At 66.7% G+C, this 55,965-nt stretch carries 55 protein-coding genes (2 of these 55 only partly in view); 32 read left to right on the top strand and 23 right to left on the bottom strand.

Features of this window, described 5'->3' with window-relative positions; translation table 11 throughout:
• Both ACWIGM_RS26795 and ACWIGM_RS26790 read left to right on the top strand, forming a co-directional pair.
• On the top strand, positions 1-1,468 hold the 3' portion of the coding sequence (locus tag ACWIGM_RS26795; RefSeq protein WP_454029025.1) for a methyl-accepting chemotaxis protein. The gene continues 365 nt to the left of window position 1, outside the view; the window shows 1,468 of its 1,833 coding nt (coding positions 366-1,833); the start codon falls outside the window, past its left edge; its stop codon occupies positions 1,466-1,468.
• 153 nt (positions 1,469-1,621) lie between these two features.
• Positions 1,622-3,907 (top strand): NADP-dependent malic enzyme, encoded by a 2,286-nt coding sequence (locus tag ACWIGM_RS26790; RefSeq protein ID WP_454029409.1) that lies wholly within the window; start codon positions 1,622-1,624, stop codon positions 3,905-3,907.
• 163 nt (positions 3,908-4,070) lie between these two features.
• Here ACWIGM_RS26790 and ACWIGM_RS26785 read toward each other — a convergent pair whose 3' ends face one another.
• Positions 4,071-5,279, bottom strand: coding sequence for a penicillin-binding protein activator (locus tag ACWIGM_RS26785; protein ID WP_454029024.1), 1,209 nt, complete (start codon positions 5,277-5,279; stop codon positions 4,071-4,073).
• 172 nt (positions 5,280-5,451) lie between these two features.
• On the opposite strand from ACWIGM_RS26785, the gene rsmI reads away from it, so the two are divergent.
• The 3 genes from rsmI to gshB all read left to right on the top strand — a co-directional run bounded on the left by rsmI (position 5,452) and on the right by gshB (position 7,768).
• A complete protein-coding gene (gene rsmI / locus ACWIGM_RS26780; RefSeq protein ID WP_454029023.1) occupies positions 5,452-6,372 on the top strand; it encodes a 16S rRNA (cytidine(1402)-2'-O)-methyltransferase in 921 nt (306 codons plus the stop codon).
• Positions 6,369-6,749, top strand: coding sequence for a YraN family protein (locus ACWIGM_RS26775; RefSeq protein ID WP_454029022.1), 381 nt, complete (start codon positions 6,369-6,371; stop codon positions 6,747-6,749). Before rsmI ends, ACWIGM_RS26775 begins: the two co-directional genes overlap by 4 nt.
• A 71-nt stretch (positions 6,750-6,820) precedes the next feature.
• Positions 6,821-7,768 (top strand): glutathione synthase, encoded by a 948-nt coding sequence (gene gshB / locus ACWIGM_RS26770; protein WP_454029021.1) that lies wholly within the window; start codon positions 6,821-6,823, stop codon positions 7,766-7,768.
• A gap of 1 nt (position 7,769) precedes the next feature.
• Here the strand turns inward: gshB and ACWIGM_RS26765 are convergent, their stop codons facing one another.
• Positions 7,770-8,558 carry a HesA/MoeB/ThiF family protein gene (locus ACWIGM_RS26765; protein ID WP_454029020.1) on the bottom strand — a complete coding sequence of 263 codons (789 nt, stop codon included), beginning with the start codon at positions 8,556-8,558 and terminating at the stop codon, positions 7,770-7,772.
• Between the two features lie 126 nt (positions 8,559-8,684).
• Between ACWIGM_RS26765 and ACWIGM_RS26760 the strand changes: the two genes are divergently transcribed.
• The 10 genes from ACWIGM_RS26760 to ACWIGM_RS26715 all read left to right on the top strand — a co-directional run bounded on the left by ACWIGM_RS26760 (position 8,685) and on the right by ACWIGM_RS26715 (position 18,522).
• A complete protein-coding gene (locus ACWIGM_RS26760) occupies positions 8,685-9,455 on the top strand; it encodes an SDR family oxidoreductase (protein ID WP_454029019.1) in 771 nt (256 codons plus the stop codon).
• 132 nt (positions 9,456-9,587) lie between these two features.
• Positions 9,588-10,589 carry a BMP family lipoprotein gene (locus ACWIGM_RS26755; protein ID WP_454029018.1) on the top strand — a complete coding sequence of 334 codons (1,002 nt, stop codon included), beginning with the start codon at positions 9,588-9,590 and terminating at the stop codon, positions 10,587-10,589.
• A gap of 13 nt (positions 10,590-10,602) precedes the next feature.
• Positions 10,603-12,135, top strand: coding sequence for an ABC transporter ATP-binding protein (locus ACWIGM_RS26750; protein WP_454029017.1), 1,533 nt, complete (start codon positions 10,603-10,605; stop codon positions 12,133-12,135).
• Positions 12,132-13,232 (top strand): ABC transporter permease, encoded by a 1,101-nt coding sequence (locus tag ACWIGM_RS26745; RefSeq protein WP_454029016.1) that lies wholly within the window; start codon positions 12,132-12,134, stop codon positions 13,230-13,232. The genes ACWIGM_RS26750 and ACWIGM_RS26745 overlap by 4 nt, the downstream gene beginning before the upstream one ends.
• A 3-nt stretch (positions 13,233-13,235) precedes the next feature.
• A complete protein-coding gene (locus ACWIGM_RS26740; RefSeq protein WP_454029015.1) occupies positions 13,236-14,207 on the top strand; it encodes an ABC transporter permease in 972 nt (323 codons plus the stop codon).
• Positions 14,208-14,618 (top strand): cytidine deaminase, encoded by a 411-nt coding sequence (locus tag ACWIGM_RS26735; protein ID WP_454029014.1) that lies wholly within the window; start codon positions 14,208-14,210, stop codon positions 14,616-14,618.
• A 61-nt stretch (positions 14,619-14,679) separates the two neighbouring features.
• Positions 14,680-15,492, top strand: coding sequence for a purine-nucleoside phosphorylase (locus tag ACWIGM_RS26730; RefSeq protein ID WP_454029013.1), 813 nt, complete (start codon positions 14,680-14,682; stop codon positions 15,490-15,492).
• A 2-nt stretch (positions 15,493-15,494) separates the two neighbouring features.
• Complete coding sequence (gene deoC, locus ACWIGM_RS26725; RefSeq protein WP_454029012.1) at positions 15,495-16,256, top strand: deoxyribose-phosphate aldolase; 762 nt, start codon at positions 15,495-15,497, stop codon at positions 16,254-16,256.
• Positions 16,256-17,563, top strand: a complete 1,308-nt coding sequence (deoA, locus tag ACWIGM_RS26720; RefSeq protein WP_454029011.1) for a thymidine phosphorylase — start codon at positions 16,256-16,258, stop codon at positions 17,561-17,563. Before deoC ends, deoA begins: the two co-directional genes overlap by 1 nt.
• Positions 17,564-17,577: 14 nt before the next feature.
• Positions 17,578-18,522, top strand: a complete 945-nt coding sequence (locus ACWIGM_RS26715; RefSeq protein ID WP_454029010.1) for a 2-hydroxyacid dehydrogenase — start codon at positions 17,578-17,580, stop codon at positions 18,520-18,522.
• On the opposite strand, the gene ACWIGM_RS26710 is transcribed toward ACWIGM_RS26715, so the two are convergent.
• The 3 genes from ACWIGM_RS26710 to ACWIGM_RS26700 all read right to left on the bottom strand — a co-directional run bounded on the left by ACWIGM_RS26710 (position 18,516) and on the right by ACWIGM_RS26700 (position 21,625).
• Positions 18,516-19,379, bottom strand: coding sequence for a C40 family peptidase (locus ACWIGM_RS26710; RefSeq protein ID WP_454029009.1), 864 nt, complete (start codon positions 19,377-19,379; stop codon positions 18,516-18,518). The two genes, ACWIGM_RS26715 and ACWIGM_RS26710, sit on opposite strands and share 7 nt — an antisense overlap.
• Positions 19,380-19,811: 432 nt before the next feature.
• Positions 19,812-20,165, bottom strand: coding sequence for a MarR family winged helix-turn-helix transcriptional regulator (locus tag ACWIGM_RS26705; protein WP_454029008.1), 354 nt, complete (start codon positions 20,163-20,165; stop codon positions 19,812-19,814).
• Between the two features lie 74 nt (positions 20,166-20,239).
• Entirely contained in the window at positions 20,240-21,625 is a 1,386-nt protein-coding gene (locus ACWIGM_RS26700) for a leucyl aminopeptidase family protein (protein ID WP_454029007.1), read from the bottom strand.
• A 137-nt stretch (positions 21,626-21,762) separates the two neighbouring features.
• On the opposite strand from ACWIGM_RS26700, the gene ACWIGM_RS26695 reads away from it, so the two are divergent.
• Positions 21,763-22,620 (top strand): tetratricopeptide repeat protein, encoded by an 858-nt coding sequence (locus tag ACWIGM_RS26695; protein ID WP_454029006.1) that lies wholly within the window; start codon positions 21,763-21,765, stop codon positions 22,618-22,620.
• 120 nt (positions 22,621-22,740) lie between these two features.
• Here the strand turns inward: ACWIGM_RS26695 and ACWIGM_RS26690 are convergent, their stop codons facing one another.
• The 3 genes from ACWIGM_RS26690 to ACWIGM_RS26680 are packed head-to-tail and all read right to left on the bottom strand — an operon-like array spanning position 22,741 to position 27,791.
• Positions 22,741-24,945 carry a S8/S53 family peptidase gene (locus ACWIGM_RS26690; protein WP_454029005.1) on the bottom strand — a complete coding sequence of 735 codons (2,205 nt, stop codon included), beginning with the start codon at positions 24,943-24,945 and terminating at the stop codon, positions 22,741-22,743.
• Positions 24,946-24,997: 52 nt separating this feature from the next.
• Positions 24,998-26,137 carry a phosphatase PAP2 family protein gene (locus ACWIGM_RS26685; RefSeq protein ID WP_454029004.1) on the bottom strand — a complete coding sequence of 380 codons (1,140 nt, stop codon included), beginning with the start codon at positions 26,135-26,137 and terminating at the stop codon, positions 24,998-25,000.
• 1 nt (position 26,138) lies between these two features.
• A complete protein-coding gene (locus ACWIGM_RS26680; RefSeq protein WP_454029003.1) occupies positions 26,139-27,791 on the bottom strand; it encodes a hypothetical protein in 1,653 nt (550 codons plus the stop codon).
• A gap of 144 nt (positions 27,792-27,935) precedes the next feature.
• On the opposite strand from ACWIGM_RS26680, the gene ACWIGM_RS26675 reads away from it, so the two are divergent.
• From ACWIGM_RS26675 to ACWIGM_RS26650, 6 genes are all read left to right on the top strand, one after another.
• Entirely contained in the window at positions 27,936-28,178 is a 243-nt protein-coding gene (locus ACWIGM_RS26675) for a hypothetical protein (protein ID WP_454029002.1), read from the top strand.
• Between the two features lie 101 nt (positions 28,179-28,279).
• The gene (locus ACWIGM_RS26670; protein ID WP_454029001.1) at positions 28,280-28,852 is read left to right on the top strand and encodes a DUF2272 domain-containing protein; all 573 of its coding nucleotides are present in this window, start codon (positions 28,280-28,282) and stop codon (positions 28,850-28,852) included.
• A 78-nt stretch (positions 28,853-28,930) separates the two neighbouring features.
• Positions 28,931-29,878, top strand: a complete 948-nt coding sequence (locus tag ACWIGM_RS26665) for a hypothetical protein (protein WP_454029000.1) — start codon at positions 28,931-28,933, stop codon at positions 29,876-29,878.
• Between the two features lie 29 nt (positions 29,879-29,907).
• Entirely contained in the window at positions 29,908-30,795 is an 888-nt protein-coding gene (locus tag ACWIGM_RS26660; protein ID WP_454028999.1) for a hypothetical protein, read from the top strand.
• A 99-nt stretch (positions 30,796-30,894) separates the two neighbouring features.
• Complete coding sequence (locus ACWIGM_RS26655) at positions 30,895-31,794, top strand: hypothetical protein (protein ID WP_454028998.1); 900 nt, start codon at positions 30,895-30,897, stop codon at positions 31,792-31,794.
• A gap of 68 nt (positions 31,795-31,862) precedes the next feature.
• Positions 31,863-32,624 (top strand): SPOR domain-containing protein, encoded by a 762-nt coding sequence (locus ACWIGM_RS26650; protein ID WP_454028997.1) that lies wholly within the window; start codon positions 31,863-31,865, stop codon positions 32,622-32,624.
• 14 nt (positions 32,625-32,638) lie between these two features.
• On the opposite strand, the gene ACWIGM_RS26645 is transcribed toward ACWIGM_RS26650, so the two are convergent.
• Positions 32,639-33,547: a LysR family transcriptional regulator gene (locus ACWIGM_RS26645; RefSeq protein WP_454028996.1), complete on the bottom strand. Its 909-nt coding sequence runs from the start codon at positions 33,545-33,547 to the stop codon at positions 32,639-32,641.
• A 124-nt stretch (positions 33,548-33,671) separates the two neighbouring features.
• Here ACWIGM_RS26645 and ACWIGM_RS26640 point away from each other — a divergent pair, with 124 nt between their 5' ends.
• From ACWIGM_RS26640 to ACWIGM_RS26615, 6 genes are read left to right on the top strand one after another with little or no spacing between them, the layout of a single operon-like run.
• Positions 33,672-34,331: an RraA family protein gene (locus ACWIGM_RS26640; RefSeq protein WP_454028995.1), complete on the top strand. Its 660-nt coding sequence runs from the start codon at positions 33,672-33,674 to the stop codon at positions 34,329-34,331.
• A complete protein-coding gene (locus ACWIGM_RS26635; RefSeq protein WP_454028994.1) occupies positions 34,328-35,548 on the top strand; it encodes an aspartate transaminase in 1,221 nt (406 codons plus the stop codon). Before ACWIGM_RS26640 ends, ACWIGM_RS26635 begins: the two co-directional genes overlap by 4 nt.
• Positions 35,549-35,563: 15 nt before the next feature.
• Positions 35,564-36,376 carry an ABC transporter substrate-binding protein gene (locus tag ACWIGM_RS26630; protein WP_454028993.1) on the top strand — a complete coding sequence of 271 codons (813 nt, stop codon included), beginning with the start codon at positions 35,564-35,566 and terminating at the stop codon, positions 36,374-36,376.
• 31 nt (positions 36,377-36,407) lie between these two features.
• The gene (locus ACWIGM_RS26625) at positions 36,408-37,106 is read left to right on the top strand and encodes an amino acid ABC transporter permease (protein WP_454028992.1); all 699 of its coding nucleotides are present in this window, start codon (positions 36,408-36,410) and stop codon (positions 37,104-37,106) included.
• Positions 37,106-37,816, top strand: coding sequence for an amino acid ABC transporter permease (locus ACWIGM_RS26620; RefSeq protein WP_454028991.1), 711 nt, complete (start codon positions 37,106-37,108; stop codon positions 37,814-37,816). The genes ACWIGM_RS26625 and ACWIGM_RS26620 overlap by 1 nt, the downstream gene beginning before the upstream one ends.
• A 7-nt stretch (positions 37,817-37,823) precedes the next feature.
• Positions 37,824-38,552 carry an amino acid ABC transporter ATP-binding protein gene (locus tag ACWIGM_RS26615; protein ID WP_454028990.1) on the top strand — a complete coding sequence of 243 codons (729 nt, stop codon included), beginning with the start codon at positions 37,824-37,826 and terminating at the stop codon, positions 38,550-38,552.
• Between the two features lie 223 nt (positions 38,553-38,775).
• On the opposite strand, the gene ald is transcribed toward ACWIGM_RS26615, so the two are convergent.
• Complete coding sequence (gene ald, locus ACWIGM_RS26610) at positions 38,776-39,891, bottom strand: alanine dehydrogenase (protein WP_454028989.1); 1,116 nt, start codon at positions 39,889-39,891, stop codon at positions 38,776-38,778.
• Positions 39,892-40,054: 163 nt separating this feature from the next.
• On the opposite strand from ald, the gene ACWIGM_RS26605 reads away from it, so the two are divergent.
• Positions 40,055-40,552 carry an Lrp/AsnC family transcriptional regulator gene (locus tag ACWIGM_RS26605; RefSeq protein ID WP_454028988.1) on the top strand — a complete coding sequence of 166 codons (498 nt, stop codon included), beginning with the start codon at positions 40,055-40,057 and terminating at the stop codon, positions 40,550-40,552.
• Between the two features lie 437 nt (positions 40,553-40,989).
• Here the strand turns inward: ACWIGM_RS26605 and ACWIGM_RS26600 are convergent, their stop codons facing one another.
• The 10 genes from ACWIGM_RS26600 to ACWIGM_RS26555 all read right to left on the bottom strand — a co-directional run bounded on the left by ACWIGM_RS26600 (position 40,990) and on the right by ACWIGM_RS26555 (position 50,372).
• Positions 40,990-41,997 (bottom strand): DUF2891 domain-containing protein, encoded by a 1,008-nt coding sequence (locus tag ACWIGM_RS26600; protein ID WP_454028987.1) that lies wholly within the window; start codon positions 41,995-41,997, stop codon positions 40,990-40,992.
• Positions 41,998-42,072: 75 nt separating this feature from the next.
• On the bottom strand, positions 42,073-42,858 hold the full coding sequence (locus tag ACWIGM_RS26595) for an SDR family oxidoreductase (RefSeq protein WP_454028986.1): 786 nt from the start codon (positions 42,856-42,858) through the stop codon (positions 42,073-42,075).
• Positions 42,859-42,898: 40 nt separating this feature from the next.
• Positions 42,899-43,837, bottom strand: coding sequence for a dihydrodipicolinate synthase family protein (locus ACWIGM_RS26590; RefSeq protein WP_454029408.1), 939 nt, complete (start codon positions 43,835-43,837; stop codon positions 42,899-42,901).
• Positions 43,837-44,799: a glutamate cyclase domain-containing protein gene (locus tag ACWIGM_RS26585; RefSeq protein WP_454028985.1), complete on the bottom strand. Its 963-nt coding sequence runs from the start codon at positions 44,797-44,799 to the stop codon at positions 43,837-43,839. The genes ACWIGM_RS26590 and ACWIGM_RS26585 overlap by 1 nt, the downstream gene beginning before the upstream one ends.
• 121 nt (positions 44,800-44,920) lie before the next feature.
• A complete protein-coding gene (locus tag ACWIGM_RS26580) occupies positions 44,921-45,721 on the bottom strand; it encodes a putative hydro-lyase (protein WP_454028984.1) in 801 nt (266 codons plus the stop codon).
• A gap of 36 nt (positions 45,722-45,757) precedes the next feature.
• On the bottom strand, positions 45,758-46,462 hold the full coding sequence (locus ACWIGM_RS26575; RefSeq protein ID WP_454029407.1) for an ABC transporter ATP-binding protein: 705 nt from the start codon (positions 46,460-46,462) through the stop codon (positions 45,758-45,760).
• Complete coding sequence (locus ACWIGM_RS26570) at positions 46,455-47,186, bottom strand: ABC transporter ATP-binding protein (RefSeq protein ID WP_454028983.1); 732 nt, start codon at positions 47,184-47,186, stop codon at positions 46,455-46,457. Before ACWIGM_RS26570 ends, ACWIGM_RS26575 begins: the two co-directional genes overlap by 8 nt.
• Positions 47,183-48,214, bottom strand: coding sequence for a branched-chain amino acid ABC transporter permease (locus ACWIGM_RS26565; protein WP_454028982.1), 1,032 nt, complete (start codon positions 48,212-48,214; stop codon positions 47,183-47,185). Before ACWIGM_RS26565 ends, ACWIGM_RS26570 begins: the two co-directional genes overlap by 4 nt.
• Positions 48,214-49,092, bottom strand: a complete 879-nt coding sequence (locus tag ACWIGM_RS26560; RefSeq protein WP_454028981.1) for a branched-chain amino acid ABC transporter permease — start codon at positions 49,090-49,092, stop codon at positions 48,214-48,216. Before ACWIGM_RS26560 ends, ACWIGM_RS26565 begins: the two co-directional genes overlap by 1 nt.
• Before the next feature lie 29 nt (positions 49,093-49,121).
• Positions 49,122-50,372, bottom strand: coding sequence for an ABC transporter substrate-binding protein (locus ACWIGM_RS26555; RefSeq protein WP_454028980.1), 1,251 nt, complete (start codon positions 50,370-50,372; stop codon positions 49,122-49,124).
• 204 nt (positions 50,373-50,576) lie between these two features.
• Between ACWIGM_RS26555 and ACWIGM_RS26550 the strand changes: the two genes are divergently transcribed.
• The 3 genes from ACWIGM_RS26550 to ACWIGM_RS26540 all read left to right on the top strand — a co-directional run bounded on the left by ACWIGM_RS26550 (position 50,577) and on the right by ACWIGM_RS26540 (position 53,539).
• A complete protein-coding gene (locus tag ACWIGM_RS26550) occupies positions 50,577-51,398 on the top strand; it encodes a GntR family transcriptional regulator (RefSeq protein WP_454028979.1) in 822 nt (273 codons plus the stop codon).
• Between the two features lie 101 nt (positions 51,399-51,499).
• Positions 51,500-52,618, top strand: a complete 1,119-nt coding sequence (locus ACWIGM_RS26545; protein WP_454028978.1) for an alanine racemase — start codon at positions 51,500-51,502, stop codon at positions 52,616-52,618.
• 18 nt (positions 52,619-52,636) lie between these two features.
• A complete protein-coding gene (locus ACWIGM_RS26540) occupies positions 52,637-53,539 on the top strand; it encodes an alpha/beta fold hydrolase (protein ID WP_454028977.1) in 903 nt (300 codons plus the stop codon).
• A 126-nt stretch (positions 53,540-53,665) separates the two neighbouring features.
• Here ACWIGM_RS26540 and ACWIGM_RS26535 read toward each other — a convergent pair whose 3' ends face one another.
• The 3 genes in view from ACWIGM_RS26535 to ACWIGM_RS26525 are tightly spaced (at most 20 nt apart) and all read right to left on the bottom strand, a layout consistent with a single transcriptional unit that may run on beyond the window.
• On the bottom strand, positions 53,666-54,643 hold the full coding sequence (locus ACWIGM_RS26535) for a type II secretion system F family protein (protein ID WP_454028976.1): 978 nt from the start codon (positions 54,641-54,643) through the stop codon (positions 53,666-53,668).
• A gap of 9 nt (positions 54,644-54,652) precedes the next feature.
• Positions 54,653-55,633: a type II secretion system F family protein gene (locus ACWIGM_RS26530; protein ID WP_454028975.1), complete on the bottom strand. Its 981-nt coding sequence runs from the start codon at positions 55,631-55,633 to the stop codon at positions 54,653-54,655.
• A 20-nt stretch (positions 55,634-55,653) separates the two neighbouring features.
• A protein-coding gene (locus ACWIGM_RS26525; protein WP_454028974.1) for a CpaF family protein crosses the window boundary here: on the bottom strand, positions 55,654-55,965 show its 3' end. It continues 1,131 nt past the right edge of the window; 312 of the gene's 1,443 nt are visible here — the last part of the coding sequence; its start codon lies beyond the right edge, outside the window; its stop codon occupies positions 55,654-55,656.

Raw genomic sequence — 55,965 nt, 5'->3', positions numbered from 1 at the left:
CGGCCGGCAGAAGCGCTCACTGAGCTTGCGCGACCTTGCCTGGCTCAGCCTGATCAGCGCCGCCTGCCTGATCGCTTCAAACATCTTCATGCCGAACTGGGCCGCGGCCGGGCGCTTTCTCTCAGAGGCAGTGCCGATCATGATCGTGGTCAGCACGATCGGAACCATCCTGGTCGGGCTCGTCCTCAGCAACGACCGCGAGCGGCGCGAGACCGCCTATCGCCTGCGCACACTGATCCGGCGCGCGCCCGGCACGCTCTATCAGCGCGTGGTCTCCCCGGATGGTACGCTGCGTTACCAGTTCGCCTCCTTCGCCATCGGTCACCTGCTCGGTGTCAGCAAGGAGGAGGTCGAGCGCGACCCGGAAGCCTGGCTCGGCAAGATGCTGCCAGAGGATCGTCAGCGCTTCGAGAGCGCCCGCAAGGCTCAGCAGGAATCGGGCGATACCTGGCGCTTCGAGGCGCGCTATCGCGGCCCCGAGGGCGACATCGTCTGGCTACGCAGCGAGGCGACCATGCGCCGGCTGGGAGATGGCACGCTGATCTGGGACGGCATCCTGCTCGACATCACGAGCGAAAAAACGCTGGAGAACCGGCGCGACGAGAGCGAGGCGCTGCGCAAGGCAGCCCTGGGAGAACTCGCAGCCGATCTCGAGATCACCGTCGGAAAGGCATTGCATCAGGTCGGCGAATCGGCCCGTGGCATGCTCGAGGCCGCGCGCGGCATGGCCGACAACGCCGACCGCACCACGATGCGCGCCAGCGAGGCGACGCAGCAAGCCGAACTCGCCTCGCAACGCGTCGGCAGCGTCGCCCAGGCCGCCGAGGAAATCGACGCCTCGATCCGGGAACTGAACCGGCAGACCCGGCTGGCTGCCGATACCGCCCTGGAGGCGGCGAGCCATGTCCGCTCGACGCGACGCGATGTCAACGGCCTGGCCGGGGCGGCCGACAAGGTCGGCCAGGTGCTCGGTTTCATCGAAGAGATCGCGGCCCGCACCAACCTGCTCGCGCTCAACGCGACCATCGAAGCCGCGCGCGCCGGCCCCGCCGGGCGCGGCTTCGCCGTCGTCGCCGGCGAGGTCAAGAACCTCGCCGAGCAGACGCAGCAGGCGACGCGCGACATCGCGGCGACCCTGCAGGATATCCGTGTCGCCGCGGATGCGGCTGCTGACGCGGTCGGCCAGATCGAAGGCACGATGAACACGATCGAGACGACCTCGGGCGCGATCGCCCAGGTCGTCAGCGGCCAGGGCGCGATCGCGTCGGGCATCGCAATGGACGCGCAGGCGGTCGCCTCTTCGGCAGCGACGGTCACCGGCAATGTCGCAGCCGTCGGCAGCGAGGCGCGCGCGACCGGCGACACGGCCGCGCATGTGGTGAAAGCGGCTGCGCGCGTCACGGAACAGGCCGCCGAGCTCGATCGCTATGTCGGCGATTTCGTTGCGCGGGTACGCGGCCGCCTCTGACGGAACTGGCCGGGGCAACAGCCGGATCGGGTATGCCCGGCACGTCCACGACCCGAGTCGGGCGCCGGCCCGCAATCGCGCCTTGTCGAGGAAAGCGGCGCTGCCCTATGGTCGTTTCCCCCTGAGGAAACGCCTGTGAAGAAGAACAAGCGCATGAACGACCGCTCCCCGCCCAAGCGCACCCGTCCGACCTTCACCGATCAGGAGGCGCTGCTCTTCCACTCGCAAGGGCGGCCGGGCAAGCTCGAGATCGTCCCGACCAAGCCGATGGCGACCCAGCGCGACCTGTCGCTGGCCTATTCGCCTGGTGTCGCCGTGCCGGTGCTGGCGATCGCCGAGGATCCGAGCCGCGCCTATGACTACACCACGCGCTCGAACCTGGTCGCTGTGATCTCGAACGGCACAGCCATCCTCGGCCTCGGCAATCTCGGCGCGCTCGCATCCAAGCCGGTGATGGAAGGCAAGTCGGTGCTGTTCAAACGCTTCGCCGACGTCGATTCGATCGACCTCGAGGTCGACACCGAGGATGCTGACAAGTTCATCGAGGCGGTGCGCTATCTCGGCCCCTCCTTCGGCGGCATCAATCTCGAGGACATCAAGGCGCCGGAATGCTTCATCATCGAGCAGCGCCTGCGCGAGTTGATGGACATCCCGGTCTTCCATGACGACCAGCACGGCACCGCGATCATCGCCGCCGCCGGCCTGATCAACGCGCTCGACCTGACCGGCCGCGACATCCAGACGACCCGGCTCGTCGTCAACGGCGCCGGCGCCGCCGCGATCGCCTGCACCGAGCTGCTCAAGGCGATGGGCTTCAAGCCCGACAACGTCATCCTCTGCGACACCAAGGGCGTGATCTACCAGGGCCGCACCGAGGGCATGAACCAGTGGAAGTCGGCCCATGCGGCGGTGACCGACCGGCGCACGCTGGCGCAGGCGCTGGAAGGGGCGGACGCCTTCTTCGGCCTGTCGCAGAAGGGCGCGGTGACGCCGGAGATGGTCGCTTCCATGGCGCCGAACCCGATCATCTTCGCCATGGCCAATCCCGATCCGGAGATCACGCCGGAGGAAGTCCACGCCATCCGCGACGACGCGATCATGGCAACCGGGCGTTCGGACTATCCGAACCAGGTCAACAACGTGCTCGGCTTCCCCTTCATCTTCCGCGGCGCGCTCGACGTGCGTGCGACCACGATCAACATGGAGATGAAGATCGCCGCGGCCGAATCGCTGGCCATGCTGGCGCGCGAGGACGTGCCGGACGAGGTCGCCGCCGCCTATCAGGGCGCGCGCCCGCGCTACGGCAAGGACTACATCATCCCGGTACCGTTCGATCCGCGGCTGATCCATGTCGTGCCGATGGCGGTCGCCAAGGCGGCGATGGATACCGGCGTCGCCGGCAAGCCGATCGTCGATACCGGCGCCTACAAGGCGCAGCTCTCGGCGAGGCGCGATCCCGTAACCGGCACGCTCAACCGCATCTTCGAGCGCGTGCGGCGCTACCCCAAGCGCGTCGTCTTCGCCGAAGGCGAGGAGGAGCAGGTCATCCGCGCCGCGGCCTCCTTCGTCAACCAGGAGCTCGGCAAGGCGATCCTGGTCGGGCGCGAGGAGCGCATCAACGAGACCGCGGAGCATCTCGGCGTCGACCTCGCGGCCAAGGGCATCGAGGTCCAGAACGCCAGGCTCTCGCATCGCAATGCGGCCTATGCGCAGTATCTCTACGAGCGGCTGCAGCGGCACGGCTATCTCTTCCGCGACTGCCAGCGCCTGATCAACCAGGACCGCAACCATTTCGCCGCCGCAATGGTCGCGCTCGGCGATGCCGATGCGATGGTCACCGGCGTCACCCGCAACTACTCGATCGCGCTGGAGGAGGTCCGCCGCGTCATCGACGACCGGCCGGGCCACCGGCTGATCGGCGTCTCGATCGCGATCACCCGTGGGCGCACCGTGCTCGTCGCCGACACCGCGATCACCGAGATGCCGACGGCACAGGAGCTGTCGGAGATCGCGATGGAAGCGGCCGGTGTCGCCCGCCGGCTCGGCTACGAGCCCAAGGTCGCCATGCTCGCCTTCTCGACCTTCGGCCATCCCGCCGGCGAGCGCTCGGAGAAGGTGCGCGATGCCGTGACGATCCTCGACGGCCAGCGCGTCGATTTCGAGTATGACGGCGAGATGGCGGCCGATGTCGCGCTCAACCGCGACTTGATGGCGCAATATCCGTTCTGCCGCCTGACCGGGCCGGCGAACGTGCTGGTGATGCCGGCGTTCCACTCGGCCTCGATCTCGACCAAGATGCTGCAGGAGCTCGGCGGTGCGACCGTGATCGGCCCGCTGCTCGTCGGCCTCGACAAGCCGGTGCAGATCGTCCCACTCGGCGCCAAGGATTCCGACATCGTCAACATGGCTGCGCTGGCGGCGTTCAATATCGGCGGGTGAGGCCTACCTTGTCATTCCCGGGCGGGCCGAAGGCCCAAGCCGGAAATCCATGAACACCATGCCAAAGCGTAAGGGCGGCAGTGATGCCGCCCTTTTTTTGCAGGTCATGCGGATATGGGTTCCGGGCTCGCCGCTGTGCGGTGCCTCGGAAAGACGGTGGTTGTCAGTTCGTCCGCGGGCCGAGATCGCGCGGAGCCGTGTTGACAGTGACGATCTGGCCGTTGCGCAGTTCGAGCACGGCAAGGCCACGCTCGTTCAGCCCGTCCGGACGGAAGCGGAAGACGCCGTCGGCGCCGGCGAAACCAGACGGATTGGTCAGAACACTTTCGGAGAAGCGCTGGCTGCCTTGCGTACGGGCGAGCGCCGCGGCCAGCGAAACCGCGTCATAGGACAGCGTCGCGGTACGGGTCGGGGCACTGTTGAAGCGCTTCTGATAGCGGCCGGAGAAGGCGTTGAAACCGGCGGTGTCGGGCGAGGCGAACCAGCCGCCCTGGATCGCCGGGACGCGCGCGACATTGGCATCGTTCCAGACGCCGGTGCCGAGCGGCTTGACCTTGGCGGGATCATAGCCGGCCTGCTGCAGGACGAGGCCGAGCGTCGGCATCGCCGCGGCGTCGGCCGGCACGAACAGCGCATCCGCCTGCTGCAGCGCCGGCACCAGCCGGGTGGTGGCGGCGCGCATGCTGTTCTGGTCGGAACCGAAGCGCTCGATCACCACGACGCGCGCGCCCTGATTGGCGACGGCCTGCTGGAAGGCGCCCTCGACGACCTTGCCATAGGCGGTCTCGGGCACCAGCGCGGCGAAGGATTTGCGCCCTTGCGCAGAGGCGTAGGCGATGACGCGGTTGACGTCGTTCTCCGGCGGAAAGGAGAGCAGATAAATGCCGCGCGAGGCGACGTTGCTGTCGCTGGAGAAGGCCATGACCGGCTTGCCGGCACCGCGGGCGACCTGTCCGACGGCCTGCACCGAGGGTGCAAAGAGCGGGCCGATGATCAATTCGGCTCCCTCGCGCAGCGCCTCCTGTGCTGCCGCCTGCGCTCCGTCCGGCGTGCCGCGATCATCCTTGACCAGCAGCGTGAGGTCGGCGCCGGGGAACTCGGCAAGCGCCATCTCGGCGGCGTTCTTGAGCGAATTGCCGACGGTCGCACCCGAGCCCTCGGCGGTCAGCGGCAGGATCAGACCGACCTTGACCGAGCCGGTGCCGATGGTCGGGCCGCTGGGCTGGGCACCGCCGCCCTGTGACGCCGTCTGGCTGTCGAAGCCGGGCAGGCCGCCGGTGCCGCCGCTGCAGGCCGCGAGCACTGCGCCGACACCGGACAGCAGGATCAGTCGGCGGCTCGGCGGGACAAGGAGCTTCAAGTGACGCGACACGGTTTTCGTCTCCAGTCCTCGGCGAGGCGCAAGGCAAGCTCACACCAGCTGAATGTCTTGTCCTGAACCGTGAACAAGTCCTGCCAGTCAGCGAAGCTATTTTCAAGTTGTTAACTCTAGGTTGCTGGGCCAGCGGTGGCGTCTTGGCGATCGCTGTGGCAGTTTCGCCGCCATGTCCGGCCCTGTCTCCGCTCCGCCCGCCACCGCTCGCGCCCCGAGCTATGCGGCCTTCGGGCTCCGGGCCGAGGCCGAACCGCTCGCGCCGGGCCTGCACATCGTCGCGACGCCGATCGGCAACCTCAAGGACATCTCGTTCCGGGCGCTGTCGACGCTCGCCGCCGCCGATGCCGTGCTGGCAGAGGACACCCGGACGTCGAAGACGCTGCTGGCACATTACGGCATCGCGACGCCGCTGCTGCCCTATCACGAGCACAATGCGGCGCAGATGCGCCCGAGGATCCTGGACAGGCTGCGCCAGGGCGGCAAGCTCGCGCTGATCTCGGATGCCGGCACGCCCTTGGTCTCCGACCCCGGCTACAAGCTTGTCGCCGAGGTCGTGGCGGAAGGTTTGCCGGTCACCGGCATTCCCGGCCCCTCCGCCGTGCTGGCGGCGCTGGTGCTGGCGGGGCTGCCGACCGACCGTTTCTTCTTCGAGGGCTTCCTGCCGCCGAAGAGCGCCGCACGAAAGGCGCGCCTCACCGAGCTTTCCGCCATTCCCGGCACGCTCGTCCTCTTCGAATCGCCGCGGCGGCTGGCCGAGATGCTGAGCGACGCCGCCGCCGTGCTGGGCGCCCGCTCGGGCGCTGTCGCACGCGAACTGACCAAATATTACGAGAACGTCCGCCGCGGCCCCTTGCCGGAGCTCGCCGCCCACTATGCCGAGGCCGAGGAGGCGCGCGGCGAGATCGTCGTGGTGATCGGCCCGCCCGACGCGTCCGCTGCGGTGGCGCAAGGCGACACGCTCGACGAGGCGCTGCGCATCGCGCTCGCAAAAGTCTCGCTGAAGGAGGCGGTGGCGCAGGTCACGGCCGCGAGCGGCCAGCCCCGGCGCGTCGTCTATGCCCGCGCCCTCGAACTGACGCGGGCACCATGAGCGAGGCGCTGCGCAGCCGGCGCGCGCGCCGCTCCGGCCTATCCGGCCGCCGCGGCGAATGGCTCGCCGTCGCCTTCCTCACCATCAAGGGCTATCGCCTGCTGCAGCGCCGCTTCGGCGGCAAGGGCGGCGAGATCGACCTGATCATGGCGCGCGGCGACGACATCGTCTTCGTCGAGGTCAAGGCGCGCGCCGCGCTCGGCGATGCGGCGAGCGCGATCACGCCTGACAAGCGCCGGCTGATCGAAGCCCGCATCCGGCAATGGCTGGCGCGCAATCCCTGGGCGATGCAGCGCAATCTTCGGGCCGACGCGGTCTTTCTTGCGCCCTGGCGCCTGCCCCGCCATGTTCCCCGCGTGTTCGAGCTCGTGCTCTGACGCAGGGCGGAGGCCCTTGCGCTGCCGCTGTGGCGCAGCCGATATAACGGCCGCAACCGGAGCTTTTGCCCATGCCGCTGAACGTCGCCATCCAGATGGACCCGATCGAGAAGGTCCGCATCGCCGGCGACACCGGCTTCGCCCTGATGCTGGAAGCGCAGGCGCGCGGCCACAGGCTCTTCACCTATACGCCGGAGAAGCTGACCCTGCGCGACGGCAAGGTCACCGCCGTGATCAGCCCGGTCGAAGTGCGGGACGTGGAAGGCGACCACTATACGCTCGGCCAGCCCGAGCGGACCGACCTCTCGACGCTGGATGTGGTGCTGCTGCGCCAGGATCCGCCCTTCGACATGGCCTATGTCTCCTCGACGCATATGCTCGAGCGCATCCATCCGAAGACGCTGGTGGTCAACGATCCCACCGAGGTCCGCAACGCGCCCGAAAAACTCTTCGTCACGCATTTCCCCGAGCTGATGCCGCCGACGCTGATCACGCGCGATCGCGCCGAGATCGAGGCCTTCCGCGAGGAGTTCGGCGAGATCGTGATGAAGCCGCTCTACGGCCATGGCGGCGCGACCGTGTTCAAGACCGGCAAGGGCGACCCGAATTTCGGCTCGCTCTACGACCTGTTCTCCAACCTCTTCCGCGAGCCCTGGGTGGTCCAGGCCTTCCTCAAGGAGGTCACTGAGGGCGACAAGCGCATCATCCTGATCGACGGCAAGGCGGCAGGCGCGGTCAACCGGGTGCCGGCAGTCGGCGACCTGCGCGCGAATATGGTGCGCGGCGGCGCGGCCAGGCCGACCGACCTGTCGAAGCGCGAGCTCGAGATCTGCGAGCGCATCGGCCCGGCGCTCAGGGAGCGCGGCCTCCTGCTCGTCGGCATCGACGTGATCGGCGGGCGACTGACCGAGATCAACGTCACCGCCCCGACCGGCGTGCGCGCCATCAAGAAGCTCGGCGGGCCGGATCTGGCAGCCCAGCTCTTCGATGTGATCGAGGCCAAGCGGGCGGCGAAATAGCTCAGGCGGCGACGCCGGCTGCGGTCCCGTTCAGCGGATTGTCCGGATCCCAGCCGTATTTCATCGTCTCGAAGCGCATCGCCATCGCGTCGACGAGCAGGAGCTTGCCGACCAGCGGCTCGCCGAAGCCGGTGATCGCGCGGATCACCTCCAGCGCCATCATCGAGCCCATCACACCGGCGAGCGCGCCGAGCACGCCCGCCTCGGCGCAGGGTGCGACCGTGCCCGGCGGCGGCTCCTGCGGGAACAGGCAGCGATAGGTCGGATTGGGCTGTCCCTCGGCGCTGGTCTCATGCGCGCGGATCGTGGTCAGCGAACCATCGAAACGGCCGAGCGCCGCCGTCACCAGCGGCTTCTTCTCGTGAAAACAGGCGTCGGAGACGGCGTAGCGCGTGGCGAAATTGTCGGAGCCATCGGCGACGACGTCGTAGAACGCGACCAGCGCCCGCGCATTGTGCGGGTCGATCCGCGTGACGTATTCCTCGATCTCGACCCGCGGGTTGAGCCGCGTGACGAAGTTCGCAGCCGCGACCACCTTGCGCGCCCCGATATCCTCCGCCCCGAAGATGATCTGCCGCTGCAGGTTCGAGAGCGAGACGTGGTCGTCGTCGACGATGCCGATCGTACCGACGCCGGCGGCCGCGAGATAGGGGATCAGCGGAGCGCCAAGGCCGCCCGCGCCGATCACCAGCACGCGGGCCCGCTTGAGCTTCGCCTGGCCGGGGCCGCCGATCTCCGGCAGCACCAGATGGCGGGCATAGCGCTCGATCTCGGCATCGTTCAGCGTCATGACCGGCAAGCTAGGCCGATCCGGCTCCGCCAGCAATCGGGCGCCATGCCGTGACAGGAAGCGGGTGTCCGCAGCGGCCGCCCGCTGCGATCAGCCGGGCCGCATTCCCTGAACAAGGAGCAGGACATGACGGCACTGAAGGACAAGGTCGCGATCATCACCGGCGCGAGCTCCGGCATCGGCCGGGCGGCGGCAAAGCTCTTCGCAGCCGAGGGCGCCAGGCTGGTCGTCACCGCGCGGCGGCAGAGCGAGCTCGACACGCTCGTCGGCGAGATCAGAGCGGAGGGCGGCGAAGCGATCGCCGTCGCCGGCGACATCCGCGAGGAGGCACTGGCGCAGCGCCTGGTCGAAACCGCGACCGGGAGCTTCGGCGGGCTCGACATCGGCTTCAACAATGCCGGCATCGTCGGCGAGCTCGGCCCGATCGGCCAGATGACCAGCGCAAGCTGGCGCGGGCTGATCGAGACCAACCTGACCAGCGCCTTCCTCGGCGCGCGCTATCAGGCGCCGGCGCTGGAGGCGCGCGGCGGCGGCTCGCTGATCTTCACCGCGAGCTTCGTCGGCTACACTGCCGGCCTCGCCGGCATGTCGGCCTATGCTGCCAGCAAGGCCGGGCAGATCGGCCTCGTAAAGGCGCTCGCGGCCGAGCTCGGCGGCAAGCGCATCCGCGTCAACGCGCTGCTGCCGGGCGGCACCGACACGCCGGCGAGCATCACCAACGATCCGGCCTCGGGCCCCGAGGTCACCGCCTTCGTCGAGGGCATCCATGCGCTGAAGCGGATGGCGCAGCCGGAGGAGATCGCCCGCGCCGCGCTGTTCCTCGCCTCGGATGCGTCGAGCTTCGTTACCGGCACGGCCTTCCTCGCCGATGGCGGCGTCTCGATCCAGCGCGGCTGAGGCGACTGTTCATATATGACATATATCGCCGAGCGGGCCTCGAAGCCCGCTTGGCCCCGTCCGCAAGCCGTGCCATCGTGATCGCAGGCAGGGATGGCGCAACCATTCCGCGTGTGACAGGGGAACGGCTCAATGCGTTTGAAATCTCTCGCGCTCGCTCTGGCGGGCGTCGCCCTCTCGGCCATGACGGCCATGGCCCAGACCGCGATCAAGCCGGCGATCGTCTATGACAAGGGCGGCAAGTTCGACAAATCCTTCAATGAGGGCGTCTTCGCCGGCGCCGAGAAGTTCAAAGCCGAGACCGGTGTCGAGTTCCGCGATTTCGAGCCGACCAACGATGCTCAGATCGAGCAGGCGCTGCGCCGCTTCGCCCGTGACGGCCATTCCCCCATCATCGCCGTCGGCTTCTCGCAGGCGACCGCGCTGCAGAAGGTCGCGGCCGAGTTCCCCAATCTCAAGTTCACCATCATCGACATGGTGGTCGAGCTGCCGAACGTGCAGTCGGTGGTGTTCAAGGAGCATGAGGCCTCCTATCTCGTCGGCCTCATCGCCAGCCTCGCCTCGAAGACCGGCAAGGTCGGCTTCGTCGGCGGCATGGACATCCCGCTGATCCGCAAATTCGCCTGCGGCTATGTCCAGGGCGTCAAGGCCGGCAAGAAGGACGCCGAGATCTTCCAGAACATGACCGGCTCGACGCCGGCCGCCTGGAACGACCCGGTCAAGGGCGGCGAGCTCGCCAAGTCGCAGATCGACCGCGGCGCCGACGTGATCTACCACGCCGCCGGCGGCACCGGCATCGGCGTGCTGCGCGCCGCAGCCGACGCCGGCAAGCTCGGCATCGGCGTCGATTCCAACCAGAACATGCTGCATCCCGGCAAGGTGCTGACCTCGATGCTGAAGCGCGTCGACGTCGCCGCCTACAGCTCGTTCAAGGCCGCCCGCGACGGCAACTGGGCAGCCGGCGTCTCCGCGCTCGGGCTCAAGGAGGACGGCGTCGGCTGGGCGCTTGACGACAACAACAAGGCGCTGATCACGCCCGAGATGAAGGCGGCCGCCGACAAGGCCCGCGCCGACATCATCGCCGGCACCGTCAAGGTCCACGACTACATGTCGGATTCCAAGTGCACGATGTGAGCGCGGCCCGCCGGTGACGAGCCCGCACCCCGCCATCGAGCTCAGCGGCATCAGCAAGGCCTTCGGCCCGGTCAAGGCCAACAAGGACGTCTCGCTCACCGTCGCCGCCAGCTCGATCCACGGTATCGTCGGCGAGAACGGTGCCGGCAAATCGACGCTGATGTCGATCCTCTACGGTTTCTACGAGGCCGATTCGGGTGAAATCCGGATCGATGGAGAACCGCGCCGGATCCGTTCCTCCTCGGACGCGATCGCCGCGGGGATCGGCATGGTCCACCAGCATTTCATGCTGGTGGAGCCGCTCTCGGTGGTCGAGAACATCGTGCTCGGCGCCGAGGGCGGGGCGCTGCTCAAAGGCGGCGTCGGCAAGGCGCGAGCCGAGTTGGCGCGCCTGTCCCAGGAGTACGGCCTCGCCATCGATCCCGACGCGATCGTCGGTACGCTCTCGGTCGGCCTGCAGCAGCGCGTCGAGATCCTGAAGGCGCTCTATCGCGGCGCCGAAGTCCTGATCCTCGACGAACCGACGGCGGTGCTGACCCCGGCAGAAGCCGACCAGCTCTTCGAATTGCTGCGGGCGCTGAAGGCGCAGGGCAAGACGGTGATCCTGATCACCCACAAGCTGCGCGAGATCATGGCGGTGACTGACCGGGTCTCGGTGATGCGGCGCGGCGAGATGGTTGCCCATGTCGAGACGAACAGGACCTCGCCGGCCGAGCTCGCCGAGGCGATGGTCGGCCGCCGCGTGCTGCTGCGGGTCGAGAAAAGCCCGCGCCAGCGCGGCGCGCCGGTGCTGGAGGCGGCCGGCCTGACCGTCATCGACGAGCGTGGCTGCGAGACGCTGCGCGATGCCAGCCTGACATTGCACGAGGGCGAGATCGTCGGCATCGCCGGCGTCGCCGGCAACGGCCAGAGCGAATTGCTCGACGTGCTCGCGGGCCTGACCCAACCGGCGCGCGGCGTGATCCGGCTCGGTAGCAAGATCCTCAATGCTACCGACCGCAACCCGGCCAATCTGCGCCGGCTCGGCCTGATGCACATCCCGGAGGACCGTTTGCGGACCGGCCTCGTCACTGCCTTCGCCGCGGCCGAGAACGCGATCCTCGGCTATCATGACGATCCGGCTTTCGGGCGAGGCCCCTTCCTGTCGCCGACCCTCGTCGAGCAGCATGCCCGCGCCGGCATGCAGGATTACGATGTCCGCCCGGTCGATCCTACCCTGAAGACGGCGAAGTTCTCCGGCGGCAACCAGCAGAAGATCGTGCTCGCCCGCGAGATCGAGCGGGCGCCGAAGGTGCTGCTGGTCGGCCAGCCGACGCGCGGCGTCGATATCGGCGCGATCGAATTCATTCATCGCCGCCTGATCGCCCTACGCGATCAGGGTGTCGCGATCCTGCTCGTCTCGGTCGAGCTCGAGGAGGTGATGGCGCTCTCCGACCGCATTCTCGCGCTCTGCGGCGGCCAGATCACCGGGGAGCGCGAGGCGGTGGCGACCGACGAGCGCGATCTCGGCCTGCTGATGGCCGGCGTCAGCGAGCGCGCGGCATGAGCGCGGCCCCGATCGAACTTCCCCGCTGGGCCGATACCGCGCTGGTGCCGCTGGTCTCAGTCGCCGCGGCCCTCGTCGTCGCCGGGCTCGTCGTGCTCTCGATCGGCGAAAGCCCGCTGGAGGCGACGGCGCTCTTGCTGAAGGGCTCGCTCGGCAGCCTCGAAGGGCTCGGCTTCACGCTCTACTACACCACCAATTTCATCTTCACCGGCCTTGCCGTCGCGGTCGCCTTCCATGCCGGCCTGTTCAATATCGGCGGCGAGGGCCAGGCGACCATCGCCGGCATCTTCGCCGCGATCGCCTGCCTCTGGCTCGCGCCTTTGCCGGGCATATTGCTGGTACCGCTCGCCATTCTCGCTGCGGCTGCTGGCGGGGCGCTCTGGGCCTTCATCCCAGGCTATCTCCAGGCAACGCGCGGCAGCCATGTCGTGATCACCACGATCATGTTCAATTTCATCGCCGCGACGCTGATCGTCTATCTCCTCGTCGAGGTGATGGGGAAAGCCGGCTCGATGCAGCCGGAGACCCCGGACTTCCCGAAGCAGGCCGTGCTGACGCCGATCCACGAACTGCTCGGCGCCTTCGGGCTGAAACTGCCGTCGACGCCGCTCAACACCTCGTTCCTGCTGGCGCTGGCCTCGCTCGTCGCGGTCTGGGCGCTGATCTACCGCTCGCGGCTCGGCTATGCGATCCGCACCGTCGGCGCCAACCCGCGCGCCGCCGCCTATGCCGGCATCCCGCCGGCGCGGATCATCATGGTGGTGATGGCGATCTCCGGCGCGCTCGCCGGCGGGCTCGCGGTCAACGAAGCCATGGGCGTGCAGCACAGGCTCGTGCTCGATTTCACCGCCGGGTACGGCTTCGTCGGCATCGCCGTAGCGCTGATGGGACGGGGGCATCCGGTCGGCGTCGGCCTCGCCGCTCTGCTCTTCGGCGTGCTCTATCAGGGCGGGGCAGAGCTCTCCTTCGACAAGCCGACCATCACCCGCGACATGGTCGTGGTCATCGGCGGCATCGTTATCCTCTTCGCCGGCGCGCTCGACGGTTTGTTCCGGCGGCTCGTCGCCAGCGTGCTCACTCTCGGGCGCGGGGGCTAGGCGATGGAGATCGTCCAGACCCTCGCCGTCATCCTGGATTCGACGATCCGCCTGTCGATCCCGCTGCTCTGCGCGGCGCTGGCCGGGCTCTGGTCGGAGCGCTCGGGGGTCGTCGACATCGGCCTCGAGGGCAAGATGCTGATCGCCGCCTTCGCCTCGGCCGTGATCGCCTATCACAGCGGCTCGGCCTGGGCAGGCCTTGGCGCCGGCATCATCGCTGCGATCGCCCTGTCGCTGGTGCACGGCTTCGCCGCGATCACCTGGCGTGGCAACCAGATCGTCTCAGGCGTCGCGATCAACATGCTGGCGATCGGGCTCACCGCCATCCTCGGCAATGCCTGGTACGGCCAGGGCGGGCGGACGCCGAACCTCGAAGGGGCGGCGCGGTTCCCCGAGCTCGACCTGCCGCTGGTCGGGACGCTGAAGGAGATCCCGGTCCTCGGCCCGATCTACGACATCGCCATCTCCGGCCATGCCGCACCGGTGTACCTTGCCGTGCTCGCCCTCGTGCTGACGGCGCTGACGCTGAAGCACACCCGTTTCGGCCTGCGCCTGCGCGCCGTCGGCGAGAATCCGGCCGCGGTTGACACCGCCGGCGTCTCCGTCGCTGGGCTGCGCTATGCCGCGGTGATCATCTGTGGCGCGCTCTGCGGGCTTGGCGGCACCTATCTCGCCGTCTCGCAATCGGCCGGCTTCCTGCCGCAGATGACCGCTGGCAAGGGCTTCATCGCGCTCGCCGCGGTGATCTTCGCCAATTGGCGGCCCTGGCCGGCGCTGTTCGCCTGCCTGCTCTTCGGACTGCTAGACGCCGTCGCGATTCGGCTGCAAGGCGTCGTCCTGCCCGGCATCGGCCAGGTCCCGGTGCAGGCGATCCAGGCCCTGCCCTATGTCATGACCGTGGTGCTGCTCGCCGGCTTCATCGGCAAGGCGACGCCGCCCAAGGCCTCGGGCCTGCCCTATGTGAAAGAACGCTGAGTGTCCGCCGAACCCGATCTCGACGCCCTCTTCACCGCTGCCCGGACAGCGCAACAGCGAGCCTATGCGCCCTATTCGCGCTTCAGGGTCGGCGCCGTCATCCTCGCCGATGACGGCTCTGTCTATCCCGGCTGCAATGTCGAGAACGCCGCCTATCCCGTCGGAGCCTGCGCCGAGGCCGGCGCGATCTCGGCGATGATCGCCGGCGGGGGGCACGCCATCCGGGCGATCGTCGTCATCGGCGACGGCGCCGAGCTGGTGACGCCCTGCGGCGCCTGCCGCCAGCGCATCCGCGAATTCGCCGCGCCGGAGACGCCGATCCTGATCGCCGGGCCGGAGGGCATCCGCGCCCGCTTTTCGCTGGCCGAGCTGTTGCCAGCCTCGTTCGGACCGGCCAATTTGCCGAAGTGATTTGCGGGCTCCCACATGGCAGCCCGACGAGCGCGGGCAACGCGCCGATGGAGCAGACAACATGGCAGCGGATGCGCTTTTCGACCAAGCGGCATCGGTACTGATCGATCGTGGCATCGATGGCGGCATCGACTGCGCCATCGTGCTCGGCACCGGGCTCGGCCGGATCATCGACGACATGGTCGAGCCGATCTCGGTGCCATTCGAGGAGATTCCCGGTTTCCCGAAAGGCTCGGTCTCGGGCCATGCCAAGCGGCTCAGCTACGGCGTGCTGCACGGCAAGCGCGTACTGGTCTTCGAGGGACGCGCGCATTTCTACGAGACCGGCGATCCCGCAATCATGCGCGTGCCGCTCGGCATGCTCACCGCCTTCGGCTCGCCGCCGCTGGTGCTGACCAATGCTGCCGGCTCGCTGCGGCCGGATCTGCGGCCCGGCAGCCTGGCGCTGATCACCGACCATATCAACTATAACGGCCCCAACCCGCTTGTCGGCGATACCGGCGACGGCCGCTTCGTGCCGATGATCGACGCCTATGATCCGCATCTGCGCGCCCGCCTGAAGAAGGCAGCGGCGACCAGCGGCGCCAATATGGGCGAAGGCGTCTATATGTGGTTCTCGGGACCGAGCTTCGAGACGCCCGCCGAGATCAAGATGGCGAAGCTGCTGGGTGCCGATCTCGTGGGGATGTCGACCGTGCCGGAGGTCATCCTGGCGCGCCGCTACGGCCTGCGTGTCGCCGGTATCTCGATCGTCACCAATATGGGAGCGGGCATTTTGGGCGGCGCGCCCAGCCATGGCGAGACGCGCGACGTCGCGGCAACCGCGACCACGGCACTGCGGCGCGTGCTGCGCGGCTTCCTGAGCGAGCTCTGACCATGTCCGAGGCCGATCTCGCCCTACGTGCACTACGTCTGCTCGATCTGACGGATTTGTCCGACCAGGCGAGCGAGACCGGCGCGCTGCAACTCTGCGCCCGCGCCGTCGCGGCGCCTGGCCCGGTCGCGGCGATCTGCATCTGGCCGCAATTCGTCAAGCTCGCGCGCCAGACGCTGAAAACCTCGCCGGTCAGGATCGCGACGGTCATCAATTTCCCCACCGGCAACAGCAATTGCAGCCTGATCGGCAGCGACATCGCCGAGGCGATCGCGGATGGGGCCGACGAGATCGACCTGGTACTGCCCTGGCGCGCCTTCCTCGCCGGCGATGCCGAGATCGCGCGCGAAATGGTCGCCGAAGCACGCGGCAGCTGCGGCGACACGACGCTCAAGGTCATCCTCGAAACCGGCGAATACCCGGACCAGGCCTCGGTACGCGCGGCATCCGAACTCGCCATCGCGGCAGGGGCCGACTTCATCAAGACCTCGACCGGCAAGACGAAGAACTCGGCCACGCCGGCCGCCGCCCGCACCATGCTGGAGGCGATCAAGGCCTCGCGCAAGCCGGTCGGCCTCAAACCCTCCGGTGGCCTGCGCACGCTCGCCGACGCAAAGACTTACCTCGATCTCGCCGACGAGATCATTGGCCCGGGTTGGGCGACGGCGAAGACCTTCCGCTTTGGCGCCAGCGGCCTCTACGGCGTGCTCGCGGACATCATCGCCGGCACCGCCCCGGCCGAACGGACCGACGGAGCCTATTGATGCGCCTGCCGCAGGAGATCATCGCCGCCAAGCGCGACGGCGAGCGCCTGAGCGCCCAGGACATCCGCCAGATGATCGCGGGCCTGACCGACGGCGCGGTCAGCGAGGGCCAGGCTGCCGCCTTCGCCATGGCGATCTTCTTCCGCGACATGGATGCCGAGGAGCGCGTCGCGCTGACGCTGGCCATGCGCGATTCCGGCACGGTGCTGGACTGGCGCGACCTGCCGGGCCCTGCGCTCGACAAGCATTCGACCGGTGGCGTCGGCGACACCGTCTCGCTGCCGCTCGCCGCAGCAGTCGCGGCCTGCGGCGGCTATGTCCCGATGATCTCCGGCCGCGGCCTCGGCCATACCGGCGGCACGCTCGACAAGCTCGACGCGGTGCCGGGCTATATCACCCAGCCGGGGATCGACCTCTTCCGCCATGTCGTGCGCGAGGTCGGCTGCGCGATCATCGGCCAGACCGCCGACCTCGCCCCGGCCGACAAGCGGCTCTATGCGATCCGCGATGTCACCGGCACGGTCGAATCGATCCCGCTGATCACCGCCTCGATCCTGTCGAAGAAGCTCGCCGCCGGCCTCTCTGGCCTCGCCATGGACGTGAAGTTCGGCTCCGGCGCATTCATGCGCGATTTCGACAGAGCCGAGGCGCTGGCGCAGAGCCTGAGCGATGTCGGCAACGGCGCCGGCCTGCCGACACGAGCCCTGCTCACCGATATGAGCGAGCCGCTCGCCTCCGCCGCCGGCAATGCGCTCGAAGTCGCCTATGCGCTCGACCACCTCACCGGCCGTCGGCGCGAACCGCGCTTCCACGAGGTCACGGTGGCGCTCTCCGCCGAGATGCTGCTGCTCGGCCGGCTGGCGGCAACGCGCGAGGAGGCAGTCGCGAAGATCGAGGACGCCTTCGCCAGTGGTGCGGCGGCGGAGCGCTTCATCCATATGATCGCGGCGCTCGGCGGCCCGGCCGACCTGCTGGAGCATCCCGAACGGCACTTCCCCCGAGCGCCGATCGTGCGGCCGGTGTTTTCGGACCGTCCGGGTCTGGTCGAAGCGATCGATACGCGCGGCGTCGGCCTCGCCGTGGTCGCGCTCGGCGGCGGGCGCACCCGGCCGCAGGACGAGATCGACCATGCCGTGGGAATCACCGAACTCGCCGGGCTCGGCGATCGCGTCGGCCCCGACCGGCCACTCGGCATCATCCATGCGCGCAGCGAGGCCGGCTTCGACGCCGCCCGCATCCGCCTGAAGAGCGCCTATCGCCGCGGCGAAACCGCTGTTACGCGTGGGCCACTGCTCATCCCAGCCTAGGAAAGCTTCCGCATATGAGTCTGCTTCTGGCGATCACCGGCTGGCATGTCGAGAGCTGGCGCGAGCGCTTCGCGGCGCTGCTGCCGGACTTGCCGATCGTCACGCTCGGCGAGCCCTTCGACCGGCGCGCCGTCCATTATGTCGCGAGCTGGAAGCATCCGGAGGGCAGCCTTGCCGGGCTGCCCAATCTCGCGGCGATCTTCTCGCTCGGCGCCGGCGTCGACCATCTCTTCGCCGACAGCCGCCTGCCCGAGGTGCCGATCGCGCGGGTGGTTGATCCCGATCTGACGACGCGGATGAGCGAATATGTCGTCATGCACTGCCTGATGCAGCTACGCCAGCAGCGCCGCTACGACCGGCAGCAGCAGGAGAGGTCCTGGGATGACGACCGCCACCAACCGGCGGCACGCGAGGTCCGCGTCGGCATTATGGGGCTGGGCGAGCTCGGCCAGGATGCGGCGCGCAAGCTGCAAGTGATCGGCTTCGACGTCGCCGGCTGGAGCCGCTCGCCGAAGACGATCGAGGGGCTCGTCACCTTCGCCGGCGAGGACGGCATGGCGGCCTTCCTCGCCCGCACCGACATCCTGGTCGCCCTGCTGCCGCACACACCGGAGACGCATGGCATCCTGAACCGGCCGCTGCTCGCCGGCTTGGCACGGGATGGCCGGCTCGGCGGGCCGGCGTTGATCAATGCTGGGCGCGGCAAATTGCAGGTCGAGACGGACATATTGGCGGCGCTCGACGCCGGTGAGCTCAGGGAGGCCGTGCTCGATGTGTTCGAGACCGAGCCGCTGCCGCAGGATTCGCCGCTCTGGAACCACCCAGCCGTGACGGTGACACCGCATAATGCCGCGATGTCGGCGCCCGAGGCCGTCGCCGACCAGATCGCTGCGCAGATCAGGCGACTTGAGGCCGGCGGCGAGCTCGAGAACGTCGTCGACCCGACGCGCGGTTACTGAGCCTTCAGCCTCTTGATCGCAGTGATCGGCCCGCCATTGCGGGCGAGGATGCGGTCGCGCGCCGGGCGCAAGGGTTCGCTGATCACGCTCATGGTGAAGGCGGTGGCGTGCAGCAGCGTGTCGGGATCGGTCATGATGCCGACATGGCCCTTCCAGAAGACGAGGTCGCCGCGGCTAAGGCCATTCAGGCGATCATCGAAGGCAAGCGCCTCGCCCAGCCCTTGCTCCTGCATGTCCGAATCGCGCGGCGCCGTCCCCCCCGCCGCAGCCAGCGAGAGCTGGACAAGGGCCGAACAGTCGAGGCCGAGGCTGGTCTTGCCACCCCAGAAATAGGGAACGTTGCGGAAGCGCTCGGCGACGGCGACGAAATCCGGCTCGTGCTGGTCGCGCGGATTGAGGTGCTGCTTGAAGATGTAGCCGCCCTGCCCGGTAATGAAGAAGTCGCCGTTCTCGCCAGTGACCGCCAGCCCGGCATTGAGCGACAGCGCCTCGAGCGGCGGCAGTTTGATCGAGGGGCCGGGATAGACGAAGGTCCTGAGCGCGCAGACACGGTGCGTCGGGGCCGACGCATCACCTGCGAGGCAATCCTCGGGCAGGTAGCCGACATAGGAATCGCCGACGAGCTGGCCCCAGGCCCAGCCCTCATGCTGCTCGTAGACCCTGACCGCCTCGCCAGCGAGCGCCTCGGTGTCGAGGGGAGCATCCGGCCGCGGCTCGCGCCGCAGCGGCGCTGACGGCGTCACCACCCGCATCGGGATCGGATCCGCGAAAGCGAGCGCCTCGACCTTGCCGTCGAGATGACGGGCGGCGAGGTCCGGGCGGGCGGGGGTGAGGCGGCGGTCGAGAATCGCGGTCATGGCGGCATTCTAGCAAAGCGGCTGACATTTAGCGCCGGGTTATCGAAGCCCTTCGCCACCATCAGCAGGCCTCAGCTGCATTGCTCACCGACGAGCTTGGTATAGAAGCTCAGCTCAGTGTCGAACTCGCGATAAGCGCCGCTTCGCGTCAACTGTGGCGATCCGCATATTCGAGCGGTCGGTGCGACCCTCGTCAGAATCTCTGCGCGTGCCCGATAGGCCGCACATTTTTTTGCTCGGTCTTGATCCGGCAAAGCCGCGATCTCCTGATCCGAGGCGGTCAAGGCGGATCTGCTCTCGATGAGCCTGGTCGTGCAATCGGGGCTAGAGGAGAACCCGGGCACCAGGAACATCAAAGCGACCGCTGCAGCCACGGTCAGACCGGCGAACACCCAGTCGCGCGGTTTTATCTCCCACGACCCCATCACCTTCTCACGCGGCCCCCAGCTCGCGCGCCCGAGCCGTGACGAGATCGGCGAGGTGCTCGACCGCCAACGCGCCTGCGACCGTCCGCTGAATGACCACATTGCGCTTGTCGAACTCGTCGCGCTTGCGGCTGACCAGGCCGAGCTTGCCCATGCTGTCGAGAGCGCGGGTGATCACCGGCTTGGTGACGCCGAGGCGCGCCGCGAGGCCGCGCACGGTATGCGGCGGCAGCTCCAGATAGATGGTCAAGAGGATCGCGGTCTGGCGCACCGACAAGTCGGACTGGGTATCGCGCACCAGGTCGAGATGAACCTCGCGCCAGAGCTTGAGCGCCTGCGTCGGCTTGATCTCCAGCGCCATGCCGCCCCCGATCGTTACGGGGCCGTATCATTATCGCACCGCCGCCGCCGTGCAACCGAAGTCGCAGGGCAGGCTTAACGGGCGCCGTAGAACTGCTTGGCCAGCGCATAGGTCAGTCGCGCCGCCTGGCACTCGCCGCCTTCCGGGCGCCCCGGCTTGGTCGAGGGATTCCAGCCATAGATGTCGAAATGGGCATAGGAGCGGCTCTTCTCGACGAAGCGATTGAGGAAGAGCGCCGCCGTCACCGAGCCGGCGAAGGCGCCACCGGAGACGTTGTTGAGGTCGGCGATCTTGGAATCGAGCATCCCGTCATAGGGTGGCCAGAGCGGCATACGCCAGACCGGGTCGTTCACGACGGTGCCGAGGCGGGCGATCTCGACGGCGAGCCCGTCATCATGGGTGTAGAAGGGCGGCAGATCGGGCCCGAGCGCGACGCGCGCAGCGCCGGTCAGCGTCGCGAAATCGATCAGCAATTCGGGTGCCTCCTCGTCGGCGAGCGCCAGCGCGTCGGCGAGGATGAGCCTGCCCTCGGCGTCGGTGTTGCCGATCTCGACGGTCAAGCCTTTCCGACTCTGCAGCACGTCGCCGGGGCGGAAGGAGGAACCGGACACGGCGTTCTCCACCGCCGGCACGAGCAGGCGCAGGCGGACCTTCAGCTTGGCCTGCATGATCATGCGCGCCGCCGCGATCGCCGCCGCCGCGCCGCCCATGTCCTTCTTCATCAGCAACATGCCGGCATCGGTCTTGAGATTGAGCCCGCCGGTGTCGAAGGCGACGCCCTTGCCGACCAGGGTCAGCTTCGGATCACCTTTCGCGCCCCAGTGCAGGTCGATCAACCGCGGCGCGCGGGTCGAGGCCCGGCCGACGGCATGGATCATCGGAAAATTGGCCGCGAGCAGATCGTCACCGACGGTACTGCTGACCTCGGCTCCATAGGTCTCGCCAAGAGCGCGCACGGCCGCCTCGATCTCGGTCGGGCCGAGATCGGCGGCGGAGGTATTGACGAGGTCGCGCGCCAGTGTGCTCGCCTCAGCGAGATTGGTCAGATCGTCGCCATCGACGCCCTCGGGCAGGACGAGTCGCGCAGTGACCGGCTTCGGCTTGCGATAGCGCTCGAAGCGATAGGCGGTGAGGAGCCAGCCGAGCGCCGCGAGAGCGGGCTCGCCGATATCGCCCGCCAGAGCGTAGTCGCCAGCTGGCAAGGTCGTGGCAAGGCGCCCGGGCGCGAACAGATCGCGGCGGCGCGGCCCAGTCGGATCGACCCCGAGCAGCACGGCCGACAGGGCGCCGGAAGCGTCAGGCAGCAGGACGTGCTGGCCCGACCGGGCCTCGAAAGCTTGCGCCTGCGCGAAACTGCGCGCCATCGGCGCCAGCCCGTCGCGCAGAGCCGGCCAATCGGCCTTGGCGACACAATGGACGGGAATGGCTGATGTTCCGGCAGGCAGCAGCAACGGATGCACGATCGACGACCCTCGAATGGCGGGACCTCGAGGTCGGCATGCGGCGCCGCCCCCGATCCGCCGATTAACAGTCCGTTAGGGTTAACGTTTTATCACCGCGGATGACAGTTTTCCCGTACCGGCGAGGCTATCCGGCCGTGTCCATCCGCATCCGCGCATCCCGTTTCGGCCATCTCGCCGCGGTCTCGGCTCTCTGCCTGGCGCTCGGCGCCTGCCAGATGCGCGGCGGCCCCGGCGACGTCACCGGCTCGATCGGCGCCAAGCAGACCCAGCCGCGCACCGAAGCGCAGTGGCGCAGCGAGGAAGCGGAGTGGGCCCCCCGCTATGAGGCGAATCCCAAGGACCGCAACGCCGCCTTCTTCTACGCCCGTGCCTTGCGCGCGCTCGACAAGAATGCCCAGGCGCTCGCGGTTCTGCAGGGGGCCGTGCTGGTCCATACTGAAGATCGCGAGCTTCTCGGTGCCTATGGCCGCTCGCTCGCCGACAACGGTCGGCTGAAGCAGGCCGACGAGGTGCTGAGCAGCGCCCATCTGCCCGAAAAGCCCGATTGGCGGATCCTGTCCGCGCAAGGCACCGTCGCGGACCAGCTCGGCGAGCATGACCGCGCCCAGCAGATCTATGCGACCGCGCTGAAGCTGGCGCCGAACGAACCAACTGTGATGTCCAATCTCGGCCTGTCGCTGGCGTTGTCCAAGCAATTGCCGCAGGCCGAACGCGTCCTGCGCGAAGCCGCCGCCATTCCCGGCAGTGACGCCAGGGTGCGTCAGAACCTCGTTCTGGTGCTGGGCCTGCAAGGCCGTTTCCAGGAAGCCGAGCAGCTTGCCCGTCAGGACATGAGCCCGGCCGAGGCTTCCGCGACCATCGCCTATCTGCGCCGATCGGTCAGCCAGCCGAATAGCTGGGACATGCTGCGCGGCGGCAAGGCCAAGCCGGCAGCGCGTGCCGCAGCCCCAACCAAGACGCCGGAAGACGACACAGGGTCAGTGAAGGGCTGAAGGCGGTCAACCGCCTCCGGCTTTGCCGTTTGCCGATCGGCTTTTGTGCCCTCGGCCGGCCGATGCGACGCTTTCCCGGCGGAGATGTCCGAGCGTCGTCACGCAGCGGCAAGCGCCTGATCAGTCGGGTATCCTCGCGTCGAGGACCCCTGCTCCGAGCCGCGCATGCAGCGGATCGGGGCCCGACCGCCGCAGATCACCAGAAGACGCAGGCCGGGGTTTCAGATCGAGCTTGGCGGCAATGCCCTGTTGCTGCAGGCCATTGCTGGTCTTGGATGCATTGCCTACCTCCCGTAGCAGGCGAAGCGCGCGGGCACGGGCTACCTGCGGCGCCGCAGCGCTGGTTCCCGACAACCGGCCTATCGATCCGCTGCGGGTTCCGGCCGCGCGGATGCCGGGCAGAACCGGCGAGTGGTCGGAGGCGGCGGCGCAGGTCACCTCCTTGCCGGATGACGATCTGAGGGTACCGGCAGCGCTGTAGGGCGCCGGCAGATCCGGACCGGAGGCCGAGTGGGCAACGACACCCCCTACCACGATGACCTCCTCACGGGTCGCGAGGCCGTTCAGACTGCCGAAGCGACGAGTGAACCTGGCGTCCTGGTCATCCTGCTGCCAGCGGCCGTCCTGCCCGAACACCGGGTCTTTCGGATGGTCGAAATAACTTTGCCGCCCGTGATGCAACGGGTGGGCGATGTTGCGGTCGCGCTGAATGCGGCATGAGATGATCTTGTCCCCTGCTCGCGCATGGCGGGCGTCGATGTCGACGCGCCACAGCCCCGCCGGCGCACCGCCCGGCGTTGTCCCGGCGGTTTCCGTCGGCGCGAGGATGACCATGACGCGCCAGCGGGCTTCACGGAACTTGTCGATGCTCACCTGGCCATAGGTCCGCCCGTTGATCGCAAGCGGCCACAATGTCTGCGGTGGCGTCTGGGTCGTGCTCGCTTCGACCATGTCGGCGCACCAATGGATGCCTCCCGGTCCAGTGATGCGCGGCGGCTCGGGTATCGCGCCGGGCTTGCCCTCCACGTCGGCCGGGTACCAGATTTCGAGGTAATTGGCCGTCCGATCACTGGGCTGGATGCGCCATGGGATGCCGAAGCGATCGTCTTCCTGCAGGTTTTCGGCCGAGATTTCCGCATGCAGCGCGCTGAGAAACTGATTGCCGGAGGGCATCACCAGCTCCGTCGACGCATTCGTTTTCTGTCTGCGGGCTCGAATGAGGGCGCCGATCGCGTCCTCGAGCCGGTCATTGCCGTCATGCGGGCCGCCGGTGAAACCGAAGCTGAAGTTGATCACCAGTGGCAGCGGTCCGGTGCCGTAAGCTTCGGCGATCTTGTCGGCGCGGTCGAAGATGTAGTGGAAGGCACTGAGGATATAGGCGTCCTTGCCGAAGCCGACGGAGTCCATCACGATCGGCGCCGGCAGTTCGACGCCGATCAGACGGATACGATCCAGCTCGGCGGACGTGGCGTCCTCGCCCCAGGAACCGGCGGCCAGATGCAGCACGTGAGCGCCGTGCGCGTTCAGGCCGAGGACGGGTTGTGCCATGCCATTGCGCCGGATCGAGCCGGCCGCGCGATAGAAGGCATCCTCGTCGCCGCCCTCGCTCTCCAACAAGGCCGCGAGCGTCTCGCGCGTATGCTCGCGGCCGAAGAGAACGGTACCGCTTTCCGCCTCGCTGCTGGCGACTCCGGCCGATTGCAGCCAGCAGAACTCCATGCGCGGGTCGTTCTCCGCGTCCCGCAGTGCCGGATGAGCGTAGGCGAGACCGTCATCGATGACCGCCATGATCACCAGCGGCGCACCGTCGTGGCCGCCGCGCGCGAGTTCCGCCTTGAGGCGGGCGTTCGGCTTCAATATCGGCTCGCGTCGCTTCTGCGGATCGGTGAAGGACCGGTCGAACGTCTCCCGCGGCAGAGGTGCGTTGAACCGAAAACCATGATGGGGCTTGGGGGCGACCTCGACGGACGGCGGGATCGGAAAATTGGCGACTGCGAGCATGAACAGGCGAAGGTCGGCGAGGGCGAACGGTCGGTCGATACGGAGAGGCTCGAATATGAGCGGCAGGAAAGCAGTACCGTCCGCCGCTTCGGACGTGGCGGGACCTTGCCAGATGGTCGGGCGATGCGCGATGCCCATACCGGGAATCACGAGCGCCGTCGCTTCCTTGAAGAATGGATGAATCACCGGCAGCTCGGCGAGCGCGCTGATGAACGAGGCGCTGGCCAGCTTTCCGTCCGGGCTGGCATAGGATTGCCCCTCGCTGCCGAAGACCCAGGACTCATAGGGCCCGTCCAGCCGGGCAAGCGTGTCGTTCGGCGCCATGCTGGCCTCCTGATGCACCGCGTCGTTGGGGATCGCGTCCAGACGTTCGCAGCTAGGCCATCGCGAACTCGGCCTTGACCTCGCTCCAGAGCCACTGGAAGACCGGGCTGACATCGACCGAGAACGCCTCCCGGGTTGCGGTCAGCCCCTCGGCGACGGCCTTGGCATCATTGAGAAAGTTGGCCAGCAGGAAATCGCTGCGGGGCTGGGCGTCATAGGCATAGCGTACCGGCTTGGCCGACGGCTCGCCGCATTTCGCCAGGATGATCTGGCCGACCGCAACGCCGAGTGCCGCTCCGGCCCAGCTGTCGATCGGATAATGGACACCGGCGACGGTGCGATTGACGGCGATGCGCTCCGCCTGCTTGTGCAGCAGGGCGACGAGCTTCTCGCTGGCCGGGAAATGCTTGCTGCCGACCTCGGACCTGACCAGCCCCGACAGGACAGTCGCGACGGCGAAGGCTTCGGTGGCATGCCCGCTCGGGAAGGAGCCATGATCCGGCGTCGGCAGCATCGGCAGGACGCGCGCGCCGATATCGCCCGGCCGGCGGCAGGCGAGATGATGCTTCACGACCATCGCGGCATTGCCGGCGAGCGTGAGAGCGGTGTTCATGAGCTCCAGGGTCCGCCGATTGCGCGCGGTCAGGCCGAGGATCGAGCCGAGATAGTCGGGCGGCAGGGCAACCTGGTTCAGGATCTCGGGCGCGCGTTCGGCACGCTGGTCCATATAGTTGCGCATCAGCTCGAGCTGGTCGGCGAACACTGTCATGGCGGGGCGCTTCACGACATAGAACGGGTTCGTCCCTGCCGAGGCCCCCTCGCGCTTGCGATAGGACAGCACGACCTCGCCCCGGGCTGCTTCCGGCTCATAGGTTGCGGTCCAGTCCAGATCGCGCATGAAATCGCTGAGGTAGAGCGAAGCACGGACCCAGGGGAACCAGCGCCCCAGATTGCGCTGCGGCCCGGCCGTCAGATGATGTGATGGCTGCACCTTGCGAAGATCGAGCGGGTCGTCCGCATCGGCCGCGTGTCCAAACAGAATCTGGGCACTGAGCATCAGGCCGGTCGCCAAAGCAGGGTCTGCCGCCCCGGCTCCCGCGATGCCGCCCATGTTCCCCATATTGCCCATGTTTCCCATATTGCCGGCAGCAGCCATGTTTCCCATGTTGCCCATGTTGCCGAAAATCGCCATGTCAGCCCCCCAATGGTATTTGTGCAGCAATCAGAACCCGCTCCATTTTCCGTCCCATTTCGGAATCGGCGGAGGGGTGCGTCTTCATGTATTCGGATACGGTAAAGCCCGGCTGCCGGCGCATCAGATCTTCTGCGGCAGCGTGAAATTTTTCGCTCTTGTCAGCGTAATACGCGGCAAACAGCAGAATACGCAGCGTCGAGAGATGGCGATCGTTCTTGCGAAGTGAACGCTCGGCCAGTTCGAGAGCGCGGTCGTAGTCGCCGGTCGCAAGATAGGCGCCCGCAGTATGTGCGTCGTAGTAGTAGCCGAACGGATCGATCGGCGAGAGTGCCCGCGCTGTCTCCGCGGCCCGCACCGCCTGGTCGCCTTCATTGCGGAAAGTGTGGAGGGCGCTCTTCAGGAGCCAGCACAAGGCCTCGTTCGGATTGGACGACAGCGCCAGGTCATAGCGCTGTTCCGCGATGTCGAGGCGGCGGAACAGGTTGCTGTGGGCGAAGCCGTCGATCGTCAGGCAGAAGGCGTTGTCGGGGCTGAGATCGAGTGCTCGGGCCGAATGATCGAGTGCGAGCTGTTTCTCGCGCGGCGTGTCGCTGCTCCAGCCGTTGAAGATGCCGTGGATGTACCATTTGCTGAGCCAGGCATGGATCTCCGGCGTGCGCGGCGCCCGCCGCAATGCTTCCTCGATCAGCTCCCGCGCGCGAGCAAAATCCCGCAAAGTCGTGCGGTGCATCAGGCCGACGCCGGCGACGAGCAGGCGATGGTCGGCGATCTCGGCCGGGACATGCCCGACACTGTGGCCGATCGCCTCGTCGGCGATGGCGGCACCGACCGCCCTGACGACGACGCCGATCCCCGCCGCCGACAATCCGAGGAAATCCTGGGCTGCGTAGGCGATCTGCCGTGTGAACAGAATACGGCTCGAGCTGACGTCGACGAAATCGAGGTCCAGCACCAGCTTTCCATCGATCCGGCGCAGGCTCCCTGCCAGGCAGAAATGCGCCTGCAGCACGGATTCGACGCCGGCGAGGTCGAAGCCGGTCTTGACGAACTGGCGGCTCGACAGATGCGAGATGACCGCCAGCAGCTTCGAACGGCTGAGCGAGCGGCAGATCTCCTCGGCCAGCCAATCGCCGATAATCGCGTCATGCGGATCAGTGCCGATCGCCCTGAACGGCAGGACCGCCACCACCGGCAGCGGAGCGGGCAGGATGCTGTGGCGGCCATGCCCGAACAGGCCTTCGAGTTGCGCCGCATTCTGACGGATGCCGGCCAGCCATTGCACGAAGCCGGTCTCGCGGATGTCCAGCCCTTCGAGAAATTCGCCGATCCCCGGGGCGCCGACGAAGGAAACCACGCTGAGGTCAAGTGTTACGTCTGAGTTCGTGCTCGACAAAACCTTGCCGTAGCTGTCTCCCATCACATGCTTGATGTCAGCGAGCGCCCTGCGCAAGCTTTGCCGCCCGGTATCGTAGCAAGCGACACCCCAGAGCGTTTCCTGCAGGAAGCTACGCGTTCGCCGCCCGAAAGGCGCGGTCGCCAGCAGGGCCAGCAGAGCGCGATGTTTGCTGCCGGTGACCTCGAATGCGTCGGCACCGAGCCCCCGGATGGAGCACGCGCCAAACAGACTGATTTCGATGACCTTGCCGGACATTGTCAAACGTCGCCCATATTCCCCAGCGAAAACGTAGCATCAAACAGATTTCAGCAGAAAGTGACTTCACACTTTCTTCACGCGCCAGCGAATGCATCGCTGGTTACATTGCGTCATGAGCAAAACGAGACGCAAGGTGGCGACATGGCGCGAGCTCCGACCCGTGCAGCCGAGGTGCGCGATGTCGCAGATTTCCACCTGCGTTGGCAGGAGTTCCGGGCCACTGCCGCCCGCGTGGCCGGCAAGGCCGTTCTCACGCCGGACGAACGCTGGGTGATCGGCTGGCTCGTCGCTCTCGCCGACCGTGTCGGCGAGAGCGACGTGCGACCGCGGACAGCAGCGGCGACCGCACCGGACATCCCGCCGAAGAAGCCGGACGACGCCTGACCAAATCCGGCCAGGGCGCCGTCGCCCGCCGGGCAAAGCCCAGGCCGGTCACCGGCCTGGGCCTGCCTGCCTCACGCCTCAACCATCGAGGAGTTCCAGCGATGCCCACACCATTCCAGAACAAGCTCGCGGCAATTGCCACTGAACAGCATGTGAAGTTTCGCGATCACCACGAAACCGACCTGCCCTTGCGCAAGCAGATCAAGAAATACTGGGAGGAGATCGGCCTCGAGTTTCCCGGGGTCGGGACGGCCTGGTCGGCGGTCTTCGTGTCCTGGTGCGTCAAGAGCGCCGGCGCCAGCGCCACCGAGTTCAGCTTTTCAGCTCAGCATTCGGTCTTCGTGAATCGCGCCATCGCTCAGGCCGACGATACCGCCGCCTTGTTCAAGGGCCGCCGTATCGAGGACTATGCCCCGAAGGTCGGCGACATCCTGCAGAACAATCGCGGCGGCAACGACTTCGACTTCGCACATGCGAGCAACCACGCAAGTTATCCGTCTCATTCGGCGGTGGTGATCGAGACAGGCACAGACGCCCAGGGACGCTATCTCCTGACGATCGGCGGCAACGAGAACGACTCGGTCGGTCGCCGCATCGTCCGCCTGGCCTCGACCGGCAAGGTTCGCCAGCCGGTGCCCAACCACTTCATCAGCATCATCGAGACCCTGAAATAGCGGCTCACACCATCACGCCGGCCGACCGCGAGCGATCGCGGCCGGCGCTCACGAGAGTTTGCAGAAAAGGGGGCGGCCATGCCTGATTTCACAATCGTCAGCGACGGCAATCCGCAGACCAGGGGTACGCGCTGGCAGGCGAGCCATGACGGACCGGAACCCACAACCTTCCTGGTCGGCCAGACCGTGTCGTTCAGCGATGGCGATGGCAGCCATCGCGGCCTCTACCAGACCCGGGTTCTCGATGAGATTCCGGCGCTGCACTATGACAGGGTCGAGAGCGAGGCCGAGAACGGCCTGTGGGCCCATTTCATCTGGCCGACCGTGGTGGCCGAAAGCGCCGGCGGACATCACCTGCTGATCAACACCTATGATCGGGCCCGCTTCACCTTCGGCTTTTATCAGCTCGCGGCGCATACGCCCGGCGACAATCTGATCCTGCTGTTCCGCGAGCTGCTCACGCTGCCGGCGGCCGCCAGCTACTTCCCGGACCTGACCTTGAAAAGCGGCAAGGTGCACCGCCGGGAAGGCGGAGCGCTCAGGTCGCTCGAGGTCGTCACCAATGTGCTCAGGCCCAATGGCAGGTTCGAGGACCAGATCGTCGGCTTCATGAGCTATCTCAACCCGGACACGCTCAATGCCGGCGAGATCGAGGCGCTGAACGGCGCCAGGCTGATGCACTGGCTGTTGAACGATCCCGACGCGGTCGCGGCCTCCGTCTGGGTGGCCCTCGCCATTCTGCGACGCAAGGTCAAGGCACAGGCCAGCACGTTCAATCTGGCCGGAAAGGACCCGCGGCTGGCGATCTGGGTGTCGGACATCCGCCATCAGGGGCGCGGCAGCACGGACCAGATCAAGGCGGCGCTCGCATTGGGCACGCTGGCCGATCGGCTTGCCGGCCTCGCCGCCATTGGCGCGTCGGACAACGGGACGCGCATTGCCAGCGTGAAGAGGAGCGTCCGAACCCTGCAGGACGAAGGGCGCTTCGCCGGCGTGGTCCTCGGAGATGACCGCTTGCCCTTGTGAAGCAACCCAGACTGCCCGGAGCCGCAGCCATGACGATCTCGAACCCACTTCTCGATTTCGCGGTCGGCATGATCGCCTTCTTCCTCGTCGCGTCACTGATCGTGACCGCGCTGCAGGAAACCATCGCCCAGCGGCTCGACCTGCGTGCCAAGGACCTGCGCAAGAAGATCGACGAGATGCTGAAGGCCGGGGGCGGTGGGTCTGTCGCGACCAAAGACTTTTTCGATCATCCGCTGGTCGCGGCGCTGAACACCCGCGGCGACAAGGGCGGTCCGTCCTACATCCCGCGCGACGTCTTCACCAAGGCGGTCAAGGATCTCTATCTCGCCGGGCATGCCGGCCAGGCGGCCATCGCGGCGGCGAAGGGACTGGGCAATGACGGCTCGCAGGTCAAGCGCGCGCTGCGTCTGCTCGCGGAGCAGGCGAGCGACGATCTCGAAGCCTTCGACAAGGCCATCGGCGACTGGTTCGACGGTGTCATGGATCGGCTCTCGGGCCTCTACAAGCGCCGCGTCCAGTGGATACTTTTTCTCCTCGGGTTCGGGGTCGCGGCCCTCGGCAACCTCGACGCGCTGAAGGTCGGCGCCTTCCTGGCCGGTGAGCCCGAGGCTCGTGCCGCGCTCGCCGAGAACCTTCAGGGGCATCAGGAGAGGCTCAAGCAGACGAGCCTCGAGGACCGTGAAAAGCGCGAGGCTTTGCGTGGCGAGATGGTCAAGGAGCTCGAGCGCGCGCGAGTGCCGATCGGCTGGAGCGCCGCGGTGGCACCCAAACCGGAGCTGATGGCGCTCGTCGTCGCTGTGATGGGCTGGCTGCTCACTGCGCTCGCCGCGATCATCGGCGCGCCCTTCTGGTTCGACACGCTGAAGCGCTTCGTCAACATCCGCGCCGCCGGGCCGGTCGGGAAGGGCAGCAGCTGAACCGGACGATACGTGGCCAGGCCGGCAAATCAGTCCTGCGGGGGAAGGGAACCCGTCGCGTCCTGACATGACGGGGGATTTCGCAAAATGGGGGGTGGCATGAACAAATCTTCTTTGCCGGCGAGCGTCTCGGCGCTGGCCTTCCTGTGTGGCTGCACGGTCAGCGCCAGCCAGCAGAATTTCGGGACCGCGGCGACCACGGCCGCCGCAGCAGGGGGAGCGACTGCTTCATTCACGGCACAGGTCTATTCGGAGCAGAGATATACCAGCCTGTCCCATGATTTCCTGTCTCACAGGCCCACCGAACGGATATCGGCCAAAAGCTGCCCGACGACGGCGGAAAAGGAGGTCAAAAAGAGCCAGGACAGGAAGGAGGCCTACGACAAGATCATCGTCGCCTATGTGGAGACGCTGAATGGGTATTTGAGCGACAACATCAACTATCTCAAATACGCCGAAGAGCTGAATGGAGCTCTTGATCAGGCGAAATCCATACCGCTGGGGGCTCAGTATTCGGGCCTGATCGACGTCATCAAGCCGTTCGTGACCGTCTTCTCAAAGGCCCTCAACCAGTATCAGCTCGTGGAGGACATGAGGCGGATCACAAAGCATGCGGAAGGCGCGCACCCGAAGCTGATCGTGGTCGTCGAGGACCTCAAGCGGCGGCTCCTGTCGAGCAATGAGCAGATCAATGCGGAGATCGTTACCTGGGAAGAATGCGAGCGGAACCGGCTGCGGCTGATATACTCCGATCCTTCCGTCACCGCGGCCGAGATGAACACCTTGTTCGAAGCGTTCTTCCTCAAGCTCGAGACGCTGAAGGGCAAGCGGGGCGTCTTCGCCGCCGAACGCAAGAGCCTGGACGACCTGCTGAAGGCTCACGAGAAACTCGCCAGGGCGAAACTCAACTGGAACGACTTTCAAGCGGTGGCGAAGGACGCTGCCGCATTGGCCAAGGAATTCAAGGCCGCATTGGACGCCGCACAGAAGGCGCTTTGAGCCGCTGGAATTCCAAGCCGACGCCGCTCAACCGAGCCTGACAACGGCTGTGTTCGGAGGGGGACCACATGACATTGCCTTCGAAAGATATTCTCGAGCGCATCAAGCTCGCCTTCGGCATCGCGATAGGCGGCCTGCTCCTCGTCCTGCTGACGGCCATGCTCATCTGGCCGGGGCGCGTCGCTGGGGGCATGGCGAAACATCTGGCCGCTGCCGGCATAGAGGTTTCCAAGTTTGCGTTTCTCGGCGTCGAAGCCAAGATCATCAAGGCCGGGGAAGTCGTCGAAGAAGCTGCCGCAAAGGCGCGGTCCGAGCTGGACAAAGCCAACGCCAGGCTTGCGGAGCTGCAGCACCTGCTGCGCTGCCTGGGCGCCGGCACCTGCTCAGCCGCCGAACAGGCCAAGATTGCAGCGCTGCGGACATCAGCGGCAGACCCTTCGCCCGTTATGGAAGCCGCCCGCGAGGATCTCGACAACGTCATCAAAGTCGTCCGGCAAGCCACCGCCGTGCTCACGACGCTGGCGCCACTGGTGAGCACAGGGGAGCGCGCCTGGATTGCCATCAGCGGCGGCGACCGGGACCTCGCTGCGGCCCAGCATGAAGTCGAGAAGCTCCGGGCCGCAGGTTTCCCGGCCGGGCAGATCGGGCTCCTCCTGCAAGATGGCTGGTATCGGACGGTGCTCTACTACCCGACGAGGGAAGCCGCGAACAACGCAGCCACTGCGATCGCCAAGGCTCTGGGGCGCCAGCCCTATTTCCGTGAGTTCAACCGCTGGTGTCCGAACGCGGTCGAGGTCGAGAACAAATTCGTGCGCTGCGGAGCTGCATGATCCGCAGTCGCCACTCAATCCCGCGGCAGACTGCGGGCGGTAAAGTCGCAGGAGTGCTGAGCAATGGCCGCGACCCGTGCGGCCAACGGCGAAACATCGCCTTTGCGATGCACGGCGTAGTAGCGTAGCGGCGGGATCGGCGGCTCGGTCCTGATGACGCGCAGCCGGCCGTTCGCGATCTCCGGGCCGAAATAGCTGGCGGTCAGGAAGGTAACGCCCAACCCGGCGGCAGCGAGGCCAGCCAGCACGTTCAGGCTGTTGCACTGGACGACGCGATTGATCTCGAGCCCGTTCGCCAGGGCCCAGTCGAGCACCAGCTTCTGCAGGCCGGATCCTTGCGTCTGGGTCAGGATCGGATACTTCGCCATCTCACCGAGCGGGATCAGGTTCTCGACCGGGCCGAAGCCCGGCGCCGACACCCATTCGAGCTGGACGCTGTCGAGCGGGAGATTGGCGAACTCGAAGCGCTGCGGCGGATCGAGCCCGATGACGAGGTCCAGCTCGTTGGCCGCCAGCTTGCCGAACAGGTCGACGCTGGCCGCTACCTCCGGCACCGGCACGACATTGGGGTAGTCGCGCTTCATCGCAACGATCAGCTTCGGCAGCCAGGTCAGGGCAACAAGCTCGGTCGCGCCGAAGCGGAATGGACCCGAGAAGGTCGCAGCCCCGCCGGCGGCCTCGCGGAAGCGTGGCTCCAGCGCCAGCATCTCGGCGGCGATCGGCAGACTCGCCTCGCCGGCCCGCGTCAGGCGCAGCACATGGCTCGTGCGATCGAAGAGCGAGCCGCCGATCACGGCTTCAAGCTCGATGATGCGCTTCGACACCGTCGATTGCGCCAGATGAAGGTGCCGTGACGCCTCGGTGAAGCCGCCAAGCCTGGCGGTCCAGTAGAAGGCCTCGATCTGCCTCAGGCTTGCCGGCATCGCTCCCCCTCATCACGCCTTCAAATGAAGAAAAGCGATGGTTAGCGAGAAATATATTCGCTTTCTGTCATTAAGGCCATGTCACATAATTTTCGCAATGACGCCCTTGGGGACAGAATATTCCATGCCGCTGATCGGTCATCGCAACAACCCCAGCGGCCCAGCCGTTCCCGGCGCGGTCCTGGACGGCTTCCGGGCGGCCCCGGTCTCGATCATCTCCGATGTGATGAACCGCCTGCACGGGACGAGGGCGCTGCGGCCCTATCATCGCTCGGGCCGGCTCATCGGCACGGCCGTGACGGTCAAGACCAGGCCGGGCGACAACCAGACCCTGCACCGCGCCTATGAGGTGCTGCGTCCTGGCGACGTGCTCGTCGTCGATGGCGGCGGCGACCTGACCCAGGCGCTGGTCGGCGAGATCATGATGAGCCGGGCGCGGGCGATGGGCGTGGCCGGCTTCGTCATCGACGGCGCGATCCGCGATGTCGACGCCTTCCAGCAGGCGGACTTTCCCTGCTACGCCCGCGGCGTGACGCATCGCGGCCCCTATAAGAGCGGGCCGGGCGAGATCAACGTCCCGGTCTCGATCGACGGCATGGTGGTGATGCCGGGCGACGTCGTGGTCGGCGATGCCGACGGCGTCGTCGTCTTCGACCGCGCCGACGCGACCGAACTCCTCGAGCTGGTGCGCCAGCAGGAAGAGCGTGAGGCGAATGCGCTCGCCGCGATCGCGGATGGCAAAGTCGACAGCTTCTACATGAACGCCGGAAAGGCTGCGTCGTGACTGCCTCCGCGATCCCTCTCTCCGCCCGCGTCAGCCGGATCAAGCCCTCGCCCAGCATGATGGCGCGCCTGCGCGCCCAGGAGCTGAAGGCGCAAGGCCGCGACATCATCGACCTGACCACCGGCGAGCCCGATTTCGACACGCCCCTGCATATCCAGCAGGCGACGACCGCGGCGATGGCAGCCGGCGAGACGCGCTATGCGCCGGTCAACGGCACGATGCGCTTGCGCAAGGCGATCATCGCCAAATTCGCCCGCGAGAATGGCGTGACTTATGCCGCCGACGATATCGTGGTCGGCAGCGGCGCCAAGCAGGTGATCTTCAACGCGCTCGCGGCGACGGTCGGCGAGGGCGACGAGGTCATCGTTCCCGCGCCCTACTGGGTGTCCTATCCCGATATGGTCCTGGCCTGCGACGGCACCCCGGTGATCGTCGCCTGCGGCGAGAATGCCGGTTTCAAGCTCACCGCCGAGACGCTCGAAAGCGCGATCACCCCGCGCACGCGCTGGCTGATCCTGAACACGCCCTCCAATCCGACCGGCGCCTTCTACTCCGCCGCCGAGATGGCGGCGCTGACCGAAGTGCTGAAGCGCCACCCCCAGGTCGCGCTGATGACCGACGACATCTACGAGCATATTCGCTTCGACGGTGGCGAGCCGGTCTGCCCGGTCGCGATCGCGCCCGAGCTGCGCGAACGCACCTTGCTCGTCAACGGCGTCTCCAAGACCTATGCGATGACCGGTTTCCGGATCGGCTACGGCGCCGGGCCGAAGGGGCTGGTCAAGGCGATCAACATCATCCAGTCGCAGACGACCTCGGGCGCAGCTTCGATGTGCATGGCGGCGGCAGCGGCAGCGCTCGCGGGCGACCAGAGCTTCGTTGCCGAAGCGCGCTTCGCCTATCGCCAGCGACGCGACCGCGCGGTCGAACTGCTCGACGCCATCGACGGAATGAGCTGCCTGAGGCCCGATGGCGCCTTCTATGTCTATCCGAGCTGCGCTGGACTGATCGGCCGGCGCCGGCCGGATGGGCGGGCGCTCCAGAGCGACCTCGATGTCTCCATCTACTTCCTCGAGGAAGCCGGCGTCGCCGTCCTCGACGGCTCGGCCTATGGGCTCTCGCCCTACCTGCGCCTCTCGATCGCGACCTCGCTCGGCGCGATCGAGGAGGCCTGCGCCCGCATCAAAACGGCCTGCGACGCATTGCAACGATCATAACAACAGGGGATGACGATGAAGCTCTTTACGGTTCTCGGCCTTGCGGCCGCTCTCGCGGCCGGCATCTCCGGCACCGCCCAGGCCGACCAGCTCGCCGACATCAAGGCGCGCGGCAAGCTGATCTGCGGCACGCTCGGTACGGCCGAGCCGTTCTCCTTCCAGCATCCGCAGACCCGCCAGATCGTCGGCTACGACGTCGACATCTGCCAGAAGGTCGCCGAGGCGCTCGGCGTTTCGCTGGAGCTCAAGGGCATCGCGGTCGAGGCGCGCATCCCCGAGCTTCTGCAGGGCCGCGTCGACATCCTCGCCGCCAATCTCGGCTATACGCCGGAACGGGCCCAGCAGATCGACTTCTCCCATTCCTACTTCGTCAGCCAGCAGAAGCTCCTGACCACCAAGGACTCCGGCATCACGACACTGGAAGGGCTGGCCGGCAAGAAGGTCACCGCGATCAAGGGCTCGTCCTCCGAGCAGGGCGTGCGCCGGCTGATCCCGACCGCCGAGACGGTGACTTTCCAGGACACCTCCTCGGCCTTCCTGGCATTGGCGCAGGACAAGGTCGATGCCTTCTGCGGCTCCGAGCTCATCCTGGTGAAGCTCGCCAAACAGTCGAAGGTGCCGATGCTGGTGATCGAGAAGTCGCTCTTCGTCGAACCCTGGGGTCTCGGCCTGCGCAAGGGCGAGGCTGCCTTCAAGGAGCAGGTCAACGGCGTCCTGACCAAGCTCGTCAGCTCGGGCGAGATCGACACGATCTTCAACAAATGGCTGGGCGAGGGCACGGCCTTCAACATCAAGCGCGACTACAAGGTCGAAGAGATCAAGAGCTGATCGCCAGGCGCGAACCGGGGAGAGCCGGTCGATGGGCTATGTCTTCGATCTCGGCAGCGTGCTCAGCGGGAAATATCTCGACTGGTTCCTGATCGGCCTCGCCACCACGCTGGCGCTGACGGCAGTGGCCTGGTGCCTCGCCATGGCGATGGGGATCATCCTGACGCTCGTCCGGATGATCCCGTTCCCGCCGCTCGGCTGGTTCGTCGCGCTCTATGTCGAATACCACCGTAACGTCCCGCTGCTGGTCCAGATCTTCGTCTGGTATTTCGGCGTGCCCTCGCTGCTGCCGCGCCCGGCGCGGCAATGGATCAACGCTCATCACGGCGAATTCCTGCTGGCGGCGATCGCGCTCGGCCTCGCGGCGGCCGCCTATGTCGCCGAGGATATCCGCAGCGGCATCCGTTCGATCCCGAAGGCCCAGTACGAGGCTGCCCGCTCGATCGGCTTCGGCTATCTCGGCGCCATGGGCTACATCGTGCTGCCGCAGGCGATGCGCATCGCGGTGCCGCCGCTGATCAACCAGACCCTGCTGCTGTTCAAGAACACCAGCCTCGCCATGGCGATCGGCGTCGGCGAGCTGACCTACCGGACCCGCGAGGTCGAAAGCTACACCTTCAAGACCTTCGAGGCCTTCGCGGTCGCGACCGCGATCTACCTCGCCATCTCCTTCGCCATCATGGCGCTCGGCAGCTGGTCCGGTCAGCGCCTCAAGCTCGAGACGCGCTGATGCTCGAAATCCTCGAAAACAACTGGCTGCTCTTCCTGGTCGGACAGTACCCGCACGGACCGATCGGCGGCCTCGCCATGACGCTGTTCATGGCCTCGATCTCGCTGGCGCTGTGCTTTCCCTTCGCGATCGGCCTGGCGCTGGCGCGCCTCAGCCCCTATCGCTGGCTGCGCCTGCCCGCGACTGCGATCGTGCACACGGTGCGTGGCCTGCCGCTGATCATGTTCATCTTCTGGACCTATTTCTTCTCGCCGCTGATCATCGGCCGCGCGGTCGGCGGGGTTGAGACGCTGGTGATCGCGCTCGTCGTCTACGAAGCCGCCTATCTCTCCGAGATCATCCGCGCCGGCATCGAGGGCCTGCCCAAGGGCCAGACCGAGGCGGCGACCTCGCTCGGCCTGCGCTACTGGCCGACGACGATCAAGGTCATATTGCCGCAGGCACTGCACAACATGCTGCCGAGCATGGTCAGCCAGTTCGTCTCGACCATCAAGGAGACCTCGCTCGGCTACGTCATCAGCGCCCATGAGCTCACCTTCGCAGCAGCCCAGGTCAACAACGTCCTGCTGACCCAGCCCTTCGAAGTCTACGGCATCCTGGCGCTGACCTATTTCGCGCTCTGCTTCGCGCTGACCTCGCTGGCGCGCCTGATCGAGCGGCGCATTTCGGCCGGCCGTGGCGGCGCGCCCGGTGTCCTGGTCGCAGCGTGAGGCAGCGATGATCCGCTTCGAGAACGTCGACAAATGGTTCGGGCCGCTGCAGGTGCTGGCGGATGTCTCCGGCGAGGTCCGGCGCGGCGAGGTCAAGGTGCTGGTCGGCCCGTCCGGCTCGGGCAAGTCGACCCTGATCCGCACCGTGACGCGCCTGGAACGCATCCAGGCCGGGCGGGTGCTGGTCGACGGCGCCGATATCGCCGCCCGCGGTCTCGACATCAACCGCCTGCGCCAACGCGTCGGCTTCGTCTTCCAAGCCTACAACCTGTTCCCGCATCTCACGGCGATCGGCAACATCACGCTCGGCCTGACCAAGTTGCGGGGCATGCCCAAGGCGGCGGCGCGCGAACGCGCCATGGAGGAGCTCGCCCGCGTCGGCCTGACCGAGAAGGCGAACGAGATGCCCGGCATGCTCTCGGGTGGGCAAAGGCAGCGCGTCGCCATCGCCCGGTCGCTGGCGATGGACCCGCAGGTGATGCTGTTCGACGAGCCGACCTCGGCGCTCGATCCCGAAATGGTCGGCGAGGTACTGGTCGCGATGAAGCGACTCGCGGCAGGCGGCATGACCATGATCTGCGTCACGCACGAGATCGGCTTTGCCCGCGAGGTCGCGGACGAGATCTGGTTCATGGAAGCCGGCAGGCTGATCGAGCGCGGGAGTCCGGCGGAGTTCGCCGGCAGCGCGGCCAGCTCGCGGCTGGGAGCATTCCTGCAGAGGGCCGGCCTGAGCTGAGGGCCTGGCGACGACAGTGACTATGGCCATTTGCATCCGACCACTCGCGCGAGCGCCATGAACGGACATTGGGCGGCTGCCTGAAAGCGGACATTCGGCTTGTGTTCGCCTGCCATCCAGTGGGTCTGGAAGGAGCGTTTCAGCACTTCTGGAGGCAGGAGCAGAGGGCCGGATCGCAGTGCGCTTCCGCCCCCTGTCGTCCTTTGAGGCTAGAGCTTGGTCATCAGGCGGCAATCGCCTTTTGGACCGGCACGTGGGGCTTGTTGAGGCTCTCGGCGACCTGGGAATTTGTGATCCGGCCTCGATGCACATTCAGGCCGGCAGCAAGGTGCGGGTCCTCTTCGATCGCCTTCAGGCCGCGTGCCGCCAATGCCAGGCCGAACGGCAGCGTGGCGTTGTTCAAGGCATAACTCGATGTGAGCGGTACAGCTCCGGGCATGTTGGCGACGCAATAATGAATGACCCCTTCAATCTCGAAGGTGGGCGAAGCGTGCGTCGTCGGTCGGGAGGTTTCGAAACAGCCGCCCTGATCGATCGCAACATCGACGAGCACCGCTCCGCGTTTCATCCTCGAAAGCTGCGCGCGGGAAACCAGACGGGGGGCTGCTGCCCCCGGGATGAGGACGGCCCCGATCACCACGTCGGCCGCGAGCACCTCTTCTTCGATGGCCTGTTGGGTGGAAAAGCGCGTTCTTGCGCGGCCACCGAAATGCTCATCCAGCTGCCTGAGGCGGGGCAGGGACCGATCGAGAATGACAATGTCAGCTCCAAGCCCAGCGGCCATCCGGGCGGCGTGTGTCCCAACCACTCCACCGCCAATGATGGCAACGCGCGCGGGCGCCACGCCCGGCACGCCCCCGATCAGCATGCCTCGGCCACCCGCGTGCCGCTGCAGGCAAGACCCCGCTGCTTCGATCGAAAGTCGGCCGGCAACTTCGCTCATGGGGGCGAGCAGAGGGAGGCCGCCGAAGCGATCCGTCACCGTTTCATAGGCGACCGCGGTCACGCCGGAATTCAGCAGACCGGCCGTCTGCTCCGGATCCGGAGCCAAGTGCAGGTAGGTGAAGAGAATTTGGCCTTCGCGAAGCTGGGTCCATTCCGACGGCTGAGGCTCTTTGACCTTTACGATCATCTCGGCCTTGGCGAAAATCTCGGCCGCGGTTGCCGCGATGCGTGCGCCAGCGGCTTCGTAAGCCTGATCTGAAGCGGAGATGCCAGCACCGGCATTCGTCTCGACCAGCACCTCGTGCCCCGCAGACACATATTCTCGCGCGGCTTCCGGGGTCAGGCCGACCCGGTATTCATGAACCTTGATTTCCTTGGGAACGCCTACGCGCATTTGATCCTCCCGAAGTCTTGGAGCGGCGATAGTAGCGCATGAGCGCAAGCGAATTCCGACGAATTGCGGTGGGATCGCCGCCGGTTTTATGGGATTCAAGCGGCTATTACGGATATGATGCTGATATCGTGCGTAATCTTGGCCGTAGTCGCAGGAACACACCATGGCTCTGGATCATCTGTCGCGTGTCCTTTTGTCCGAACTCGTCGAAGATGGCCGCGCTAGCCATATCAAGCTCGCCGAGCGCATCGGCTTGTCCGCCACAGCGGTGGCCCGACGACAACGCGCCTTGGAGGAGGAGGGCGTCATCGTCGGCTATCACGCACGATTGAGCCAGAAGGTGCTTGGTCTTGGGGTGACCGTGATCGTCAGACTGGCGCTGAACAGCCAGAGTGAAGATGCCCTTTCCGCATTCGAAAAGGCCGTCGCCAAATGCCCGTCGGTTCTGAGGTGCTTCCTGATGTCCGGGGAGGACGATTATCTGCTCACTGTCGTCGCCCGGGACGTCGAGGACTTCGAGCATGTTCACAAGACGCAGTTGTCCCGGTTGCCGCACGTTGCCCGGATCCAATCGAGCTTTGCGCTCCGTCAGATCATCGAGCGGCCGGTTCTGCCTCAGTTTCGATCAGGAGAGGGGCGCCCCAGCCAAGCGGACCGATAGCGGAGGACGCCCCCGGGCAGATGATGTGATCTGCCAACAGCTCTCGAGCGCGCTGGGCTGGATCTCCAGCAGCCGGGTCTGCCGCCAACTCGCGCTGCAAAGGTTACGGTCGCGCAAGCGCCAGGAGCGGACATTGCCGCTCTGCCCGGAAGCGAACAGACGGAGCGCGCGAGGGTTTTGTCATGGATCGGGTGCTGGAGAGGCCGATGACGAAGAACTCGCCAGGCGCCTCCAGTGCGCTTTCCGACACGCAAATCCGACGCTGCAGCCATACGCTGCGCAGGCCACAGCATCGAACTTAGGCTGCCTGCCCAGGGCAAGAACGATGCGTACGCATAGCTAACCTGTCGACTCGAACCGACCGCCGGACAGAAGACCTGCCACCATCGTCGCCGAGCACCTCCGGTGCTGGTGCTAAGGCCCTTTTCGGCCCTGCTTCAGGCTTCGAGCGCCAGTACGGCGAAGCTCGCCAGCCAGTGCTCACCCATATAATCGCCGGCGATATGCGGCATGCCGGCCGTCAGATGCCGGTCCGCCGCCTCCTCGGCGACGGCGCGGCGCACATCATCTGCCGGCAGCGCCGAGGCGATCGATCGCCAGCACCAGGCACGACTGAGATTGAGGCCATCGAGATGGGCGATCTTGCCGTCGGAGCGATCGGTGACGGTCGCCGGCTGGAACAGGGTCGCCGGCTCACGCTGTGCGATGCGCGGCAGGAAGCGGTCGAACCAGGGCAGGAACTCCTCCGCCGGCAGCAGGCGGCGCATGCATTCGGCCTCGATCAGCGCCGAAGACTGGAAGTCGTCGCCACTCGGCTCGCCCCAGGCCGGGCAATCGACATCGGCGCCATACCAGCGCCGGCCGGTCTCGCCGAGCAGCGCCGCGAGCGCGTGGTCCTCGCTGACGACGGCGTAGTCCATCGCCATCCTGAGGCCGAAGGCGGTGTTGAAATGGGTGCCGACCCGCACCGGATAGGTGGCGAGCGGCAGGAAATCGCGAAAGCGCTGCGCGAAGACCTCCGCCAGCGGCCTCAGGCGATCCGACCAGCGCTTGTCGTCGTGCAAAGCGAGCTCCTCGGCCAGCTTCAGCAGCCAACCCCAGCCATAGGGGCGCTTGAAGCCGCGCGCGGTCGGGGCTGCCAGATAGGCGCACTCGACCGCGATCTTCTCGGCGACGAACTGCTCGTCGAAGAGCGCCCGGATGTCGGCCGCCGCAGGCATGTCCGGGAAGAGCCGCAGCAGCCGCGCCAGCATCCAGTAGCTGTGCACGCAGGAATGCCAGTCATAGCTGCCATAGAACACCGGATGGAGCTGGCTCGGCGTCTGGGCGTCCTGCGGGCCCGCCAAAGTGTGGTCGGGCTTGTTCGGGTATTCGCGCTGGACGTGCCCGAGCGCGATGCCGGCGAACCGTGCCGCCAGTTCGGGCGTGAGAGTCGGTTTTGACATGACTGGTCCTTTTCCGCTGGCGGCCTTCCGGCCTGCCTCAATAGCTGGCTGCTGACAAGGCTCGCCAGGCGAGCCTCAGATGCTGGCGATCAGCCCGCCATCGACGCGGACGACGCTTCCGGTGATGTAGGAGGCGCGCTCGCTGGCGAGGAAGGCGACGGTGTCGGCATATTCTTCCGGCCGGCCATAGCGCCCGAGTGGGATCGAGCCGGTGCTTTCCGCGCTCACCGCCTCGACCGATCGGCCCTCGCGCTCGGCCTTGGCCTTGTCGAGAAAGCGGATGCGATCAGTGGCGATGCGGCCGGGCAGGATGATGTTGGCGGTGACGCCGTCGCGCCCGACCTCGCGCGCCAGCGTCTTCGACCAGCCGACCAGCGACAGCCGCAACGCATTGGAGATGCCGAGATTGGGGATCGGCGCGACCACGCCGGATGAGGTGCTGGTGACGATCCGGCCCCAGCCGCGTTCCCGCATGCCGGGCAGGACCCGGTCGGTGATCGCGATGGTCGACAGCACCATGCCCTCGAAGCTGCGGCGCCAGAGCCCGGCATCCTGCCCAGCGGCGGGCGTCGGTGGCGGCCCGCCGGTATTGTTGACGAGAATGTCGACCGGGCCGAGGCGCTCCTCGATCGCGCGGACATGCGTATCGATCGCGGCGATGTCGGCGAGGTCCCAGACGATGCCCTGCGCAACGCCGCCAGCGCTTTCGACGGCCTGAACCGACGCCGCCAGGGCCGCCGCGTCGACGTCACCGAGTGCGAGTTTCGCGCCTGCTCCCGTCAGAGCGAGAGCGATGGCCCGCCCCAATCCGCCGCCGCCGCCCAGCACAAGGGCGACGCGGCCAGCAATACCGAGATCCATGATCTAGTCCTTAGAGAAAGGGAGCGGATGCCAAGGCAGCTCAGGCAGCCCGGGCAAGCGCGCGCTGGTCGAAGCGAGACAGGCGCGCGAGCAGATAGTCGACCTCGGTGCGTGCCTTCGCCGGCAGAACCGAGCCGGGCATGCGCTGGCTGTCGCTGGCGATAATGCCGCGCTTCATCAGCACATATTTGCGCACGGCGAGGCCGACGCCGGGCTGCTGCTCGTAGCGCAGCAGCGGCAGATGCGCGTCGAAGAGATCATGCGCCTCGTCGCGGCAGCCGGCCTTCTGCAGACGCACGACGTCGACCAGCATCTCAGGAAAGGCATAGCCGGTCATCGCGCCGTCGACACCGCGCTCCGTTTCGAAATCGAGGAAGAGCCCGCCATTGCCGACGAGGATCGAGATCGGGCGCAATTCGCCGCGCGCCTGGAGCGCCCGCAGGGTCGAGATCTTCTCGAGCCCCGGCCAGTCCTCATGCTTGAGCATGACGCAGGACGGATTCTCCTCGACGATCCGGCGGATCACCCCCGGCGTCATCACCACCGTGAGCGTCAGCGGATAATCCTGGATGACGAAGGGGATGTCCTCGCCGATCGCCGTGACGGCCTGGCGATAATAGCCGGTGATCTGATCATCGGTGCGCAGGGAGGGTGGTGGCGCGATCATCACGCCGGCGGCGCCCCGCTCCATGACCGAGCGCGCCAACGAGCGCATGGCGGCAAAGCCCGGCGCCGAGACACCGACGATCACCGGCAGGCCCTTCATCCCCGAGATGAAACGGGAGGCGACGGAGAGCGACTCCTCCGGCTCCAGCTTCGAGGCTTCGCCCATGATGCCTAGCACGGTGGCGCCGGTGGCGCCGGCCGTCAGATAGGTCTGGATGAGCCGGTCGATCGAGGCGTCGTCGATCCGCCCATCGGCGTGGAACGGGGTCGGCGCGATCGGAAAGACGCCTTCGGCTTCGGCAGTGAGCATGATCAGGCTTCCTGGGCTTGAGCGGATGCCGCAACAGCGGCGGACGGGGCGAGGACGAGGGCGCGGATCTCTTCGACGAGATCGCCATGCTGCTCGACCGGGATGCGGTCGATGCTCATCTGCAAGGTGCCGGGCCGGTCGACGCGGCTGTCGTCGATCGCCTGTCCGACTTCGACCGCAGCCGCCAGGAACTCGCGTTCCCTCTCGCGGGTGAAATGGCCGAGCAAGGCCGATGCGAGGTCCGGCCGCAGCGTCGCGACCGAGCCGAGCAGGCCGTACGCTCCCCAGTTCGAGACCCCGGCGACGATCAGGTGATCGCTCGGCGTCTGCGCCGCGATCAGGGGGCCGTTCGGGATGTCGTCCTTGACGATCTCGACCGGCAGCGAGCCCATGCCGATCTCGTTGCCGCCGTCGCCGATGCCGATCGTCGTCCAAGGCCGGTCCCAGCCGGCCTCGTCGAAGAGCAGATGCAGCGGCGCGGTCTCGCGCGACATGTCCCAGCCATGCTCGCGATGCGGCTTGCCGTCCGAGCCCGGCGCGACGCGCTCGATCGCGACCAGATGGGAAAGCGGCGCCTCGTCCTCCTCCAGCCGCTTGCGCAGCCGCCGGACAGCCGCCTCGCTGACATCGACGATCTCGAGCTCGACCTTGTGCGGCAAGGCATCGACCACCGCCCAGACCGCCTTGGCGCAGGGCGCGTCGGTGATCACGGTGACGCGGAACCCGGCCGCGGCGAAGCCGGCGGCGAGATGGCCCATGCCGTTCAAACCGTCGGTCTCCGGCGAAGGCGGGTTGGCGTGGCGGATGAAGAAGCCGACGACGATGCCGACATGCGGCCGCGGCGTTTCGGCGACGGAACGCGCCGCCCGGCCGAGATTGCCCTTGGCGAAATCGACCAGCCGCGAAATGTCGCGCCGGACATGCTGCCCGATCACCGCTTCGATCTTCGTTATCCGGTCACTCATCACAGAGTCTCCAATGATATATGTTACGTATATTTATTGTTTCGACACAAGCGCACCTATCACCGGCCTGCATCCGCCCAAGCGGATGTCGACCGACGGGCCGCCGCGTCGGTCTTCGGCTTCAGAACACCGAGAACTCGGCGTTGCGCCGGTCGGTAATCAGCATCGAGGCCGGCTTGTGCGTGATGCAGAACGGCAGGCCGGCCTGCTCGACGGCGAGCTGCGAGGTGACGCCGCAGGCCCAGAACAGCGGGACCTCGCCGTCATGGATCGGCACGGCGTCGCCGCCATATTCGGCCCGTGCGAGATCGGCGATGCCGATCGCAGCAGGATCGCCGAAATGGATCGGCGCGCCGTGGACCTGCGGGAAGCGGCTGGTGATCTGGATCGCCCGGATCGCCTTCGCCGGCGTGAACGGCCGCATCGTCACGACGATCGGCCCCTTGAACGGGCCTGCCGGCGCGGTCGCGATGTTGGTCGTGTACATCGGGTTGACCAGGCCGAGCTCGTTGTGGCGGATGCCGAGCCCGGCCTCCTCGATCGCCTCCTCGAATGAAAACGAGCAGCCGAGCGCGAAGGTGACGAGATCGTCGCGCCAGAGATCGGTGATGTCGTGGACGACAGCGGTCTCGCGCCCGTTCTCGACGACCCGGTAGGCCGGGACATCGCTGCGCATGTCGATGTCCTCGCCCAGGCTCGGCAAGGACGGATCGCCCGGCCGGCCCATAGCGAGCAGCGGACAGGGCTTGGGATTGCGCTGGCAGAAGGCCAGGAAATCCGCGGCATAGGCTGCGGGCAGGATCACGATATTGGCCTGCACGAAGCCGCGCGCCAGCGTGCCGGTCTGCCCACGATAAGCGCCGGAGCGGATCTGCCGGCGCGCCTCGGACAATGCTGCGGCGGGCGACGAGCGTTCATTCATCGGATGGTCTCCAGAAGCGACACTGAGCATAGCCGGTCAGATACCGAGATAAGCCTTGCGGACATTGGGATCGTCGCGCACCTCTGCCGCCGTGCCCGACAGGCTGACGCGGCCGGTCTGCAGCACATAGGCGCGGTCGGCGATCTCCAGGCTCTCGACCAGCCGCTGCTCGACGAGCAGCACGGTGACGCCGCTGTCGCGGATGGCGAGCACGGCCTGGAAGATCTCGTCGACCAGCTTGGGCATGATGCCCTGCGACGGCTCGTCGAGCATTAGGAGGCGCGGACGCGTCATCAGGGCGCGGCCGATCGCGAGCATCTGCTGCTCGCCGCCGGAGAGGGTCTCGGCCCGCTGCGGCAATCGCTCCTGCAGGCGTGGGAACAGCTTGAACACCTGTTCGAGCGGCGCTTCGCGATCGGCCTTGCTGCGATGGAGATAGCTGCCGAGGCGCAGATTGTCGGCGACCGACAGGCGCGGGAACAGGCGCTTGCTCTCCGGCACATAGGCGAGGCCACGCGCGGTGATCTCATGCGCCTTCAGCGTGTCGATGCGCTCGTCGGCGACGGTGACGCTGCCCGAGCGCGGCGCCTCCAGCCCCGCGATCGACTTGAGCAGCGTCGACTTGCCGGCGCCGTTGGCGCCAGCGACGACGACGATCTCACCCTTGGCGACCGAGATCGACACGTCGGAGATCGCGATCAGGCCACGATAGGTCGTGGTAAGGGAGCGGACATCAAGCAGCACGGTTGCGGTCTCCCAGATAGGCCGCGATGACGTTCTCGTTGCGAACGATCTCAGCCGGCAAGCCTTCGGCCAGCACACGTCCGAGATTGAGCACCACGGCCCGGTCGACCAGCGGCATGACGATCTCCATGACGTGCTCGACCATGATCACGGTGACGCCTTCGTCGCGGACGCGGCGAATGATCTCGACGCCCTTCTGCGCCTCCGACGGGGTGAGCCCCGTCATCACCTCGTCGAGCAGCAGGAGCTTGGGCTTCGTCGCCAGCGCGCGCGCCATTTCGAGGCGGCGCTTTTCCGGCGGCGTCAGCTCGCTGGCGGGCGCCGCGGCGCGGCCCTCGAGCCCGACATAGTCGAGCGTCTCGAAGGCGAGAGCCCTGGCGGCGCGGGCCGAGGCGTGGCGAGCGAAGGCGCCGACCACGACGTTCTCCAGCACGCTCATCGAGTCGAAGCTGCGCGGCACCTGATAGGTGCGGGCGATGCCGAGCCCGCAGCGTCGCGGGGCGGACAGGGCCGAGACGTCCTGGCCTTCGAACAGGATCCGGCCGGAGCTCGGCGGATAGGCGCCGGCGATCTGGTTGAACAGGGTCGACTTGCCGGCGCCGTTCGGGCCGATCAGCCCGAGGATCTCGCCGCGGCGGACCTTGAGGTCGATGTCGGCATTGGCGAGGAGCCCGCCGAAGCGGCGTGTCAGGCTGATGGTTTCGAGGATCGTGTCGCTCATGCCCGCTCCTCCGTCTTGGCCTGAGTTTTGGGCTGGCGCGTGAACAGGCCGATCAGGCCCTCCGGCTTGGCGAGCGAGACGACGATGATCAGCGCCCCGTAGATGATCAGGTCGAGGCCGCTGCCCGAGCCGCCCATATAGCTGCGCGAGATCTCGGTGAGCGGGATCAGGATCGCCGCCCCGAGCGCTGGCCCCCAGAGGGTGCCGATGCCGCCGAGGACCGCAGGCAGGGCGAACAGCAGCGAGAAGCGGAAGGTCATCACGCTTTCCGGGTCGATATAGGCGACGAAGGCCGCGTAGAAGGCTCCGCCCACGGCGGTGAAGAAGGCCGACACCGCCGCCGCCGCCATCTTCGAGCGGAAGATCTCGACGCCGAGGCTCTCGGCCGCTTCCGGATTGTCCTTGACCGCGCGCCACCAGTAGCCCCAGCGCGAGCCTTCGATCAGCCAGGTCGCGAACCAGGTCACGGCGAGGAAGCCGAGCGCGAGATAGACGTAAGGCAGCTTGTCGCGGCCGAACTGCAGGCTCGCCCAGCTGTCGGCGCCGATCGGCCACTGGATGCCGAGCGCCGCGCCGACATACTCCCAATTGTGCACGAGCAGCAGGCCGATCTCGGCGATGACGATGGTGGCGATCGAGAAGTAATGCCCCTTCAGCCGGAAGCAGGGATAGCCGAGGCCGAGCGCCAGCACGGCCGATACGGCACCTCCCACGAGCATGCCGGCCCAGGGCGTGATCCCGAACTTCACGAACAGCACCGAGGAAAAATAGGCGCCGATGCCGAAATAGAGCGCGTGCCCGAGCGAGATCTGGCCGCAATAGCCGCCAAGGATGTTCCAGCTCTGCGACAGCGCCGCGAACATCAGCGTCAGCACGAGCACGTTGAGGAGATAGATGTCGCGCAGGACGAGTGGCAGCGCGGCGATCAGCGCGAAGACGATCGCGGCGGTGACGAGATGCCGGTTTCGGCCGGCGCGATAGGCGCCGTCCAGCGCGCTGGCGGGCGAGGGTTGGACCGTTGCGTGCATCACAGTTTCCCGAACAGGCCGCTCGGCCGGATGAACACCACCGCGAGATAGAGCGAGTAGATGCCGATGGATTTCATCGCCGGCGGCAGGATCACGGCGGCCAGCGCCTCGACGACGCCGACGATCAGGCCGGCGGCCAGGGCCCCGAACACGCTGCCGAAGCCGCCGAGCGCCACCGCCACATAGGCGATCAGCCCGAACGCCCCGCCGACCTGCGGATGGATGTAGTAGAAGATCGCCAGCACCGAGCCGGCGAGACCGACCAGCGCCGCCCCGAGGCCCCAGCCCAGCGCGAACACCCTGTTGCGGTCGATGCCGACCAGCGCCACCGCGCCCTGGTCCTCGCGCGTCGCCTCGAGCGCCTTGCCAAAATCGGTACGGCTCATCAGGAAGTAGAGTCCACCGAAGGCGGCGATCGAGACCAGCCCGCCATAGATTTGCGGCAAGGGCAGGAAGACGCCGAAGAGATCGAGCGTCCGGCCGCCGAGCCAGCTATTGGTGATGCTGCGGTAATCGGGGCTGAACAGATATTGCGAGGCGCCCTGGATCAGGACGGCGAGGCCGAAGGTCGCGAAGATCTGGACCATGCCGAAATTCGCCTTCACCCGCATCGCGTGGCGAACGACCAGGACATAGGCGAGCGCGCCGAAGGCGAACATCACCGCCGTGGCGAGCGGGGCGAGGATGACGGGGTCGAGACTGGTCAGGAGCCAGAGGCCGAAGACGGCGTACATCGCCGTCGCCAGGAACTCGCCATGGGCGAAGTTCACGACGTCCATCAGTCCGAAGATGAGCGAGAGGCCGACCGCGATGAGCGCATAGAGCAAGCCCATCAGGATGCCGCTCGCAAGCACCTGAAGCAGGGCTTGCGTCGCCATGATGTAGTCCTTTCAGGAGCGTCGGAAGATCAGGAGTGCATCGGCCAGATCGCCGGGGCGATCGCGAGCGCGTCCGGGAAGATCGTGACGAATTGCCCCTTCACGTACTGGATCAGCACGGGGTCGGCGTCGTCGTTCTGCCCGTCCGGCCCGAACGCCACCTGCTTCCACGGCATGATCGTCTTCTCGCCGGGAATGCGGGTCGCCTGCAGCGCCTCGCGGATCCTCGCGCCGTCCTGGGATTTTGCCCGGTCGATGGCGTCGGCGAGGATGAGCAGGGCCATGAACTGGCGCGCTGTGTTGTCGTTGAGATCCTTGCCCGCCTTGGCCTTGTAGAGACGGTTGACCACGCCGACCGAGGGACGCTTGGCCGCCATATCGACGGAGAAACTGGCGCGCGAGATCAGCCCTTCGAGCTGGCTGCCGACCGCGTCGAACACCGCCTTCTCCGAGAAGCCGGCGGCCTGGGCAACGATGTTCCGGGGCTTGTAGCCGAGCTCTGCCATGGTCTTCACCAGCAGGATCGCATCGGTCTGGTAGCTCGACGGCAGCAGCACGTCCGGATTGGCCGATTTGAGCTGCTGCACCTCGGCGGTGAGCGAGGGCGAATTGGCGCGGTACTTGATGTCGGCCACGACCTTGTAGCCGCGCTCGGCCGCGAGCCTGCGCTGCACGCCGGATGAATCGGCGCCGAAGATCGTGTCCTCGTGGAAGATGCCGACGGTCTCGACCGGCCTGCCCTTGGTGCGCTGGGCATCGAGGAAATCGAACATGCCCTTCGTGAACATCTCGTCATGCGCGCCGGGGCGGAAGAAGAACTTCAGGCCGCGGCGATGCAGGCTCGGCGAGGATGAATCGGCCACGACATAGGGAACGCCGTAGCGTTCGCAGGTGACGCTGACCGTCGCCGATACCGAAGAATGGAAGGCGCCGATCACGGCGCAGACCTTGTCCTGCGTGATCAGGCGCTCGGCTTCCGAACGCCCCTTCTGCGGATCGCCCTGATGATCGGCATAGACCAGCCGCAGACGCGCACCGCCCAACGAGGCCAGCCCGGCGCCACGCGCGGCCGGCAGGTCGATGTCGAAATTGCCGTTCACCACCTCGGTGGCGACCTCGATCGCCTGGCGGGCGTCGACGCCGATCTGCGCGTTCGGCCCCGACATTGGGAAGATCACCCCGATCTTCACCTCCGGCGCAGCGCTCTGCGCCCGCGCCCCGAGGCTCGCCAGAACCACGCCGCCACCCAGCAGCAGCTCGCGCCGACCCAATGCCTTCATCTCACCCTCCCCTTGTCTGCGAAGCCGGCAGGCCCAGCCTCGCGGTTGAGAGTTAGATATACGTAGCATATATTTGATTCAAGCAAATTCTTCGGGCATATGGATACGGCACAGATCGAGGCGCCTTATCGCCTTGTATCGACAGAAGAATCGGCCTTCGCTCCAGCTTGGGGCGACACGCGGACGACATCGAACGAGGATGACATGAGCAAAGCGGGCAAGGCCGATGAGGCGCAGCGGGCGACCGCCGGCCGCCTCCGACAGGACAAGGTCACCTCGGCAAAGGCGGCGAAGGAACCGCAGGGCGCCAAGCCCTCGCAGACCGACGCGGCGCTCGACCTGATGCGGGCCAAGATCATCGACCTGACGCTGGAGCCCGGCAGCCGGATCGACGAGCCGCTGCTGATCAAGCAGTTCAAGCTCGGCCGCACCCCGGCGCGCGAGGCGATCAACCGTCTGGTCGCCGAAGGGCTGGTCAACATCCAGCCCAATCGCGGCGGCACTTATGTCCGCGGCCTCGACTTCCGCGAGATCGGCGAGGTCGTCGCAGCCCAGCAACTGGCGGAATCGATCCTCGCACAGCTCTGCCGCTTCGAGGACCCTACGCTGGTCGCTGATCTCGAAGCGATCCAGGAGCGCTATGTGCGCGAGGTCGAACAGCGCACCTATCTCGGCATCACCTCGCTCAACGAGGAGTTCCACCTGCGCATGCACCGTTCGATCGGCAATTCATTCTTCTTCGAATTCGCCCAGTCGACTCATCGCCATGTCCGGCGCCTGCTCGTGCTGATCTACAAGATGGAGGAGGCTGAGCAGAACGTCCTCGACGACCAATTCGAGCTGAACCTCGACGAACACCGCCAGATCATCGATGCGATCCGCGGCCGTGACCGCGCCCGGCTCAAGGAGCTCCTGCCAGCTCATGCGCGCCAGGCCCAGCAGCGCCTGCTCCGGCTGCTCAGCAGCAAGAGCATCGAGCCGCTGACGCTCGATCTGCGCCCCCTCGGCCTGTCGGACCAGCCCTGATTCTGGGAAGCCGGACGCTGGCACGAACGGCTTTCAGAAACGGTCTTGCGCTTCACAGATTTAAAATATACGCAAGGTATATCTTATCTCGGAGCATCGGCATGAACGAGCACGTCCGCGCAGCTTCCCCTGCCCCCGCATTTGGCGGCACGCCGTCGCAGTCCCTGCCGGTTCCGCCCTTCCCGGTCGAGACGCCGTGCTTTGTCATTCTGGAGGACGCCGTGCTGCACAATCTCAGGCAGACGGCGAAGGGAGCTGGAGGCATCGGCCGGCTGATGCCGCACATCAAGACGCATCGCGCGCCCTGGCTGGTCGAGGCCATGCTGGCGGAGGGCGTCGAGGCCTTCAAGGCAGCGACGGCCGCCGAGGTCGAGATCGCCGCGGCTGCCGGAGCGCCCCATGTTGTCTGGGCCTACCCGACGGTGAATCCGCTGGCGATCGCCCGGGTCGCCCGCGCCGCACGGGCCCATCCTGGCTCGCGGATTGCCGCGTTGATCGATTCCGCCGAAGGGCTGCAAGCCTGGCGCGATGAACTCGCCCGCGAGCCCGCGCCCAATCTCAGGCTCCGGCTCGACCTCGACCCCGGGCTCGGGCGGACCGGCGTTCCGATCGCGCCGTCTTCCTATGAATTGGCGCTCGCGATCCAGGCTGCAGGCCTCTTCGATGGCTGGCACGCCTATGACGGCCACATCCAGAACCCCGACCGGGGCGAGCGCGTCCGACGGGTCGAAGACCTTGGCGGCCGCCTGCGCGAATTCCTGGCCGGCGCCAGGGCGCTTGGCCTCGAGGGCGACCTGATCGCCGCCGGCAGCTATTCCTTCGATCTCTGGCCGAGCGAGCTTGCGCGCTGGGTCTCGCCGGGCAGCTGGACCTATTCAAGCTCCCAGCACGACGTCGATCTTGCCGATGTCGGCTGGCGCGTCGGCGGTTATGTCCTCGCTACCGTCCTGTCGGTGCGTGAGGGGACCGCGACCCTCGATGCCGGCTCCAAGGCGATCTCGCCCGACATCCCACTCGCCGACCGCTTCCGCGGGCCCGGCCCGATCCGCCTGATGAAGGAAGAGCATGTGGTGATCGCGACGGACGATCTACGCATCGGCCAACAGGTCCCGCTGATCCCGCGCCATGGCTGCACCGCCGCCTATCTCTATGATCGCGCTCTGGTGCAAACCCGCGATGGGCGCTGGGAATACCGGGCGCAGCTCGGCGCCTCCCGCTGAAAAGGTCTGATCGGTCCGATGTCCCAACTCCCCCACAGCGCGATCGCGCTCGGCGGCCTGCCCTTCCGGCATCGTATGGTCGCGGCGGCCGATACGCGCTTCCACATCGTCGAGGGCGGCCAGGGCGACCCGGTGATCCTCATCGCCGGCTATCCGCAGAGCTGGTACGCTTGGAGGCGCGTCATGCCCCTCCTGGCGGCGAAGCACACCGTCGTCGCCATCGACCTGCCCGGTCAGGGCGATTCCGACAAGCCGCTCGGCGGCTACGACACCCGCACGACCGGCGAGCGCATCCATGCCCTGATCGAGACATTGGGCTATGACCGCTATTTCCTGGCCGGACACGACATCGGCGCCTGGGTCTCCTATCCCTATACGGCCCGTTATCCTGAGGAAGTCAGGCGCGTCGTCCTGCTCGACGCCAATATTCCCGGCGTGACGCTGCAGCCGGCCATGAACCTCAGCCTGGAGCGTAGCTGGAAGAGCTGGCACTTCCTGTTCAATACGATTCCGGACCTGCCGGAAGCCTTGCTTCAGGGTCGCGAGCGCCTGCTGATCGAATGGTTCTTCCAGCGCAAGACCGCCAACCCGATCGGCACCTTCAGCAGGGAAGACATCGACGAATACGAGCGCGTCTACAGCAAGCTCGGCAATCTCGGCGGCATGCTCGGCTACTACCGGGCCGTGTTCGAGGACATGGAGCAGAACAGGGACCTGGCGCATACCAAACTGAAGACACCGATCCTCGCCCTCGGCGGCGACTTCGGCAGCGCACCCGATATCTTTGAGGCGATGAAGCCGTTGGGTGATCACGTCGAGGGCGGCGTGGTGCGGGACTGCGGCCACTACATGCCGGAGGAGCAGCCTGAGATCATCGCTGAAAAGATGCTGACGTTCTTCAGTCGGGACAGCCAGCGCTGATCGGGCGCAGAAATTCGCGCGCCGACGCACCTGCTCATCGCGACGGCTTCTACAAGTAGGCGCCGCTGTCGAACTCGCCGGCGTGATTGTGCGTCATAGGAGCTCCGACACCATTGCTGGCGCGCCTCACATGGTGGCGAAGACCCTGATGATCGCCGGCGTGAGGATCACCACGAACAACACCGGCAGGAAGAACAGGATCATCGGCACGGTCAGCTTCGGCGGCAGCGCCGCAGCCTTCTTCTCGGCCTCGTTCATGCGCTGGTCGCGGCTTTCCTGGGCAAGCGTGCGCAAGGCGGTGCCGAGCGGGGTACCGTAGCGCTCCGCCTGGATCAGCGCCGTACAGACCGACTTCACCGTTTCCAGTCCGGTGCGGGCCGCGAGATTCTCGTAAGCCTGGCGGCGCTCGGAAAGGTAGGAGAGCTCCGCGGTGCAGAGCGCGAACTCCTCGGCCAGCGGCACCGACTGGCTGCCGATCTCCGTCGAGACCTTACGGAAGGCCAGTTCGATCGACATGCCCGATTCAACGCAGATCAGCATCAGGTCGAGCGCGTCCGGGAAGGCGCGCCGCATCGAGAGCTGGCGCTTGCCCGTCACGTTGGAGAGATAGATTTCCGGCGCCTTGATCCCGAGATAGGCCGCGCCGAGGGCGATGCCGACCTGCATGACGAAGGGCTGGCCGAAATCATTGATCAGAGTGAGATAGAACAGCGCGAACAGGAACATGCCGATCGGCGTGACCAGCCGGAAGAACAGGAAGCCGACCTCGGCCTGCTGGCCGCGGAAACCGGCCGTCGCCAGCTGTTTCTTGGCGTTCTCGGTGCCGAGCCAATCGCCGAGCTTGAACTGCTCGACGATGTTGCGCATGAACGCCTTCGGCTCCTGACGCAGCGAGATCTTTTCCTTCTGCCGTGACATGCGCTCGCGCTCGCGCGCGCGGATCGCGTCGCGCTCGGTCGCGACGCTCTTCATGCGCTTGTTCAGGACGTTTCCTTCCAGCAGCGGCGCGGCCACCGTCATGATCGTAACGGCCACGGCAAGACCGCCAACCAGAGCAAGGAGAACCCTTATATCGGCGAGACTTTCGAACAGGAGCACAAGCATGGAAGCTCCTCAGATATCGAAATTGATCATCTTGCGCATGATCAGCACGCCGATGGTCATCCAGATGCCGCTACCAACCAGCGCCGCCCGGCCGGCATTCGTCGTCCAGAGCGCATCCATGTAGCCGGGGCTCGTGAGATAGACGAGAAGGGCGACCGCAATCGGAAGCGAACCGATGATCGCGGCGGACGCCTTCGCCTCCATCGAAACCGCCTTGACCTTGTCGCGCATCTTGCGACGCTCGCGGATCACGCGAGACAGATTGGCGAGGGTCTCAGCCAGATTGCCGCCGGTCTTCTGCTGGATCGCCAGGACGATGCCGAAGAAGTTGGCCTCGGCGCACGGCATGCGCTCGAACAGCTTGCCGGCAGAGTCCGTCAGCGACATGCCGAGGGTCTGCGCCTCGACGATCATCCGGAACTCGGTCTTCACCGGCTCCTGGGCCTCGCTGGCAATGATGCGCAGGCAGTCGTTCAGCGGCAGGCCCGATTTGACGCCGCGAACGATGACGTCGAGCGCATTCGGAAACTCGTTCGAGAAACGTAGCAGCCGCCTCTTGCCGAGATAAGCCAGGTACCAGCGCGGCAGCCCGAAGAGACCGACGAGAAAACCGACCAGCACCACGCCCTGGTTGCCCGATACGATGAGCAGCACGATGGCCAGGACCACTCCCAGCACCACACCGAGCAGCCAGTACTGCTTGCGCGACCAGGACAGCCCGGCCTGCTCGATCCGCGCCTCGATGGTGACCTTGTGACGCGCCTTCTCGCGATTCTCAATGTCCTTGAGGCTCTGGGCGACCTGGCCGCGCCGGGCCTGGCTCTGCGCTTCACGGTCGGTGACGGTGCGCATCGAGGCCGGGCCCGCGAAGTCCCGGCGCCGCCTCTCGGCCCGGGCCTGGCCACTGAGCGCCGGATAGAACAAGGCATAGGCGACGCCGCCCGCCGAGATGGCGGCGAGGATAGCGGCTGCGATCTGGCCGAGGTCCATGATCTGTCCCGTATCTGCGCCTATGCGTCGTCGCGGCTCTCGGCCTCGAGCTGGTCGAGCGCCGCAGCGAGCCGCTGGTCGTCGCCGAAATAACGCGCGCGCTCCCAGAAGCGCGGCCGGCCGATCCCCGTCGAACGATGGCGGCCGATCAGCCTGCCATTGGGATCTTCGCCGAGCACGTCGTAGAGCATCAGATCCTGCGTGATGATCACGTCGCCCTCCATGCCCATCACCTCGGTGATGTGCGTGATCCGGCGCGAACCGTCACGCATGCGCTGCGCCTGGATGATCACGTCGATCGACGAGCAGATCATCTCGCGCAAGGTCTTCGA

This window comes from Allobosea sp. NPDC055332, assembly GCF_053645455.1.
The sequence above is the reverse complement of the archived record's forward strand: the minus strand, read 5'-3'. Positions and strand labels throughout refer to the sequence as shown.

Coding starts and splice junctions, on each gene's coding strand:
- ACWIGM_RS26790 (WP_454029409.1), top strand. CDS start 1,622: ATGAACGACCGCTCCCCGCCCAAGCGCACCCGTCCGACCTTCACCGAT.
- ACWIGM_RS26605 (WP_454028988.1), top strand. CDS start 40,055: ATGGCTCTGGATCATCTGTCGCGTGTCCTTTTGTCCGAACTCGTCGAA.
- ACWIGM_RS26740 (WP_454029015.1), top strand. CDS start 13,236: ATGGAGATCGTCCAGACCCTCGCCGTCATCCTGGATTCGACGATCCGC.
- ACWIGM_RS26675 (WP_454029002.1), top strand. CDS start 27,936: ATGGCGCGAGCTCCGACCCGTGCAGCCGAGGTGCGCGATGTCGCAGAT.
- ACWIGM_RS26535 (WP_454028976.1), bottom strand. CDS start 54,643: ATGCTTGTGCTCCTGTTCGAAAGTCTCGCCGATATAAGGGTTCTCCTT.
- ACWIGM_RS26715 (WP_454029010.1), top strand. CDS start 17,578: ATGAGTCTGCTTCTGGCGATCACCGGCTGGCATGTCGAGAGCTGGCGC.
- ACWIGM_RS26745 (WP_454029016.1), top strand. CDS start 12,132: ATGAGCGCGGCCCCGATCGAACTTCCCCGCTGGGCCGATACCGCGCTG.
- ACWIGM_RS26665 (WP_454029000.1), top strand. CDS start 28,931: ATGCCTGATTTCACAATCGTCAGCGACGGCAATCCGCAGACCAGGGGT.
- ACWIGM_RS26630 (WP_454028993.1), top strand. CDS start 35,564: ATGAAGCTCTTTACGGTTCTCGGCCTTGCGGCCGCTCTCGCGGCCGGC.
- deoC (WP_454029012.1), top strand. CDS start 15,495: ATGTCCGAGGCCGATCTCGCCCTACGTGCACTACGTCTGCTCGATCTG.
- ACWIGM_RS26650 (WP_454028997.1), top strand. CDS start 31,863: ATGACATTGCCTTCGAAAGATATTCTCGAGCGCATCAAGCTCGCCTTC.
- ACWIGM_RS26685 (WP_454029004.1), bottom strand. CDS start 26,137: ATGGCGATTTTCGGCAACATGGGCAACATGGGAAACATGGCTGCTGCC.
- ACWIGM_RS26545 (WP_454028978.1), top strand. CDS start 51,500: ATGAACGAGCACGTCCGCGCAGCTTCCCCTGCCCCCGCATTTGGCGGC.
- ald (WP_454028989.1), bottom strand. CDS start 39,891: ATGCGCGTAGGCGTTCCCAAGGAAATCAAGGTTCATGAATACCGGGTC.
- ACWIGM_RS26585 (WP_454028985.1), bottom strand. CDS start 44,799: ATGAGTGACCGGATAACGAAGATCGAAGCGGTGATCGGGCAGCATGTC.
- ACWIGM_RS26595 (WP_454028986.1), bottom strand. CDS start 42,858: ATGGATCTCGGTATTGCTGGCCGCGTCGCCCTTGTGCTGGGCGGCGGC.
- ACWIGM_RS26655 (WP_454028998.1), top strand. CDS start 30,895: ATGAACAAATCTTCTTTGCCGGCGAGCGTCTCGGCGCTGGCCTTCCTG.
- ACWIGM_RS26615 (WP_454028990.1), top strand. CDS start 37,824: ATGATCCGCTTCGAGAACGTCGACAAATGGTTCGGGCCGCTGCAGGTG.
- ACWIGM_RS26670 (WP_454029001.1), top strand. CDS start 28,280: ATGCCCACACCATTCCAGAACAAGCTCGCGGCAATTGCCACTGAACAG.
- rsmI (WP_454029023.1), top strand. CDS start 5,452: ATGTCCGGCCCTGTCTCCGCTCCGCCCGCCACCGCTCGCGCCCCGAGC.
- ACWIGM_RS26555 (WP_454028980.1), bottom strand. CDS start 50,372: ATGAAGGCATTGGGTCGGCGCGAGCTGCTGCTGGGTGGCGGCGTGGTT.
- ACWIGM_RS26570 (WP_454028983.1), bottom strand. CDS start 47,186: ATGAGCGACACGATCCTCGAAACCATCAGCCTGACACGCCGCTTCGGC.
- gshB (WP_454029021.1), top strand. CDS start 6,821: ATGCCGCTGAACGTCGCCATCCAGATGGACCCGATCGAGAAGGTCCGC.
- ACWIGM_RS26775 (WP_454029022.1), top strand. CDS start 6,369: ATGAGCGAGGCGCTGCGCAGCCGGCGCGCGCGCCGCTCCGGCCTATCC.
- ACWIGM_RS26580 (WP_454028984.1), bottom strand. CDS start 45,721: ATGAATGAACGCTCGTCGCCCGCCGCAGCATTGTCCGAGGCGCGCCGG.
- ACWIGM_RS26540 (WP_454028977.1), top strand. CDS start 52,637: ATGTCCCAACTCCCCCACAGCGCGATCGCGCTCGGCGGCCTGCCCTTC.
- ACWIGM_RS26645 (WP_454028996.1), bottom strand. CDS start 33,547: ATGCCGGCAAGCCTGAGGCAGATCGAGGCCTTCTACTGGACCGCCAGG.
- ACWIGM_RS26755 (WP_454029018.1), top strand. CDS start 9,588: ATGCGTTTGAAATCTCTCGCGCTCGCTCTGGCGGGCGTCGCCCTCTCG.
- ACWIGM_RS26565 (WP_454028982.1), bottom strand. CDS start 48,214: ATGCACGCAACGGTCCAACCCTCGCCCGCCAGCGCGCTGGACGGCGCC.
- ACWIGM_RS26660 (WP_454028999.1), top strand. CDS start 29,908: ATGACGATCTCGAACCCACTTCTCGATTTCGCGGTCGGCATGATCGCC.
- ACWIGM_RS26620 (WP_454028991.1), top strand. CDS start 37,106: ATGCTCGAAATCCTCGAAAACAACTGGCTGCTCTTCCTGGTCGGACAG.
- ACWIGM_RS26730 (WP_454029013.1), top strand. CDS start 14,680: ATGGCAGCGGATGCGCTTTTCGACCAAGCGGCATCGGTACTGATCGAT.
- ACWIGM_RS26530 (WP_454028975.1), bottom strand. CDS start 55,633: ATGGACCTCGGCCAGATCGCAGCCGCTATCCTCGCCGCCATCTCGGCG.
- deoA (WP_454029011.1), top strand. CDS start 16,256: ATGCGCCTGCCGCAGGAGATCATCGCCGCCAAGCGCGACGGCGAGCGC.
- ACWIGM_RS26640 (WP_454028995.1), top strand. CDS start 33,672: ATGCCGCTGATCGGTCATCGCAACAACCCCAGCGGCCCAGCCGTTCCC.
- ACWIGM_RS26600 (WP_454028987.1), bottom strand. CDS start 41,997: ATGTCAAAACCGACTCTCACGCCCGAACTGGCGGCACGGTTCGCCGGC.
- ACWIGM_RS26690 (WP_454029005.1), bottom strand. CDS start 24,945: ATGGCGCCGAACGACACGCTTGCCCGGCTGGACGGGCCCTATGAGTCC.
- ACWIGM_RS26680 (WP_454029003.1), bottom strand. CDS start 27,791: ATGTCCGGCAAGGTCATCGAAATCAGTCTGTTTGGCGCGTGCTCCATC.
- ACWIGM_RS26705 (WP_454029008.1), bottom strand. CDS start 20,165: ATGGCGCTGGAGATCAAGCCGACGCAGGCGCTCAAGCTCTGGCGCGAG.
- ACWIGM_RS26765 (WP_454029020.1), bottom strand. CDS start 8,558: ATGACGCTGAACGATGCCGAGATCGAGCGCTATGCCCGCCATCTGGTG.
- ACWIGM_RS26625 (WP_454028992.1), top strand. CDS start 36,408: ATGGGCTATGTCTTCGATCTCGGCAGCGTGCTCAGCGGGAAATATCTC.
- ACWIGM_RS26710 (WP_454029009.1), bottom strand. CDS start 19,379: ATGACCGCGATTCTCGACCGCCGCCTCACCCCCGCCCGCCCGGACCTC.
- ACWIGM_RS26760 (WP_454029019.1), top strand. CDS start 8,685: ATGACGGCACTGAAGGACAAGGTCGCGATCATCACCGGCGCGAGCTCC.
- ACWIGM_RS26550 (WP_454028979.1), top strand. CDS start 50,577: ATGAGCAAAGCGGGCAAGGCCGATGAGGCGCAGCGGGCGACCGCCGGC.
- ACWIGM_RS26560 (WP_454028981.1), bottom strand. CDS start 49,092: ATGGCGACGCAAGCCCTGCTTCAGGTGCTTGCGAGCGGCATCCTGATG.